This window comes from Streptomyces sp. NPDC127092 (assembly GCF_042722475.1).
Taxonomy (GTDB): Bacteria; Actinomycetota; Actinomycetes; order Streptomycetales; family Streptomycetaceae; genus Streptomyces.
In genome coordinates, this window is the sequence record NZ_JBHXFE010000009.1 from 110,791 (window position 1) to 168,461 (window position 57,671).

The 57,671-nt window shown below is 72.8% G+C and carries 46 protein-coding genes, 1 tRNA gene and 1 other RNA gene (2 of these 48 only partly in view); 12 read left to right on the top strand and 36 right to left on the bottom strand.

Annotated elements, in window-relative coordinates; genetic code table 11:
- Positions 1-31: transfer RNA gene (locus ACFWJO_RS10405), tRNA-Cys, on the top strand; it begins 44 nt to the left of the window's first position.
- A gap of 50 nt (positions 32-81) precedes the next feature.
- On the opposite strand, the gene ACFWJO_RS10410 is transcribed toward ACFWJO_RS10405, so the two are convergent.
- The 16 genes from ACFWJO_RS10410 to ACFWJO_RS10485 all read right to left on the bottom strand — a co-directional run bounded on the left by ACFWJO_RS10410 (position 82) and on the right by ACFWJO_RS10485 (position 19,158).
- Positions 82-738, bottom strand: coding sequence for a hypothetical protein (locus ACFWJO_RS10410; RefSeq protein ID WP_386864300.1), 657 nt, complete (start codon positions 736-738; stop codon positions 82-84).
- A gap of 4 nt (positions 739-742) precedes the next feature.
- A complete protein-coding gene (locus ACFWJO_RS10415) occupies positions 743-3,073 on the bottom strand; it encodes a hypothetical protein (RefSeq protein WP_386864301.1) in 2,331 nt (776 codons plus the stop codon).
- Positions 3,074-3,087: 14 nt separating this feature from the next.
- A complete protein-coding gene (locus ACFWJO_RS10420; RefSeq protein WP_386864302.1) occupies positions 3,088-3,522 on the bottom strand; it encodes a hypothetical protein in 435 nt (144 codons plus the stop codon).
- Positions 3,523-3,929: 407 nt separating this feature from the next.
- Positions 3,930-4,586, bottom strand: coding sequence for a hypothetical protein (locus tag ACFWJO_RS10425; RefSeq protein ID WP_386864303.1), 657 nt, complete (start codon positions 4,584-4,586; stop codon positions 3,930-3,932).
- A 139-nt stretch (positions 4,587-4,725) separates the two neighbouring features.
- Positions 4,726-5,892: a type VII secretion-associated serine protease mycosin gene (gene mycP / locus ACFWJO_RS10430; protein WP_386864359.1), complete on the bottom strand. Its 1,167-nt coding sequence runs from the start codon at positions 5,890-5,892 to the stop codon at positions 4,726-4,728.
- 77 nt (positions 5,893-5,969) lie between these two features.
- The gene (locus tag ACFWJO_RS10435; RefSeq protein ID WP_386864304.1) at positions 5,970-7,508 is read right to left on the bottom strand and encodes a hypothetical protein; all 1,539 of its coding nucleotides are present in this window, start codon (positions 7,506-7,508) and stop codon (positions 5,970-5,972) included.
- Between the two features lie 33 nt (positions 7,509-7,541).
- Positions 7,542-8,102 (bottom strand): hypothetical protein, encoded by a 561-nt coding sequence (locus ACFWJO_RS10440; protein WP_386864305.1) that lies wholly within the window; start codon positions 8,100-8,102, stop codon positions 7,542-7,544.
- 119 nt (positions 8,103-8,221) lie between these two features.
- Positions 8,222-10,504 carry a molybdopterin cofactor-binding domain-containing protein gene (locus ACFWJO_RS10445; RefSeq protein WP_386864306.1) on the bottom strand — a complete coding sequence of 761 codons (2,283 nt, stop codon included), beginning with the start codon at positions 10,502-10,504 and terminating at the stop codon, positions 8,222-8,224.
- The gene (locus tag ACFWJO_RS10450; RefSeq protein WP_386864307.1) at positions 10,501-12,126 is read right to left on the bottom strand and encodes a (2Fe-2S)-binding protein; all 1,626 of its coding nucleotides are present in this window, start codon (positions 12,124-12,126) and stop codon (positions 10,501-10,503) included. The genes ACFWJO_RS10445 and ACFWJO_RS10450 overlap by 4 nt, the downstream gene beginning before the upstream one ends.
- Positions 12,123-13,010 (bottom strand): FAD binding domain-containing protein, encoded by an 888-nt coding sequence (locus tag ACFWJO_RS10455; protein ID WP_384408946.1) that lies wholly within the window; start codon positions 13,008-13,010, stop codon positions 12,123-12,125. Before ACFWJO_RS10455 ends, ACFWJO_RS10450 begins: the two co-directional genes overlap by 4 nt.
- A 243-nt stretch (positions 13,011-13,253) precedes the next feature.
- On the bottom strand, positions 13,254-14,918 hold the full coding sequence (locus tag ACFWJO_RS10460; RefSeq protein ID WP_386864308.1) for a beta-N-acetylhexosaminidase: 1,665 nt from the start codon (positions 14,916-14,918) through the stop codon (positions 13,254-13,256).
- A 4-nt stretch (positions 14,919-14,922) separates the two neighbouring features.
- Complete coding sequence (locus ACFWJO_RS10465) at positions 14,923-15,771, bottom strand: carbohydrate ABC transporter permease (protein WP_386864309.1); 849 nt, start codon at positions 15,769-15,771, stop codon at positions 14,923-14,925.
- 5 nt (positions 15,772-15,776) lie between these two features.
- Positions 15,777-16,733 (bottom strand): carbohydrate ABC transporter permease, encoded by a 957-nt coding sequence (locus ACFWJO_RS10470; RefSeq protein ID WP_386864310.1) that lies wholly within the window; start codon positions 16,731-16,733, stop codon positions 15,777-15,779.
- A 10-nt stretch (positions 16,734-16,743) separates the two neighbouring features.
- Positions 16,744-18,033 carry an extracellular solute-binding protein gene (locus ACFWJO_RS10475; RefSeq protein ID WP_386864311.1) on the bottom strand — a complete coding sequence of 430 codons (1,290 nt, stop codon included), beginning with the start codon at positions 18,031-18,033 and terminating at the stop codon, positions 16,744-16,746.
- Positions 18,034-18,279: 246 nt separating this feature from the next.
- Entirely contained in the window at positions 18,280-18,567 is a 288-nt protein-coding gene (locus tag ACFWJO_RS10480) for a DUF3039 domain-containing protein (RefSeq protein WP_384408936.1), read from the bottom strand.
- 30 nt (positions 18,568-18,597) lie between these two features.
- A complete protein-coding gene (locus tag ACFWJO_RS10485) occupies positions 18,598-19,158 on the bottom strand; it encodes a YqgE/AlgH family protein (protein ID WP_362529395.1) in 561 nt (186 codons plus the stop codon).
- A 285-nt stretch (positions 19,159-19,443) separates the two neighbouring features.
- On the opposite strand from ACFWJO_RS10485, the gene murA reads away from it, so the two are divergent.
- Positions 19,444-20,790 carry a UDP-N-acetylglucosamine 1-carboxyvinyltransferase gene (gene murA / locus ACFWJO_RS10490; protein ID WP_386864312.1) on the top strand — a complete coding sequence of 449 codons (1,347 nt, stop codon included), beginning with the start codon at positions 19,444-19,446 and terminating at the stop codon, positions 20,788-20,790.
- 146 nt (positions 20,791-20,936) lie between these two features.
- Here the strand turns inward: murA and ACFWJO_RS10495 are convergent, their stop codons facing one another.
- From ACFWJO_RS10495 to ACFWJO_RS10510, 4 genes are all read right to left on the bottom strand, one after another.
- A complete protein-coding gene (locus ACFWJO_RS10495; RefSeq protein WP_128983783.1) occupies positions 20,937-21,218 on the bottom strand; it encodes an HU family DNA-binding protein in 282 nt (93 codons plus the stop codon).
- Between the two features lie 358 nt (positions 21,219-21,576).
- Complete coding sequence (locus tag ACFWJO_RS10500) at positions 21,577-22,986, bottom strand: NAD-dependent malic enzyme (protein WP_384408930.1); 1,410 nt, start codon at positions 22,984-22,986, stop codon at positions 21,577-21,579.
- A 420-nt stretch (positions 22,987-23,406) separates the two neighbouring features.
- Positions 23,407-25,755, bottom strand: coding sequence for a HelD family protein (locus ACFWJO_RS10505; RefSeq protein ID WP_386864313.1), 2,349 nt, complete (start codon positions 25,753-25,755; stop codon positions 23,407-23,409).
- 62 nt (positions 25,756-25,817) lie between these two features.
- Positions 25,818-26,378, bottom strand: coding sequence for an ABATE domain-containing protein (locus ACFWJO_RS10510; protein WP_386864314.1), 561 nt, complete (start codon positions 26,376-26,378; stop codon positions 25,818-25,820).
- 358 nt (positions 26,379-26,736) lie between these two features.
- Between ACFWJO_RS10510 and ACFWJO_RS10515 the strand changes: the two genes are divergently transcribed.
- Positions 26,737-27,765, top strand: coding sequence for a nucleotidyl transferase AbiEii/AbiGii toxin family protein (locus tag ACFWJO_RS10515; protein ID WP_386864315.1), 1,029 nt, complete (start codon positions 26,737-26,739; stop codon positions 27,763-27,765).
- 343 nt (positions 27,766-28,108) lie between these two features.
- Positions 28,109-28,957 carry a helix-turn-helix domain-containing protein gene (locus ACFWJO_RS10520; RefSeq protein ID WP_386864316.1) on the top strand — a complete coding sequence of 283 codons (849 nt, stop codon included), beginning with the start codon at positions 28,109-28,111 and terminating at the stop codon, positions 28,955-28,957.
- On the opposite strand, the gene ACFWJO_RS10525 is transcribed toward ACFWJO_RS10520, so the two are convergent.
- The 5 genes from ACFWJO_RS10525 to ACFWJO_RS10545 all read right to left on the bottom strand — a co-directional run bounded on the left by ACFWJO_RS10525 (position 28,954) and on the right by ACFWJO_RS10545 (position 34,922).
- Positions 28,954-29,484 carry a GNAT family N-acetyltransferase gene (locus ACFWJO_RS10525; protein ID WP_386864317.1) on the bottom strand — a complete coding sequence of 177 codons (531 nt, stop codon included), beginning with the start codon at positions 29,482-29,484 and terminating at the stop codon, positions 28,954-28,956. The two genes, ACFWJO_RS10520 and ACFWJO_RS10525, sit on opposite strands and share 4 nt — an antisense overlap.
- Before the next feature lie 220 nt (positions 29,485-29,704).
- Complete coding sequence (locus tag ACFWJO_RS10530; protein ID WP_386864318.1) at positions 29,705-30,862, bottom strand: uroporphyrinogen-III synthase; 1,158 nt, start codon at positions 30,860-30,862, stop codon at positions 29,705-29,707.
- Between the two features lie 143 nt (positions 30,863-31,005).
- The gene (locus ACFWJO_RS10535) at positions 31,006-32,223 is read right to left on the bottom strand and encodes an RNA-guided endonuclease InsQ/TnpB family protein (protein ID WP_386864319.1); all 1,218 of its coding nucleotides are present in this window, start codon (positions 32,221-32,223) and stop codon (positions 31,006-31,008) included.
- A gap of 242 nt (positions 32,224-32,465) precedes the next feature.
- Positions 32,466-33,821 (bottom strand): nitrate/nitrite transporter, encoded by a 1,356-nt coding sequence (locus tag ACFWJO_RS10540; RefSeq protein ID WP_386864320.1) that lies wholly within the window; start codon positions 33,819-33,821, stop codon positions 32,466-32,468.
- 105 nt (positions 33,822-33,926) lie between these two features.
- The gene (locus ACFWJO_RS10545) at positions 33,927-34,922 is read right to left on the bottom strand and encodes a LysR family transcriptional regulator (RefSeq protein WP_386864321.1); all 996 of its coding nucleotides are present in this window, start codon (positions 34,920-34,922) and stop codon (positions 33,927-33,929) included.
- An 84-nt stretch (positions 34,923-35,006) separates the two neighbouring features.
- Between ACFWJO_RS10545 and ACFWJO_RS10550 the strand changes: the two genes are divergently transcribed.
- The gene (locus ACFWJO_RS10550; protein ID WP_386864322.1) at positions 35,007-36,275 is read left to right on the top strand and encodes an MFS transporter; all 1,269 of its coding nucleotides are present in this window, start codon (positions 35,007-35,009) and stop codon (positions 36,273-36,275) included.
- A 72-nt stretch (positions 36,276-36,347) separates the two neighbouring features.
- Here the strand turns inward: ACFWJO_RS10550 and ACFWJO_RS10555 are convergent, their stop codons facing one another.
- The 6 genes from ACFWJO_RS10555 to ftsE form a co-directional block, all read right to left on the bottom strand.
- Complete coding sequence (locus ACFWJO_RS10555; protein WP_386864323.1) at positions 36,348-37,427, bottom strand: hypothetical protein; 1,080 nt, start codon at positions 37,425-37,427, stop codon at positions 36,348-36,350.
- Between the two features lie 131 nt (positions 37,428-37,558).
- Positions 37,559-37,927: a transfer-messenger RNA gene (gene ssrA / locus ACFWJO_RS10560) on the bottom strand.
- Positions 37,928-38,048: 121 nt separating this feature from the next.
- Positions 38,049-38,600, bottom strand: coding sequence for an SsrA-binding protein SmpB (smpB, locus tag ACFWJO_RS10565; protein WP_386864324.1), 552 nt, complete (start codon positions 38,598-38,600; stop codon positions 38,049-38,051).
- A gap of 18 nt (positions 38,601-38,618) precedes the next feature.
- Complete coding sequence (locus tag ACFWJO_RS10570) at positions 38,619-39,860, bottom strand: S41 family peptidase (protein WP_386864325.1); 1,242 nt, start codon at positions 39,858-39,860, stop codon at positions 38,619-38,621.
- Between the two features lie 79 nt (positions 39,861-39,939).
- The gene (gene ftsX, locus ACFWJO_RS10575; protein ID WP_384408902.1) at positions 39,940-40,857 is read right to left on the bottom strand and encodes a permease-like cell division protein FtsX; all 918 of its coding nucleotides are present in this window, start codon (positions 40,855-40,857) and stop codon (positions 39,940-39,942) included.
- Between the two features lie 22 nt (positions 40,858-40,879).
- The gene (gene ftsE / locus ACFWJO_RS10580; RefSeq protein ID WP_345487862.1) at positions 40,880-41,569 is read right to left on the bottom strand and encodes a cell division ATP-binding protein FtsE; all 690 of its coding nucleotides are present in this window, start codon (positions 41,567-41,569) and stop codon (positions 40,880-40,882) included.
- Positions 41,570-41,793: 224 nt separating this feature from the next.
- On the opposite strand from ftsE, the gene ACFWJO_RS10585 reads away from it, so the two are divergent.
- Entirely contained in the window at positions 41,794-41,979 is a 186-nt protein-coding gene (locus tag ACFWJO_RS10585) for a hypothetical protein (protein ID WP_128983759.1), read from the top strand.
- Positions 41,980-42,092: 113 nt separating this feature from the next.
- Here ACFWJO_RS10585 and ACFWJO_RS10590 read toward each other — a convergent pair whose 3' ends face one another.
- The 4 genes from ACFWJO_RS10590 to ACFWJO_RS10605 all read right to left on the bottom strand — a co-directional run bounded on the left by ACFWJO_RS10590 (position 42,093) and on the right by ACFWJO_RS10605 (position 47,796).
- Positions 42,093-42,944: a hypothetical protein gene (locus tag ACFWJO_RS10590; RefSeq protein WP_386864326.1), complete on the bottom strand. Its 852-nt coding sequence runs from the start codon at positions 42,942-42,944 to the stop codon at positions 42,093-42,095.
- 394 nt (positions 42,945-43,338) lie between these two features.
- Complete coding sequence (gene prfB / locus ACFWJO_RS10595; protein WP_386864327.1) at positions 43,339-44,457, bottom strand: peptide chain release factor 2; 1,119 nt, start codon at positions 44,455-44,457, stop codon at positions 43,339-43,341.
- Between the two features lie 193 nt (positions 44,458-44,650).
- Positions 44,651-45,913 carry a serine/threonine-protein kinase gene (locus tag ACFWJO_RS10600; RefSeq protein WP_386864328.1) on the bottom strand — a complete coding sequence of 421 codons (1,263 nt, stop codon included), beginning with the start codon at positions 45,911-45,913 and terminating at the stop codon, positions 44,651-44,653.
- A gap of 128 nt (positions 45,914-46,041) precedes the next feature.
- Positions 46,042-47,796, bottom strand: a complete 1,755-nt coding sequence (locus tag ACFWJO_RS10605; RefSeq protein WP_386864329.1) for a serine/threonine-protein kinase — start codon at positions 47,794-47,796, stop codon at positions 46,042-46,044.
- A 465-nt stretch (positions 47,797-48,261) separates the two neighbouring features.
- On the opposite strand from ACFWJO_RS10605, the gene ACFWJO_RS10610 reads away from it, so the two are divergent.
- The 4 genes from ACFWJO_RS10610 (at position 48,262) to ACFWJO_RS10625 (ending at position 55,764) form a co-directional block, all read left to right on the top strand.
- A complete protein-coding gene (locus ACFWJO_RS10610) occupies positions 48,262-51,909 on the top strand; it encodes an FtsK/SpoIIIE domain-containing protein (protein ID WP_386864330.1) in 3,648 nt (1,215 codons plus the stop codon).
- A gap of 193 nt (positions 51,910-52,102) precedes the next feature.
- Positions 52,103-53,464 carry an ABC transporter substrate-binding protein gene (locus ACFWJO_RS10615; RefSeq protein ID WP_386864331.1) on the top strand — a complete coding sequence of 454 codons (1,362 nt, stop codon included), beginning with the start codon at positions 52,103-52,105 and terminating at the stop codon, positions 53,462-53,464.
- A gap of 3 nt (positions 53,465-53,467) precedes the next feature.
- A complete protein-coding gene (locus ACFWJO_RS10620) occupies positions 53,468-54,856 on the top strand; it encodes a carbohydrate ABC transporter permease (RefSeq protein WP_386864332.1) in 1,389 nt (462 codons plus the stop codon).
- Complete coding sequence (locus ACFWJO_RS10625; RefSeq protein WP_386864333.1) at positions 54,853-55,764, top strand: carbohydrate ABC transporter permease; 912 nt, start codon at positions 54,853-54,855, stop codon at positions 55,762-55,764. The genes ACFWJO_RS10620 and ACFWJO_RS10625 overlap by 4 nt, the downstream gene beginning before the upstream one ends.
- 55 nt (positions 55,765-55,819) lie before the next feature.
- Here the strand turns inward: ACFWJO_RS10625 and ACFWJO_RS10630 are convergent, their stop codons facing one another.
- Positions 55,820-56,434, bottom strand: a complete 615-nt coding sequence (locus ACFWJO_RS10630) for a TetR/AcrR family transcriptional regulator (RefSeq protein WP_386864334.1) — start codon at positions 56,432-56,434, stop codon at positions 55,820-55,822.
- Positions 56,435-56,565: 131 nt separating this feature from the next.
- Here ACFWJO_RS10630 and ACFWJO_RS10635 point away from each other — a divergent pair, with 131 nt between their 5' ends.
- A complete protein-coding gene (locus ACFWJO_RS10635) occupies positions 56,566-57,507 on the top strand; it encodes an ABC transporter permease (protein WP_386864335.1) in 942 nt (313 codons plus the stop codon).
- Between the two features lie 55 nt (positions 57,508-57,562).
- Positions 57,563-57,671 carry the start of an ABC transporter ATP-binding protein gene (locus ACFWJO_RS10640; RefSeq protein ID WP_386864360.1) on the top strand. Its footprint extends 644 nt past the window's final position, so only the first 109 of its 753 coding nucleotides appear in the window; the start codon lies at positions 57,563-57,565; its stop codon lies off the right edge, out of view.

Consider the following 57,671-nt stretch of genomic DNA (forward strand, 5'->3'; position numbering starts at 1 on the left):
TACGTGGGTTCAATTCCCGCCACGGTCTCCAGCCGGACATAGGGGCGGCTCTCCGAGGAGAGCCGCCCCTATCTCCTTCTTCTATCTCGGCCTGAAGACGGGCTTTTCCGTGAGCCCCGCGTTGTTCTCGCATCCGAGCCTCTTGACGACGGCGAGGGTGACGGAGTGCAGGACGGTGAGATTGGCTTCCCGGACGGCGACGGTGTCGGGCAGCTTGGAGTTGTCCAAGGTGAGCGTCCCCATGATGCGGGCAGGGCTCCTGGCGGACCCTTCGAGCCGAGGGCTGGCGCACAAGACGAACAGATACGCCTTCTCCGGTCCAGAGCGCGCCTCCCTGCCCATGACATAAGGGTGAAGCCCGCTGACACGAATGTCTCCGAAGAGGTCGTCAGGGTGATAGAGACCGAAGCGGATTTCCACCCGGTCCGTGCGATGGGAAACGCCCGCGCGGCACATGGGACGGTGCAGCGACCGCCGCTCCCGCGTGGCGTAGTCCTCGATCAGCTGATCCTCGGCGCGTGCCAGGCCTCCTGTGGGCGCATCGTTGAACCGCTTGGTCGCCAACACCGTCTCCAGGGCGTGGGCCGCATCGGAGGAAAGCGTGTCGTCGCATTGCTGCGCTGCGGTGACCCTTGGCTGCTGCGGTTGCTCCTCACAGCCAACGAGCAGAAGGAAGGTGCTGAAAGCCGCTGCGACTGCTCTGGTCGTCTTCCGGAAGGGAATTCCCGTCTCCGTCACGTGATCAGCCCGTCTCCGGCGCGTTGCCGACCGTCTCGGCAAATTTGTTGCCCACCCCGTAACCGAGGTACGCATCCGTGATGAGGCCGTGTTCGAACCCGCTGCTCACCTGCGAGCGGTGGGCGGCGACGAAGCGCTCCATGGGCGCCTCGGCGCTGTATCTGCCGGCTTCATAGATGGCCCGTCGGTCTTCATGGATCTTGTCTTCCGTGGCGTCCTTGTGGTCCTCGATCGACTTGTCGGACCAGTCGCCGACGACTTGGCCCGCCATCGTTTCCATGGCACCGGAGCCCGTGTCGACCGCGAGCGGAACGAGGATCACGGCGGCGCCCGCTGCCGCGGCCGTAGCCGGTAGGAAGGCGACGCCTGCCGCGATGGCAGTCGCGGTCCCGAACTCCACCCAGGCGGCCTTCTTCTCCTGCGCCTTCTCGTAATCTTCGTGGATCTTCATGCCCTCAGCTTCGACCTGATTGGCCCGAGCTTCGTCCAATGTGCCTTGCAGCAGGGAACCGGTGAGAACGGCGTTTCGAGCATGCGCTTCATCGATCCGGCCATCGGACCTGACCTGGGCCTCCAACACGCTGGCCGTGTAGAGGCGCTCAGCAGTGGAGACCGTGGCGTACGCGTCCGGATGCTGCCCCAAGGTGGTGAGGAACCTCGTCGCGGCTTCCCGCCCGAACTTGGGATGGCCGGCATCGTCACCGGTGGGCGCGAACGGGCTTCCCTCGCGGTTCTTGGCCAAAGCCCAGTTGAGGTCGTCGATATAGCCGGCACCCATGTTGCCCAGGCTGTCCGCCAGAGCGGACTGGTGCTTCTTGACGAGCCCTGCCTCATCGCCGTACTTCGCCACGACCTCGGTCATGATCTCGGCCGTCGTCGCGTCCCGGTGGAGCTCGGGCCTCGGGGCGTCCCAAGCATGCCCCAGCGTCGCCGCCTCCAGCGCATGCCCCAGAGCGTCCGGCATGTAGTCCGCGGCCTTCTTCGCCGCGCCGGCGTCGCGGCCGTCGACGTCGGCGAAGGACTCGTACTTCTCGTTGGCGAAGAAGTCGAGGTAGTTGCCGATCGCCGCGCCGTCCTTGTCCTTGCCCAGGTCGAGCGTGCCCCCGACGCTGCCGTCCCTCTCGTACGGCGTCGGCTCGGCCGAGAAGAACCGCTTCGCGGCCTCCGGGCTGTGGCCCAGCGCCTCCAGCATCGGGATCCCCGGGTTGAACCCGGAGCCGTTCACTCCGGACGGGTTGTACGGGTCCCTGATCCAGCCGCCGGCGTTCTGGGCGAAGAAGTGCGGTTCCCGGCTGTGCAGTTGGGTGACGTGCTCGGCGATGGGGACCAGGAACTTGGGGTCGTAGTCGCCGTTCCGCAGGATGCCGCCGAGCAGCTGGTAGCCGAACGCCGGGCTGTTGTCGTTCCGGGACAGCGGAACGCGTTCCGTGCCGAGCTTCCGCATCTCGGCCGACCACTGCTCGGTCCACCCGTCGCCGCCCTGCGTCGCGGTGGCCAGGTTGAGGCCCAGGTTCTTCTGGAGGGCCCGGACGTCCGCCAGGCGCTGCTTGTCCGGCTCCGACTCGTTGCCGCCGTACGTGTCGGTGGCCAGGTGCCCGAAGAACTCCAGAGCGCCCTTCGGCCCGAGGCCGTCGTAGAAGGCCCTGGAGAAGGCCTTCGAGGCCGTGTTGTCGCCCAGCAGCTCGTTGAGCCGTACCAGCTCCCCATGGGAGAGCTCCCGGCCCTTCTTCGCCAGATCGACCGCACGCTGCGCCTCCTCGGCGTCCAGGCTGACGTACCTCGGGGCGCTGAAGTCGTGCTTGTCGCCGGTGATGTTGGCCCGTAACGCGTTCGAGCAGGCCTCGTCGGCGTCGTCGCAGCTGTCGACGACGGCGTCGATGCGACGCTTCATGGCCGCGATCGCCTCGCGCTGCTCGCGGTCGGATGCGGGGGATTCGGGGTCGGGGCGCGCGATGGCGTCCCGCTGCAGGGAGTAGCGGGCTTCCACGCTCCCGTCGCTCCTGACGACGAGGCCGCCGTGCGGCGCATCGGTCTCGACGATCTTCGTCAGATCGTTCTTCGCCTTCCTGAAGGCGCGGTAGCCGTCCTCCAGAATCCTGTGGATGCCTTCCGCCGCCTTCGCCGCGTCCTCGAACTCCTTCGCGGTCTTGTCGATGAACGGCTTGGTGACCTCGGCGTTCACACCCCGCCAGTCGTCAGCCTTGGCCTTCGCCGCCATGGTCTTCCGAGCATCCTCGGCCAGGGCCTCCAGCTTGCCCTTCATCTCGGACCAGCGGTCCGCCGCGGCCTTCATCTTGTCGAGCGGCGCCCGGTACACGTTGTCGAAGGTCAACACACCCTGACTCCCGCCTACTTGAAGTACTCGCTGATCTTGGACACGGCGAGCGCCGTCCTGATGTCCTCGTCGTCCTTCGCATGCGCGGCCGCGCTGTAGTCGAGGTGGTTGGAGATGTGCGCGCAGGCGTCCAGCAGCGTGCGGAGCTGGGAGGCCCAGGTCTCCTGCACGGTCGCCATGGCCGCACCGGTGCGGAAGCCGTTCCGCGACAGGCCGGCCGCCGCCTCCGCGGTGTCGGTACGGGCGTGGTCGCCGTCCTTCGCGAGCCTGCCGTTCAGCTCGTACGCGGCGTGGCCGATGGCGCCGAGGTGGTCCTGCCGCACCTGAAGGTCGGTGCCACCGCCGCCACCGCCGGTGCCACCGGCCTGGTCGGGCAGCCCGTTCAAGCGCATGCTGACCCGGGCCGCGGCAGCCGTACGCTCGGCCGCCCACTCCTCCTCGAACGACACGACTCCCCCGCTGTGTACTCGTTGTTCGCGTTGCACTCGTAGATCCGGGTGTTACGGGTGGTCCGGGTCCCCGGGGGTCCCCGGGTCCCCGGGGCTCCTGGTCTCTCCGGCTGTCCGGGAGTCCGGGTGTTCCGGTTGCTCTCGCCCGGAGCGCCAGAGGCTACTCATGCGCACCGCTGCCCAAGGGGTTCCACGTCAACACCGGTCCGGCCACCGGACATGCCCCCTGAACCACGCGCTGCCACCGCCGCGAGCGCACACCACCCATTGGGGTGAGACGACTCCGTCAAGTCGCCGACTCCCGACCGGCGTGCCCCCACCCCCGCTGCGGCGGCGGAGGGCGTGAGGGCGGGCGTCGGAGTGGGCGAGGTGTAGTCGTCGAGCGGGGGTAGCGGAGGGCTGCAGCGTCACGGCGCAGCGAGAGGCGACGGCACGCCGTCGACCAGGTCGGTGTCCGTGCAGCCCAGCCGGTCGGCAACCGCTCGGGCGGCGGCGTTCAGGACGGTGACCTCGTGGACGACCAGGTCCTCCTTGCGCAGGTCGAGCTTGTTCGACCGCTCCAGCTCGGCGGCGACGATGCGGTCCCCCGTGCCCTTGGAGGCTCGCGCCTCACCGCAGTGGAAGAGGATCTTCGCGAAGCGGTCCGAGGCCTGGGCCTCGCTGCCCGTCCGGAAGGCCTGGAAGGTTGCGTCGCCGCGACCGCCGGGAACGACGAGCGCCTCCCGGAAGTCGATGGTGATCGCAGGTTCCTCGTCCCCGGCCTTCCGCACCTTGCAGTACAGCGTGCCGTTGGCCAATTCGCCGGTCGTCAGCTTTCCGTCGGCCTCTCGCAACGCCTTCAACGTCGCGTCCGGCTCGTACCGGTCCTCCACGAGCGTGTTGCCGCCGACCACCGCCGCCAACGCGGCCCGCGCCTCCGTCCCCTTCGCGAACCCTCCGCACACCTGCTCCACCGGCCGCCCTTCGACCGCCGTACCGTCGCTCGCACCGCCGGAGCAACCGGCGAGCGCGACGAGCACGAGTCCCAGGGCGGCAGCCGATCCACCGGCCGAGGAAGACTTCATGTGACCTTGCTGTCCTTCTTCTCGTCGTACGGATCGCGAAGGGAATCGTCCCGGACGTGCCCGCGGCTGTCCTTCGCGTACTTGGTCAGTTCTTCCTCAAGAATGCTCGGCAACGGCGAGTCCGTCAGGTCGCTGACGGTCAGCGTCGCCGTGCCCTCGCCAACGGCACGATGACAGCCGCCCCGAGCAGAACCGCGGCCCCGACGCCGAGGCCGATCCAGAGGCCGGTGTTGCCGTCACCGTCCTTGGCCGCCGCCTGCGGAGCCGGAGCAGGACCGGAGTCGGTCGTCGCTGACGGCGCGGCCGACGGCGTGGCGGAGGTGGTCGGTTGCGACGGCAGGTCGGGGATCGGTCGTACGTCGGCGGGGCCGGGGTCGCCGGGGGTCTTCAGGGCTCGGAGCGGACGGATGGCGCCGTAGCCGATGTAGTCGTTGCGGCCCGCGCCGTCGTTGGGAGCGGCGATGGTGTTGAGCATGACCTTGAGGACCTGGTTGTTGGTCCAGTCGGGATGCTCGGCCCAGATGAGGGCCGCGGCGGCGGACGCGAGGGCGGTGGCGTCGCTGGTGCCGGTCGACTTGCACAGGCCGGTGCCGCCGCCGCAGGCGTGCACGGTGTCCTTGCCGGGGGCGACGAGGTCGACCTGGGGGCCGTACTGCGAGTTCTTCACCCGGGTCAGCTTCTGGTCGATCGCTCCGACCCCGACGACGCCGGGGGTCGCCCCGGGGTACTCCGGCTTGTTCGGTCCGTCGCCGCTGTTGCCCACAGCGGCGAAGACCAGCGCCCCCTTGTCGTGCGCGTACTTCACGGCGTCTGCGAGGTGTTGCGAACCGGTGCCGACACCCAGAGAGATGTTGATGACTCTGGCCCCGGAGTCGGCGGCGTACCGGATCGCCGGGGGCACGTTCCGGTTGAACTGCTCGTCGCCGTCCTTCTGGCTGAGCGCGCCTTCGTCGAGCCCTGTGATCCGGACCGGCAGGATGCGGGCCCGGGGCGCCAGTCCGAAGGCTCCGTTGCCGCCCTCGCGCGCCCCGGTCCCCGCGATGAGGCCGGCCATGCCGGTCCCATGTCCGGTGTAGTCCGTGAACTCGTCGCCCGGTCGATCGGTCGCGAAGTCCTTCCCGTCGAGCACCTGGCCCCTGAGGTCGGGATTGTTCCTGTCGACGCCGGAGTCGATCACCGCGACCGTGACACCCTCCCCCTTGCTGATCTGCCAGATCTCGTCCGCGTGCATGATGTCGAGCTGCCACTGCTGAGCACGGATCGATTCCGCGTGGGCGGGAACGGAAGCGATGCCCACCAGCAGCATGCTCAGGCCGGCCGAGGCAATGTTCCGGATCCAGCTCCGTCGAATACCGCTGGTACGCATCTGCTCCCTCGCGCCGATCAGTCGATGACGGGCGGCGTCGTACGACGTCCGCCCTGCTGCCAGGTCTCTTCGTCCTCGACAAGGTAGTCGGGACGCTTGCCCCGCTCCTCCTCCTGTCGCTCCGCAGCCGGTACGGAGCCGCCGCGGCCCACCGGCCCGGTGTTCTGCGCGCCGTCGCGGACGAGTCCCGAACCGCCGGGGGTGAAGGGGCTCCTGGCGGCGGCAGTCCCGGGCCGCTGCGCCCGGCCGCCGACGACTCCGCCGGGCTCGGAGGCGAGACGACGGCCACCGGTGATGCCGCTCTGCCCGCCGCCCGCACCGCCGGCCGGATGACCCAGGCCGGGGCCGGCCATGGGGGCGCGACCGAGGCCGTTGCCGGTACGGCCCGTGGGCTCCTGCCCGATCACCGTGCCGCGCGGGATGCCGGTGGTGGGCCGGCCCACCGGGTTGCCGGGGACCTGACGACCGCCGGTGATGCCCTCACGGGGCATCGCCGGCAGCTGGCCGGTGGGGCCCCAGGCCGCCTTGCCGCCGGGGCCCAGCGGGGTGCGGGTGCCGTTGAGCGGAGGGAGCGTCCCGGGGCCGGACTTGCCCAGCGGGGGCGGCGCGGGAGTCGGCCCCGGAGGGACGGTGAACGGCGGTGTCACGCCGGTGTCCGGCCGGGGCAGCGGCGGCTGCCCGCCCGTGGTCGGCGGTGTGCCGGTCGTGGGCGGAGGCAGCGTGTTCACGCTGTCGATGCCCAGATCGACAGGCAGCTCGGGCCGGACGACCTGCGTCGGCCCGGTGGTGTCACGCGACGGCGGAACCACTCGTGCGTCGGGAAGCGAGCGGGTGTCCGGCTGCGCCTGCCGCGTGGTCGTGCCCGTGTCGGTTCCGGTGGAGCGGCTGTCGCTCCGGGACGTGGATCCGATGTAGGAGGAATCGTCGCGGGTGTCGGCGGACTTCGGAACGAACGTGTCCGGCGGCGGCTGGAACGACGGCATCTGAAAGCTCGTCATCTGCTGGCTCGACCACTGGTACGTAGCCGAGAGCCGTTCCATCTCCGCCGCCGCGTTCTGCCGGTTCGCCTCCTCCTTCGCCTTGATCGCCGCCGCGTCGGCGCCCTCCGGGGCCATCTGGTTGCGGGCGTTGCGTGCGATCGTCTGGGAGTCGGGGTCGTTGTGGTACTTCTGCGCCGCCTCCAGGTTCTCCTTGGCCTGCGCGTTCGAGGTGTAGCGCGGGATGGAGCTCTGGGCGGCGGCGATGGCGTTGGCGGCCTCGGTCAGCCACTTCGCCGAGTTCCTGCTGTAGTCGGCGAGGCTGTGGGTCGTGCTCGCCAGGCTGGCGGTCCATTCCTTGAACGCCTGCTCTGCCTTGCTGTCCCACTCCACACGGCCGGGCCGCTTCTGCAGTTCGTTCGCGATCTGCGTCATCTTCGTCGCCGCGTCCGTCAGACGGTCGCCGGCGTTGCGTACGTAGAAGCTGCTGGCCTCGTCGAGCCAGTTCAGCATCTGCTGGTGCGACATGGAGCGGAAGTCGGTCCCCCTGCCGCCCCCGACGTTGTCGTTCTGCTCCATCGAGAGTCACCCCTTCCCCGTGTCCTGTGGCCGCTAGCCGAGGCCTGCGGCGCCGCCGTCGGCGGTCTCCGTGCGCTGTGGCTCGGCCGGGGCCGGTGCGGGCTGCCGCGGGGAGTCCGTGCCCGGTGCTCCCGTGGCGTCCGGCTTGCCGGACGGCGTCGTGTCGTAACCGGCCTTCTGGTCGGCCTGGGTCTTGGCCTCCGTCGTCCGCTTGCTGATGTCGAGCATCTTGGCCCGGATGTCCTCGTCGGTCTCTTCCATGCCGTTCCTGGCGATGCCGACGGCGATGCCCAGGCCTTCAAGGCAGTCGGACAGCAGGGCGGAGAGCCTGATCAGCTCGGCGAGCACGCTCTTGTACGACGTGAAGATCTCGTTCGCCTCGGTCCACGCGGCCCCTCCCCCGCCGAACTGGCCACGGACCACCTGGTCCGCGTTCATGTTCTTCGGTGCGGCCGGTGAGGCCAGGAGATCGGCGATCAGTCCGTCGACCCCCTTCTTGAACTCCGTCATCGACTCGGAGTTGTAGAGCAGGGCCTCCCTGCTCATGCCGCCCAGGGCGTAGCCGGTGCCCGCCCCGTCCACGTAGGCCTCCATGTCTGGCACTCCTCCCCCGTGCGCCGCAACTCCTGGATTCTGCCCAGAAGTTCACTGTAGCGAGGACGACGTGCGAAACACATCCACAGGTTGCGGGGCCCCCGGGGCGGCGGGGGCCGTCAGGCGACCACCACCGCCGCCTGTGGGCGGATCGGGAGGCGGTTGACCGGGCGGCCCGTGGCCGCGCGGACGGCGGAGGCGATGGCGGCCGGGGAGGTCACCACGGGGACCGCGCTGGCGGGTTTGGCGCCGAAGGGGGCGACGACGTCGCGTTCCTCGACGAGTTTCACGATGCGGATGTCGGGGGCGTCCAGGGACGTCGGCAGGGCGTAGCCCGTCAGGTCGGGGCGGCGGACCAGGCCGCGGGAGGTGCGGAGGTTCTCGGTGAGGGCCGCGCCGACGCCCTGGGTGACGCCCGCCTCGATGCGGGTGGCCAGCTGGGCCGGGTTGAGGACGCGGCCGACGTCCTGGGCGACGGCCATCTCCACGACCCGGATCGCGCCCAGCTCCACGTCGACGTCCACGACCGCGCGGATCGCGCAGAAGGCGAGGCCGACGAAGGCGTCGCCCTGGCCGGACTCGTCCAGCGGTTCGGTCGGGTGGGGGCGGCACTGGGCGGTGGCCCAGAGTTCCTTGCCGTCCATCGCCTCGGCGACCGTCGTCGAGAGGACGCCGTCGTACGAGGTGATCTTGCCGTCGGTGATCTGGAGCAGCTCGGTCGACATGCCGAACTTGTGGGCCAGGGGCTGGAGGAGCTGGGTGCGGACCATCTTCGCCGCGCGCTCGACCGCGCCGCCCGAGACCCAGGTGTGGCGGCCGTGGGTGGCCGGGCCGGCCGGCGGCTGGTCGGTGTCGACCGGGGCGACGTGGACCTCGTCCACGCCCAGGGTCTCCTGCACGATCTGGCGGGCGAGCGTCGTGAAGCCCGAACCCGTGTCCACGGCCGCGCAGATGACCGTGGCCACGCCGTCCTGGACCCGTACCGTCGCCGTCGACACCTCGTCCGTGCCCTCGGCGCCCAGCATGTGCACCATGCCGATCGCGTAGCCGACGCCGCGCCGCACCGCGCCCGGCTCGCCCGCGCCGTCCGGGCCGCCGGGCAGCAGCCAGTCCTCCTCCGGCGAGTCCATAGGGAGGGCGGGGAGCGGGAAGTCCCTGACGGCCGCCAGGAGTTCGGCGACGGGTGCGGGGCAGGTCACGGTCTGGCCCGTCGGCAGGATGTCGCCGGTCGCCAGGACGTTGCGCATCCGCAGCTCCGCCGGGTCCATGCCCAGTTTCCCGGCGAGCTTGTCCATCTGCGCCTCGTACGCCGCGCACACCTGCATCGCGCCCTCGCCCCGCACGTGGCCGGACGGCGGGTTGTTGGTGCGCATCGCCCAGCCCTCGACGAAGGCGTGCGGGACGACGTACGGCCCGCAGGCGAAGGAGACGGCCGCCGCCAGCGACTCGGACGAGGAGTCCGCGTACGCACCGGCGTCCAGCAGGATCTGCGCCTCGACCTTCACCAGCCGCCCCTCGGCGTCCGCGTGGTGGCGGTAGCGCAGCAGGGTGGGGTGGCGGTGGGCGTGGCCGAGGAAGGACTCCTCGCGGGTCGCGGCGAGCTTGACCGGGCAGCCGGTACGGAGCGCGAGCAGGCCCAGCGGGATCTGGAAGCCCGGGTCCTCTCGGTCGCCGGTGGCGCCGGGCACGCCGGTCACGACCACCTTGACCTGCTCGGGCGGCAGCCCGAAGCAGGCGGCGGCCAGGTCGCGGTCGGTGTGCGGGTCGGTCGACGCCGTGTAGATCTCGACGCCGCCGTCCGGGCGGGGCACGGCCAGCGCGGCCTCGGCGCCGATCGGCGCGGTGTCCTGCCGGCCGATCCGGTACAGGCCCTCCACGACCACCTCGCCGGTCACCTCGGGGTCCCCGAAGCGCAGCGGGATGTGCCGGATGAGGTTGCCGTCGGGGTGCAGCGGCGCGGCGGAGAAAGCCTTCTCGGGGTCGGTGACCGGGTCGAGGACCTCGTACTCGACCGCGATGGCGGCGGCCGCGAGCCGCGCCGTGTCCGGGTGGTCCGCGGCCACGGCGGCGATCGCCTCGCCGTGGTGGCGGACGAGGTCGGAGGCGAAGACCGGGCGGTCGGCGACCTGCCGGCCGTACGTGGCGGCGCCCGGCACGTCGGCGTGGGTGACCACGGCCCGCACCCCGGGCATCTCGGCCGCCGCCGACGTGTCGATCGACACGATCCGGGCGTGCGGGTGCGGCGAGCGCAGGATCGCCGCCCACAGCAGGCCCTCGGCCCACAGGTCGGAGGCGTACGGGAAGGTGCCCTCGGTCTTCGCCCGCGCGTCGGCCTGCGGGAGCGAGACGCCGAGACCCAGGCCGAGGCCCTCGGGCTCCGTGGTCGTCGGGTCGCTGCTCACGCCGTGCCTCCGTCGTGCGGGTGGGGAATCTGGTGCGGGATACGGGCGGCGGTCTCGTCCGAGGGCGACGCCGACGGCGCGGACTCCGCCGCCGCCTCACGCCCCGCGACGATCTCGTTCACGGCGTCGAGGACGCCGCGGTAGCCCGAGCAGCGGCAGAGGTTGCCGCACAGCGCCTGCCGGGTCTCCAGCTCGGTCGGCGCGTGGTTGCCCTCGAGGAGGTCGTGCACGGTCATGGCCATGCCCGGGATGCAGAAGCCGCACTGCACCCCGCACTTCGCCAGCGCCCGCTGCACGTCGGACGGCTCGCCGTCCACGGCCAGCCCCTCGACCGTCCGGACCTCGGAACCGGCCGCCGTCGCCGCCGGGACCAGGCACGAGGCGACGAGCCGGCCGTCGACCTGCACGTTGCACGCGCCGCACTCGCCCTGCGAGCAGCCGTCCTTGGCCCCGGCGAGCCCGAGCCGCTCGCGCAGCACGTAGAGCAGCGACTCGCCGATCCAGGAGTCGGTGACGGGCCGGTCGACGCCGTTCACGCGCAGCGTGTAGGCGGTGGTGGGGTGCTCGTCGCTGTCGCGGCTGTCCCAGATGCTCCGGGCGTCCTGGATGTCGCCGATGTCCGCACGGTCGGTGCTGTCCGCACGGTCGGCGCTGTCCGCGCCCTCCGCGCCGCGCGCGCTGTCGGCGCTGTCCGCGCTTTCGGCGGCCTCCGCGCCGCCGGCGCCGACGGTCTCCCCTGCGTGGGCCGCGTCGCCCGCCTCCTGCCCCGGCTGCGGCTCCCCGTCCACAGGTTCCGGTACGGGTACGGGTACGGGCGCGGGCGCGGGTACGGATTCGGGCTCCGCCGCCGCCTCCGCGACCGCCGCCACCTCCGCGACCGGCTCCGGCACCGCGACCGGCTCCGCTTCCATGACCGGCTCCGGCCCCGGCTCCGGCTCCGTCACGGCCCACGGCGCCGGCGCGCCGCCCGGCAGGGTCGCGGGCGCGCTGCTCGCGTACTGCGCGAGCCGGGACGCCGTGTACTCGCCCGAGTCGTCGAGCCCGTCCGCGCCGTCGTCGACCGTCGGGATGCTCCACTGCCCGGTCGACCCGGCCGCGGGCTCGTACGCGGGCGCAGGCTCATACGCGGGCGCGGGCTCGTATCCGGGCGCCCCGCCCAGAGCCGCCCCGCCCCCGGGCGCCTCGAATCCGCCCTCCGGCGCGTACTCGTGCGCGTACTCCTGGCCGTGCTCCCCTACGAGCCCCTGAAGGTGGCCCTGTCCGTTCCCCTGCCCGTGCTCCTGTCCGTGCTCCTGCAAGGGTTGCCGCACGGAGCCCTGCACGTGCTCCCGTCCATGTTCCTGCACGTGCTCCGCCGCCACCGGCGGCGGCACCGGCCAGCTGCCCGTCGCCGTCGGGTCCGCCGTCGTCAGGGGCGTCAGCGGGACGATCATCGGCGGCACGTAGCCGTGGCCCGGCGCCTCCAGCGGGATGCCGTCCAGCATGAAGTCGGGCGGCAGCTGCACGAAGGCCGTGGCGTCGCCGTCGTAGCCCTCGCTCTGCGGGATCGGCTCCCAGCCGCCCGTCCCGTGGCCTCCGTGGTGGCCGGAGCCCGCGTGGTTCCCCTGTGTCTCGTCGCTCACGACAGCGCCCTCCCCAGTGCCCGTCGGGACAGCGCGGCGACCGTGCGCCGCAGGTGCAGTACGGCGGGCGGCAACGGCTCGTCGCCCTCCGGGTCCGGGATGCACGCGGCGGCGACGTACTCGCCGAACGCCGTCAGCGCCTCCGGCGCCAGTCCCCGCTCCGCGTCCCAGTCCACCAGCGAGGCGATCCACTGCTCCGCCTCCAGGGGCCGCAGCGGCATCGGCGCGATCGCGCCGACCGCGCAGCGCACCCCGCGGCGCGCCGGGTCGAGGACGACGGCGACGGAGGCGGTGGCGCGGGCCGGGCCGGTGCGGCCGGTGGCCTTGAGGAAGACCTGCGGGGCGTGCAGCAGCGGGACGCGCACGAAGGCGACGAGCTCGCCGGGCGCCAGCATGTCGCGGCCGGCCAGGAGGTGGCCGACGGGCAGCTCGCGGGTGCCGAGCGGGCCGACGACGACCAGGTCGGCCTCCAGGGCGGCGAGCACCGGCAGGGAGTCGCCGGTGGGCGCGGCGGAGACGATGTTGCCGCCGAGGGTGCCGGCGTTGCGGATCTGCGGCGGGCCCGCGACGCGCGAGGCGGCGGCCAGGGCCGGGATGAGGGCCGCGAAGTCGGGGCGGCCCATCCGGGCGTGGGTGAGGCCCGCGCCGAGCAGGGCGTGGCCGTCCTGGTACTGCCAGCCGCGGATCTCGTTGATCCGGCCGAGTCCGACGAGTCCGGCGGGTCGCAGCTGCCCGCGGTTGACGGCGGCCATCAGGTCGGTGCCGCCGGCCACGGGAACGGCGGCCGGCATGGCCGTGAGCGCCGCCACGGCCTCGTCGAGCGAGGCGGGCAGCGTCACGGCTCGCGCCGCCCGTGATGCCGTCTGTGGTGCGTGCGTGGTCAACCCGCTGCCCCTTCCCGGTGTCCCGGTGATCCCCGACCGTCCCCGGCTGTCACGCCTGTGTCACGCCTGTGTGGGCGTACCGTACGTGCTCACAGCCCGGACGTGGCAACTCTGGCACATCTTCCGAGCCGTACGTCGCGAGGGTCCGCGAAGGACGGTTCCGTCCAGGATGCCGGGACGCCCCGCCGGGGACCGGGACTTCCGTTTTGCCGCTCTTGGGTGACACCGGGGCGATAGGTGCCGTCACACGTTCGGGGGCGCCCCCTCGAGGGGACGGCCGAGGACGCCGGGGCGGCGCTGCCAGGGGTGGGGGCCGGAGGGCGGCCGGTAGTCGACGCCGAGGGCGTCGAGACGCCGGTAGTGGGCGGTCATGCGGCGCTCGAAGTCGGCGAGATCCCGTGCGTCGGGGGCGGGAAGCCGGGACCAGGCGACCTCGGCGAAGGCGGCGAGGCGGGGATGTGTCTGGTAGTCGACGCGGGCCCGGTTCTCCATCACCTCGGTCCACACGTTGGCCTGGGTGCCCATGACGTGGGCCGCCGCCGCCGCGGACAGGCCGGGCGGAACGGGCTCGAAGCGGTAGACGTCCGCGAGCGTCCGCACGTGACCGATGGGCATCGGCTCGTCGTCGCCGGGCGCCTGACGGTGGTCCAGGTAGACGTGCTGCTCGGGGCACATCACCACGTCGTGGCCGGCCTCGGCGGCGGCGATACCTCCCGCGTAGCCGCGCCAGGAGGACACGGCGGCGCCGGGTGCGAGTCCGCCCTCCAGGATCTCGTCCCAGCCGATGAGCCGGCGGCCGCGCTCGGCGAGCCAGCGGTCGAAGTGCCGGACGAACCAGGACTGGAGACCGTCCTCGTCGCCGACGCCCAGCTCCTTGGTCCGGGCCTGGGCGGCGGGCGAGGCCTTCCACTGGTCCTTGGGGCACTCGTCGCCGCCGATGTGGACGAAGGGCGAGGTGTCCGCCGGGAACAGTTCGAGGACCTCTTCGAGCACGCCCTCGTAGAAGCGGAGGACGTTGTCGGTGGGGGCGAGTACGTTCGGACTGACTCCCCAGGTGTCCCAGACGGAGAGGGCGGTGGTGTCGATGACGTCGGTGTTGCCGAGTTCGGGATACGCGGCGATGGCGGCCTGCGAGTGGCCCGGCACGTCGATCTCGGGGACGACCGAGATATGCCGGTCGGCGGCGTAGCCGACGATCTCGCGGATGTCGTCCTGCGTGTAGTGGCCGCCGTGCGGCGTCTCGTTCCACAGCGGCGACGCCCGGTGCCCCCACTTGGTCCGCGCCCGCCAGGCCCCGACCTCGGTGAGCCGCGGGTGCCGTCTGATCTCGACGCGCCAGCCCTGGTCGTCGGTGAGGTGCAGGTGCAGCACGTTCAGTTTGTGCGCGGCCATCAGGTCGAGTTGGCGCAGGACGTCGTCCTTGGGCATGAAGTGGCGGGCGACGTCGAGCATGAGGCCGCGCCAGGGGAAGCGGGGCGCGTCCGTGACGGTGACCACGGGCAGGTCCCAGTCGCGCTCGCCGCGCACCAGGCGCGCCTTGCGGTGGGCGTCGGGCCCGAGGAGCTGCCGGAGGGTCTGGGCCGCCCAGAACACCCCGGCGGGGCCGCCGCCCTCGACGGCGACCGCCACGTCGGCGACGGAGCCGTCGGTGGACAGCAGATAGCCCTCGGGGCCGTGTTCCCGTGCCACGTCCGCGCTGATCCGCAGCCGGATCGCGTGCGGGCCGGAGCCGTCGGCGAGCGGCAGGCCGGTCGCGGCGCCGAGCGTCGCCCGCAGCCAGCGGGCGGTGTCGTGGGTGCCGGGCCCGGCGTCGATGGTGGTGCGCTCGTCGAGGGAGAAGCAGCCGGGTGCGCCTGCGCGGACGTCCGCGGCGAGCGGTGCGGGAATCAGGTCCAGTTCGGAAAGCATCGGGTCAGTCCTTCACCGCCCCGCCGAGTCCCGAGACCAGGCGGCGCTGTACGAGTACGAAGAAGACGAGCACCGGGACCGTCATCACGGTCGAGCCGGCCATGATGCCTCCCCAGTCGTTCTCGTCGGGCTTGAAGAAGACGAGCAGTGCCATCGGCAGGGTCGACCGCGAGGTGTCGCTGATGATGAAGGACTTCGCGAAGAGGAAGTCGTTCCAGGTCGAGATGAAGGAGAAGACGCTCGTCGCGACGAGCCCGGGGAGGACCAGCGGGAAGAGGATCTGCCACAGGAAGCGGGTGCGGCTCGCGCCGTCGATCATCGCCTGTTCCTCCAGCGCCTCCGGGACCGCCTTCACGAAGCCCCGCAGCATCCAGACGGCGAAGGGCAGCGAGAAGGCGAGGTGCGGGAGGACCAGCGAGCCCAGGGTGTTGAGCTGTCCGAGGTCGCGCATGAGGAAGAACAGCGGGATGGCCAGGGCCTCGACGGGGACCATCTGCGCGACCAGGAACATCACGAGCAGGGTGGTCCGGAAGCGGAAGCGGAACCGGGTGACGGCGGTCGCCGCGAGGAAGGCGATGACGGCGGAGGCGAGGACCACCGTGCCGGCGACGATCAGCGAGTTGAGGAAGTAGCGGCCGAAGTCCTGCTGTTCGAAGACCCGGCGGAAGGAGTCGAGGGACGGGGACAGGGTCCAGGGCCGGGGCCGGACCGACTGGATCTCGCCGGCCGGTCTGAGGGCGGAGAGGACCATCCAGTACAGCGGGAAGGCGACCGCGGCGGCGACGAGCAGGGCCGCGGCGTCGGCGGCGAGCCGCCCGGGCCTGCGGACTCGCGGGACACGGAGGGCAGTCACGGGGCTCACGGTTCCTCTCCCTGGCGGCGCATCAGCCGGAGGTGGACCAGGGTCACGGCCAGCAGGATCAGCAGCATCACGACGCCGATGGCGGAGCCGAGGCCGTACTCGGACGAGGCGAAGGCCGTCTGGTAGGCGTACACGTTGAGGATGAGGTTCTGGCCGGCGATGCCGCCGCCTCCCGTCATCACGTAGATCTGGGTGAAGATCTTGAAGTCCCAGATGACCGACTGGATCGTGACGACGAGCAGGATCGGCCGGAGCATCGGCGCCGTGACGGAGCGCCAGGTGCGCCACGGGGACGCGCCGTCGAGGGCGGCGGCCTCCAGGACCTCGGCCGGGACGGCCCTGATGCCCGCGTAGACGGTGACCATCACGAACGGGAACGAGCACCAGACGACCTCCATGAGGACCAGCGCGAAGGCGCTGTAGCGCCCGTACGTCCACGAGAAGTCGCCGAGGCCGAGGATCCGGTTGACCGGGCCGTGGTCGGGGTCGAAGAGGAAGACCCAGACCGTGGATCCGGTGACGGCGGGGGTGGCCCAGGCGCCGAGCGCGGCGAGCATCAGGGCGAGCCGGGGCAGGGCGCGGACGCGGGTGAGGAGGACGGCGAGGGCGCAGCCGACGGCGAGGGTGGCGACGACGCAGGCGGCGGCGAAGAGGACGGTGGCGAGGAGGACCTGCCGGAACTGGGGGTCGGAGAAGAGGGCCGTGTAGTTGCCGAGGCCCCGGAAGGAGGTGGGCCGGCCGCCGCTGACCTGGGCCTGGGTGTACTCCAGGAAGGAGATCAGGCCGAGTTGGTAGAGGGGGTAGACGAGGAGCCCGCCGAGGACGGCGAGGGCGGGGAGCAGGTAGAGCCAGGGCGTCCGGGCGGAGCCGGTGCGGCGGGCGGTCCGCCGTGGTGCGTGGCGCGGGGGCCGCGTGGGGGCGGGTCCCTCCGTACGGGGTGCCGTGAGGGTCATCTCGTACGCCTCAGCCCGCCGCCGCGAAGGCCGCGTCCATCTTCTCCGCGGCCTCGTCCGACGCGGCCCTGACGTCCTTTCGGCCGCTGACGACCTCCTGGAACATCGTCGGCAGCACGAGCGAGGCGTCGATCCGGCCCCAGGCCGCCGAGGCGGGGACGAACCTGGCGTCGGCGCCGAGGGAGTCGATGAACGGCTTCACGAACGGCTGCTTCTCGGCGGCCCGCCGGCGCACGTCGGTGTACGTGGGCAGGAAGCCGAGCGCGTCGAAGAGGCGGGCCTGGGTGTCCTTGCCGGCGAGGGACTTCATGAGGTCGACGGCGAGGGTGCGGTGGGTGGTGCTCCTCAGGACGCCGATGTTGTTGCCGCCGGCGAAGGCGGGGGCGATGGATCCGGGCGTGGTGCCGGGCAGCGGCACGACCGCGTACCTGCCCCTGACCGCGCCGGCCTCGACGGCCGCGTGGCTGAAGTCTCCGCCGATGGCCATGGCCGCCTTGCCGGAGGCGAAGGCGGTGACGGTGGCGTTGCCGCCCATCTGGGCGCACTTGGCGGCCGGGCAGTTGTCGTCGCCGAAGAGGGAGGTGTAGGCGGTGATGCCCTTGCGGGCGGCCTCGCTGTTGATCGCCGACCGGTACGAGTTCCCTTCGACGGTGGCGAGTTCGCCGCCGTGGGCCCAGATGAAGGGCATGGCGCCGTAGGTGTACGCGCCGCCGACGGCGAGTCCGTACAGCTCGGGCCGGGCCTTGCGGACCTTCTTCGCGGTCGCGATCAGCTCGTCCTGGGTCTTGGGTGCGGCGAGGCCGAGCTCCCGGAAGACGTCGGTGCGGTAGTAGAGGGCGCGGACGCCGACGAAGAACGGGGCGCCGTAGACCTTTCCGCCGACGGTGACGGAGGCCCGGGCGGTGGGGTCGGTGTCCCGGGCCTCGGGCCAGGCGGCGAACTCGGCGGTGACGTCGGCGAGTCCGCCGTCCTTGACGTATCCGGCGGTGTCGGTGTTGCCGTACTCGACGAGGTCGGGCGCGGAGGCGGGGTCGTTGAAGGCGGCCTTGACGCGCTGGGCGCGGCTGTCGACGGGGATGTACTCGACCTCCACTTCGGTGCCCGGGTGCCGCTGCTCGAAGGCGGCGACGACCCGGTCGACGACCTGTTCCTTGGGCTTGTTGGCGACCTCCCGGAAGAGCCAGACGCGCAGGGTGCCGGTCTTGTCGTCGGTGGCGGCGGGGCCGCCGGAGGTCTGGGGGGCGCAGGCGGCGAGGGTGACGAGGGCGGTGGCTACGGCGATGCGGGCAGGAAGCTTCACGGCGGTTCCCCTCCAAGCGTGTTGCAACATACGCAACGAGCGTTTCGCAGTGCACAACACGCGAGAGGTTAGGGCCGGACCACCGCGACGACAAGTGGTCTCGACCACCCCCTCCGCAAGACTCCGCACGCCTCAGCACGACTCCCCGCCCCGGACGGACGGCCCGGAAAACGAGAACGGTCCCCGGCGCGCGCACCAGTGACTGGTACGCGTGCCGGGGACCGTCCCCGACCGCGGAAGTCCGGACTACTTGCCGTCCTTGCCGCCCTTGTCCTTGTCGCCGCCCGACCCCATGGAGTCGTAGATCTCCTTGCACATCGGGCAGACCGGGTACTTCTTGGGGTCGCGCCCCGGTACCCAGACCTTGCCGCACAGTGCCACCACGGGAGTGCCGTCGAGGGCGCTCGCCATGATCTTGTCCTTCTGGACGTAGTGGGCGTAGCGCTCGTGGTCGCCGTCACCGTGGGACACCTGCGGCGTCGGCTCGACGAGGGTTCCCGTACCTGCCCCGCGCTCGGGCTCGAGAGTGCTCATAGGACCCAAGCGTACTGAAAGACCCGGGGCTCAGTTCAGCGAAGGGTCGTCCGGGTACGTCGCGACCATCGCGAGTTCGCCGCGCTGGCGGCGGAGGACCTGGCGCCAGAGGGTCTCGGGGCGCGGCGAGGAGACGTCGCCGGGTTCGGACTCGACCACGTACCAGGCGCCGTCGCGCAGCTCGGCCTCCAGCTGGCCGGGGCCCCAGCCGGCGTAGCCGGCGAAGATGCGGAGGGCGCCGATGGCCGGGCCGAGGAGCTCGGGCGGGGTCTCCAGGTCGACCAGGCCGATCGCGCCGTAGACCCGGCGCCAGCCGAGCGGGCCCTCGTCGCCGGGGATGACGGCGATGCCGAGGGCGGCGTCGAGGGAGACCGGGCCGCCCTGGAAGACGACGCCGGGCTCACCGGCGAGGGCGGCCCAGGGGGCGAGGATGTCGCCGACGGTCACCGGGGTCGGGCGGTTGAGGACCACGCCGAGGGAGCCCTCGTCGTCGTGGTCGAGCAGCAGGACCACCGCGCGGTCGAAGTTGGGATCCGCCAGCGCGGGGGTGGCGACGAGCAGCCGGCCTGTGAGCGAGGACACCTCGGTCATGCGACACATGATTCCGCACTTTCGGCGTTCGCGGGGGTTGTCCGCACGGGTCCGGGGTAGGCGGGCGCCGACGCAGGTCAGCCGGGAGCGGGCCGGGCCGGGGCGTGCGGCGCGGAAGCAGGGCCGGGGAGAAGCGGACGGTAACGCTCCGCAAGATCACGGGGACGGAGGGTGTTGTGCCGAATTCATTACGTTCGCCGGGGCCCCTGAGCCACACAAGTGAGGTCTCCTTGCCCCTTACTCTTTTCTCTGGCCACCCGACCGACGACCCGGAACGCGAGATTCATGACCGGCACAGACAGCCATGATGTACTGCTCGTCCATGGCGGAACCCCGCTGGAGGGCGAGATCCGCGTCCGCGGCGCGAAGAACCTCGTGCCCAAGGCGATGGTCGCCGCCCTGCTCGGCAGCGAGCCGAGCCGACTGCGCAACGTGCCCGACATCCGTGACGTCCGCGTGGTCCGCGGACTGCTCCAGCTGCACGGGGTGACGGTCCGCCCCGGCGAGGAGCCGGGCGAGCTGATCCTCGACCCGACGCACGTCGAGTCCGCCAACGTGGCCGACATCGACGCCCACGCCGGCTCCTCCCGGATCCCGATCCTGTTCTGCGGCCCGCTGCTGCACCGCCTCGGCCACGCCTTCATCCCGGGCCTGGGCGGCTGCGACATCGGCGGCCGGCCGATCGACTTCCACTTCGACGTGCTGCGCAAGTTCGGCGCGACGATCGAGAAGCGGGCGGACGGGCAGTACCTGGAGGCCCCGCAGCGGCTGCGCGGCACCAAGATCGCCCTTCCGTACCCGTCCGTCGGCGCGACGGAGCAGGTGCTGCTCACCGCCGTGCTCGCCGAGGGCGTCACCGAGCTGTCCAACGCGGCGGTCGAGCCGGAGATCGAGGACCTCATCTGCGTGCTGCAGAAGATGGGCGCGATCATCGCCATCGACACCGACCGCACCATCCGCATCACCGGTGTGGACAAGCTCGGCGGCTACAACCACCACGCCCTCTCCGACCGCCTGGAGGCGGCGTCCTGGGCCTCGGCGGCGCTCGCGACCGAGGGCGACATCTACGTGCGCGGCGCGCAGCAGCGCTCGATGATGACCTTCCTCAACACCTACCGGAAGGTCGGCGGCGCCTTCGAGATCGACGACGAGGGCATCCGCTTCTGGCACCCGGGCGGCTCGCTCAACGCGATCGCCCTGGAGACGGACGTGCACCCCGGCTTCCAGACCGACTGGCAGCAGCCGCTGGTGGTGGCCCTGACCCAGGCCTCGGGCCTGTCGATCGTGCACGAGACGGTGTACGAGTCGCGGCTCGGCTTCACCTCGGCGCTGAACCAGATGGGTGCCCACATCCAGCTGTACCGGGAGTGCCTGGGCGGTTCGGACTGCCGCTTCGGCCAGCGCAACTTCCTGCACTCGGCGGTCGTCAGCGGCCCGACCAAGCTCCAGGGCGCCGACCTGGTCATCCCGGACCTCCGCGGCGGCTTCTCGTACCTGATCGCCGCCCTCGCGGCCCAGGGCACCAGCCGGGTGCACGGCATCGACCTGATCAACCGCGGCTACGAGAACTTCATGGAGAAGCTCGTCGAGCTGGGCGCGAAGGTCGAGCTCCCGGGCAGCGCACTGGTCTGACCGGCGGTCGTACGGCCGGACGCGGCCGTACGACGCTGTACGCGGCGTACGCGGCCGTAAGCGGCTGTACGCGGCCTCTGAAGGGCAAACGGAAGGGCGGCCACCCCCTGACAGGGTGGCCGCCCTTTCTGTTGCCTACAGGCTGCTTACTTGCCCTTGGCGGCTTCCTTGAGCTTGGAGCCCGCGGAGACCTTGACGCTGAAGCCGGCCGGGATGTTGATCGGGTCGCCGGTCTGCGGGTTACGAGCGGTGCGAGCGGCACGGTGGGTGCGCTCGAAGGTCAGGAAGCCGGGGATGGTGACCTTCTCGTCGCCCTTGGCGACGATCTCGCCGGTGATCTCGGCGAAGGCGGCCAGCACGGCGTCGGCGTCCTTGCGGGTCACCTCGGCGCGGTCGGCCAGGGCGGCCACCAGCTCACTGCGGTTCATTTCGTTACTCCCGTATTTCTTCTTGCCTGTGAGGCGGGTTGCCTGTGAGGCGGGCCACGCGGCGGGGCCGCATGATGGGCACTGCGAAGCCGATGCTGCCAGGGCCCTCGGACAGTGCCCGGACCCGGGTCTGGTGACAGACCCTCGCGCCCAGACCGCATCCTGCCCCCACCAGCGGCGGGAACGCCAATCCGGCACCCTCTGGGGTCACACGAAAAGCGCCAGTGCCCCTCGGTGGTGACGTAGCGTCGACTCCGCACGGACGGTGCGGAGCCGAACTACCACCCTAAAGGCGGGTTTGGGATGCGGCGACCCGCGACACGCGCGCCGGGGCCGCCCCGGAGGCCGCTGCGGGGGCTCAGGCGCCCGCGGCCTTGGCCGCGTTGCGCACGGCGCCCGCGACCGCTCCCGCGACCTTGTCGTTGAAGACCGAGGGAATGATGTAGTTCGGGTTGAGCTCGTCCTCGGAGACGACGTCGGCCAGGGCGCTGGCGGCGGCCAGCATCATGTCCGTGTTCACCGTCCGGGACTGCGCGTCGAGCAGACCGCGGAAGACGCCCGGGAAGACCAGCACGTTGTTGATCTGGTTCGGGAAGTCCGAACGGCCGGTGGCGACGACGGCGGCCGTCTGACGGGCGATCGCCGGGTCGACCTCGGGGTCCGGGTTCGCGAGCGCGAACACGATCGCCCCCTCGGCCATCGCGGCCACGTCGTCCGCACCGAGCAGGTTCGGGGCGGAGACGCCGATGAAGACGTCGGCGCCGACGACGGCCTGCTTGAGGGTGCCGGTGACGCCCTCGGGGTTGGTGTTGTCGGCGATCCAGCGCAGCGGCGAGTCGGCCGGGGCGGCGACCAGGTCCTCGCGGCCCGCGTGGACGACGCCGTGGATGTCGGCGACGACGGCGTGCTTGACGCCGGCCGCGATCAGCAGCTTCAGGATGGCCGTACCGGCGGCGCCCGCACCGGACATGACGACCCGTACGTCGCCGATGCCCTTGCCCACCACGCGCAGCGCGTTGGTCAGGGCGGCGAGGACGACGATGGCGGTGCCGTGCTGGTCGTCGTGGAAGACCGGGATGTCGAGGGCCTCGCGCAGCCGGGCCTCGATCTCGAAGCAGCGCGGCGCGGAGATGTCCTCCAGGTTGATGCCCGCGAAGCCGGGGGCGATCGCCTTGACGATCTCGACGATGGCGTCGGTGTCCTGGGTGTCCAGGCAGATCGGCCAGGCGTCGATGCCGGCGAAGCGCTTGAAGAGGGCCGCCTTGCCCTCCATGACGGGCAGGGCGGCCTTGGGGCCGATGTTGCCGAGGCCGAGGACGGCGGAGCCGTCCGTCACGACTGCGACGGAGTTGCGCTTGATGGTGAGGCGGCGGGCGTCCTCGGGGTTCTCGGCGATCGCCATGCACACGCGGGCCACGCCCGGGGTGTAGATCATGGACAGGTCGTCACGGTTGCGGATGGGGTGCTTGGACGCCATCTCGATCTTGCCGCCGAGGTGCATCAGGAACGTACGGTCGGAGACCTTGCCGACGACGATGCCCTCGATGTTCTTCAGCTGCTCGACGATCTCGTCGGCGTGCGCCGTCGAGGTGGCGGCGATGGTGACGTCGATGCGCAGCTTCTCGTGCCCGGAGGCCGTCACGTCGAGGCCGGTGACGGAGCCGCCGTGGGTCTCGACCGCCGTGGTGAGCTGGGAGACCGCGGTGCCGCTCGCGGGCACCTCGAGCCGGACCGTCATCGAGTACGAGACGCTGGGCGCCGTTGCCATGGCCGTGTTCCTCTGCTTTCCCTAGCTTCGTTGCTACGCCGGCCCGGCTGGTCGCCGGGTGGCGCCCTCCGATCGTCGCACCTACCTGCGGGTAGCAGGTAATACGGTCATTTCGTTTTCGGAAAGTAGTTTCCACCATACGAGAGATGCCCGGGAAACAGAAGAGGCCCCCGTCACCCGAAGGTGACGGGGGCCTCTCCGCACGTGAGCGACACCGACCCGCCATGCTCGCCTCGCGGCAAGTGGTCCCTCTAAGGGACGAAGGTTGGGCCCGGGGGCTTGGATCGAGCCGGTGCCACGACCAGGCTAACAAACCGGGCCGGGAAGTGATTCCTGCGGCGCGGGTTGACCGAAATCAGCCCCGCGCCGTCAGTCCCGCGCCGACCGCCCGCGGGCCCGCGGCAGTCGCGTCCCGCGCCGTCAGTCCCGCAGCAGGTCCGGTACGCCGTCCGCGTCCGGCAGGTCGCGCTCGCCCGAGATCACCGAGAGCGCCTGCGTGGAGCGGGTCAGCGCCACGTAGAGCACCCGCAGACCGGCCGGCGACTCGTCCGCGATCTCCGCGGGCGAGACGACCACCGTGGCGTCGTACTCCAGGCCCTTCGCCTCCAGGGAGCCCAGCGCCACCACCCGGTCGCCGAGCCCGTCGAGCCAGCGGGCGGCCTCGGCGCGCCGGTCCATGGCGACGACCACGCCGACCGTGCCGTCCACCTCGCCGAGCAGCCGCTCCGCCTCCGACCGTACGGTTTCGGCCAGCTCGCCCTTCTCTCCCACCGCGACGAAGCGGGGCTCGACGCCCGTGGAGCGGACCGCCTTGGGTGATTCCTTGCCGGGCATAGCGAGCGCGAGCACCCTCGCGGCGAGCTCGGCGATCTCGGCCGGGTTGCGGTAGTTCACGGTCAGCTCGAAGCGGCGCCGGGGCCGGGTGCCCAGGGCCTCGTCACGGGCCTCGGCCGCCTCGTCCGGGTCGGACCAGGAGGACTGGGCCGGGTCGCCGACGACGGTCCAGGTGGCGTGCCGGCCGCGGCGGCCGACCATGCGCCACTGCATGGGCGTGAGGTCCTGGGCCTCGTCGACGATGACGTGGGCGTACTCGGTGCGCTCGGCGGCCAGCCGCTCGGCCCGCTCGCGCTGGGTCTCCTCCCGCACCGGCATCAGCTCCTCCAGACCGATGAGCTGGTCCAGCGGGTCGTACTCCCGCTTCTTGCGGGGCCTGGCCGGGGCGCCGAGCAGGGTGTTCAGCTCGTCGAGCAGGGCCACGTCGTGCACGGAGAGCCCGGGCCGGCGCAGCGAGCGGGCGAGCCGGCGGACCTCGCCCGGGTTGAGGATCCGGCGCGCCCAGCGGCCGAGCCGCTTCTCGTCGGCCATCGCGTCGAGCACCTGGCGCGGGGTGAGTTCCGGCCACCAGGCGTCGAGGAAGCCGAGGAAGGCGTCCTCGGTCGACACGTCCTCGTCGAAGGAGGAGCGCAGTTCGGCGGCGAGCTCGGGGTCGCTGTGCCGGCCGGCGGCGCCGGACTTGGCGTACAGCGCGTCGAGCAGCAGCCGGCGGGCGCGCGGGCGGAGCAGGTTGACGGGGGCGGTGCCGGACAGCACGTTCTGCCGGATGCGGCGGAGCTCGTCGGCCCCGAGTTCCAGGCGGCGGCCGAAGGCGACGACCCGGAGGAGGGTGGGCGTGCCGGCGCGGGCCGGGGTGCCGGCCTCGTCGGCCCCGTCGTCGTCGCCGAGCGCGAGCTGGGCCTTGGGCGCGGGGGTCTCCAGGGCGCCGCGGGCGGCCTTGCGCAGCACGGCGACCATGCGGGAGGAGCCCTTGACGCGGGCGACGGCGGGCTCGTCGTACGCGTCGGCCTCGGCGCCGTCGACCAAGGATCCCAGGGCGCGGATGGCGACCTGGCCCTCCTCGCCGAGCGAGGGCAGCACGCCCTCGGTGTACGAGACGAGCAGCGGGGTCGGCGAGACGATGAGGATGCCGCCGGCGTAGCGCCGCCGGTCCTGGTAGAGCAGGTAGGCGGCGCGGTGCAGGGCGACGGCGGTCTTGCCGGTGCCGGGGCCGCCCTCGACGTACGTGACGGAGGCGGCGGGGGCGCGGATGACCAGGTCCTGCTCGGCCTGGATGGAGGCGACGATGTCGCGCATGGTGTGGCCGCGGGCCTGGCCGAGCGCGGCCATGAGGGCGCCGTCGCCGATGACGGGCAGCTCGCGGCCTTCGAGGGTGGCCTTGAGCTCCGGGCGCATCAGGTCGTCCTCGACGCCGAGGACCTTGCGACCCTTGGAGCGGATGACGCGGCGGCGCACGACCCGGCCGGGGTCGACGGGCGTGGAGCGGTAGAAGGGGGCGGCGGCGGGGGCGCGCCAGTCGATGACGAGCGGGGCGTAGTCGGCGTCGAGGACGCCGATGCGGCCGATGTGCAGGGTCTCGCCGATCTCGGCGGTGTTGTCCGGGCGCACGGCGTCCGCGGCGGGTTCGACGGAGGTGAACGCGCCGTCGGGGCCCTTCTTGCCGTCCTTCCCGTGGAGCAGGTCGATGCGGCCGAAGAGGAAGTCCTCGAACTCGTTGTTGAGCCGGTTGAGGTGGATGCCGGCCCGGAACACCTGGGCATCGCGCTCGGCGAGGGCGCCGGGCGTACCGACCTGGCCCCGCCGTGCGGCGTCCTGCATCAGGAACTCGGCCTCGTGGATCTTCTCCTCGAGGCGGCGGTAGACCTGATCCAGATGTTCCTGTTCGACACCGATCTCACGGTCTCTGACCGTGTCGACGGCTTCCTGCGCGGCCACCGGGGCCCCCTTCTGACGTGCACTGGGCAGCCGTCGAGCGTACGCCACCAGGGTGGGATATGTCAGGCCTGGCGGCGGCCGGTCCGGGGATGCGCGGCGCGGTGGCGGGCGACCCGGGCCCGGTTGCCGCACGCCGCGCTCGAACACCAGCGGCGGCGCCGGCCCCGCGAGGTGTCCAGATAGCAGCGGCGGCAGCCCGGCCCCTCGCAGCGGCGCAGCAGTGCGCGGGCGGCCGGATCGGTGAGCAGGTCGACGGCGTCCCGGGCGACGGCGGCGAGCAGCGCGCGGCAGTCGGGTTCGCCGCTGAGGGCGCGGACCAGGGTCCCGGAGCGGGTGCGTACGGCGCGGGGCGCGGGCGGGGCGGAGGCGGCGGCCAGCGCGTTGAGCAGCTCCAGGGCCGCGGGATGGGCCGGCCGGCCTTCCAGCTGGGCGGCGACGAGGCCGGCGACGCAGTCGCGCAGCTCACGGAAGGGCCCGAGCCAGCGGGCGTCGAGGGTGCGCAGCCGGGTGGCGGGCGGGACGAGCCCGGTGGTGCGGAGGAAGCCGGCCAGGGCCTCGGGGCTGTCGAGGGCCGCGACGGCGAGATCCAGGCAGACGCGTCCGGAGTCCCAACCTTCTGTCATGCCCCTGCCACCTCCTGGCTCCGTGCGGACCCGGCTCCGGGCGGGCCGGGACCAGAGTGCTCCTGGGGAGCGGAGCTGGCTAGGGGGTGTCTCGCCGATCAGGCCGGATCAGGGAGCGGCGTCTGGTGCATGGGGTCTCCCCAGGCCCGCCAGGGCCGAGGGGACGCGTCGCAAGGCGCCGGAGTGGCTTGATAGCGGAGCTATCGGGGCGCTTCGGCAACGCGGCGAGGCGCGGTGCCAGGCGTCGCGAGCCCGGCATGATCGGCGAGACACCCCCTAGGGGGTGTTCCGCCGAGCGGGCGCCCGGCTCTGTCAGTGGTGATCACTACAGTCGGTGCCGACCGGAGGGGGAGGCTCCATGGACGAGGGACGCGCGGAGGAGCAGCGGCGGCCGGCCGCCGGGGAGGGACGGCGGCGCGGCGCGCACCGCGCCGTGCTCGACCACCTGCTGGCCCTCGTGGCCGGATCGCCGCTGGGTGACGAGCTGGTGCTGCGGGGCAGCGCCGTCATGCCGGCCTGGGTGGGTGCCCTGGCCCGGGAGCCGGCCGACCTCGACTGGGTCGTGCCGCCGTCGCCCCTGGTCCCGCTCGATCCCGCGCACCCCTATCCGTACGTGGAGGAGCTGGCGGCCGTACAGCAGTGGCCGGAGGCGGCGGACGGCGCCGGGCGCCACGAGTTCTGGCGGTTCGAGGAGTTCGAGACGCGCGGGCTGCACCCCAGGGTCCCGCCGGAGGGCCTGCAGTGGGTGGTCGGGCCGGAGCCCGACACACGCGGGCCGCACGAGGTGCTGCTCGATCTGGTGCGGGAGCGGCCGGAGGCCGGGCCGGGCGTACGGCTCGACGCGGCGGCCGCCCGCCTGGACGGCACCTGGACCTACACCGCGTACGACTGCCCCGGCATCCGCCTGGTCGTCCCCTGGTCGGCGGACGGGCTCCCGCCGGGCGAGGTACGGCTGGACTTCGCGCGCGACGAGCGGCTGCCCGAGGCGCCGGTCCTGACGGCGATACCGCGCCACGACGGCACGGCCCCGACCGTGCTGCGCACGGCGGGCCGGGAGCTGTCGCTCGCCTGGAAGCTGCTGTGGCTGCACACCGACTCCGCGCCGGACGGCCGTGGCGGCCGCGCCAAGGACCTCTACGACGCGGTGCTCCTCGCGGAGTGCCCGGCCACGCGGCTCTCGCCGGAGCTGCTGCGGCGGGTGTTCCGGCGCGAGCCGGGACGCCCGGCGGTGGCGGAGGCGCTGCGGCCGGACGCGGCGGCGGTGAGGCCCGAGGAGTGGGCGGACTTCCGGGCGGGCCGTCCGGCCGTACGGGGCACGGCCGAGGAGTGGGCGGCGCGGCTGGGGCGGGCACTGGAGCCGCTGCGGGCGCGGACCGGGGAGGGGTGAGGGCAGCCGGGGCCTGGTCCGCCGGAGGGGCCTCAGGGGCGGGGCGGCGCGCGGCGGGCCGTACGGATCGCGGACGGCGGCGGCCCCGGACGGGAGACGGCCGGACAGCGGGGCCGTACGGGGGCGCGGACAGCGGTCGGCCCGGGCGTACGGGGGAGCCGCCCGGGCCGACCGACAACCGGACCGCTCGGGGGAGTGCTGTCCGGTGTCCGTGGTGTCCTCGCAGGTCAGTGCGGTCCGGCGGGACCGCGGCGCGAGGCACCCACAGCATGAATGTTGAACTGTCTATTATCTACGGGTCGTTTTTCCTACAAATTCGCATACGGACAATTCGGGAGGCCAGGTGAACAGGACGGCACTACGGGCACTGCTCAAGGAGCGCCGTGAGCTCATCGCCCCCGAAACGCACGGCCTCTCCCGGCCCACCGGCCGCGGCCGGCGTGCCCGTGGCCTGTCCCAGCAGCAGGTGGACGAGCTGACCTGCCGCGCGGTCGACACGTACAACCGCCTGGAGACCGGCCGCTACCCGAACCCGCCCGCCGACTACCTGCGGCAGGTCGGCCGCCTCTTCCGCCTCAACGAGCAGGAGTGGGTCTCCCTCTGCCGGTACGCGGGCATCGGCGACCCGCCCGGCCCGCTCAACCCCTCCTCCGGGCTCGAGGTCCCCGGCGCCTGGCAGGAGGCCGTCGACGGCATCGGGCACATGGCGTACGTCACCGACGCCTCCTGGAACCTGCTGGCCCACAACCGGCACTTCGCCGAGATGTACCCGGGCGGCCGGGCCCCCGCGAACACCATCCGCTGGATGCTCCTGGACGAGAGCGCGCGGGAGGACACCCTCGTCGACTGGCACACCGTGTGGGCCCCGCTGATCCTGCCCCAACTGCGCGCCGCGCTCGCCGCGCGCCCCGAGGACGAGACCCTGCGGGCGATCGAGCGGGAGGTGCGCGCCGAGCCCTTCCTCGGCCCGCTCTGGGAGGCGGGCGGCTTCCACATCTCCCCCGACGGCGACGAACGCCCGCTGCGCCACGCCCTCCTGGGCCCCGGCCACGTCACGATCTGCGCCGCCCAGCCGCTCACCGCCCCGGGCGCCCGCCTGATCATCATGATCTTCCGCCCCGGCCTCCAGAAGTCCCACGTCCGCGCCCCGGTGCTGCGGGCCGCGACCAGGCCCCCGGAGGGCTCCCGCTAGCCGGCCGGCGGCGGGTCGTCGTGCAGGATCCGCTGGAAGAGACGGTGCTCGCGCCAGGCGCCGGCGATGTGGAGGTAGTCCGGAGCCGTCCCGATCCGCGTGAAGCCGCACTTGGCGAGGACGCGCTGCGAGGCGTGGTTGTCGAGGAGCGTGCTCGCCTCGATCCGGTGGAGGCCGAGCTCCTCGCGCGCGGCGCGGCAGACCTCCTCCGTCAGGCCGGTGGCCACGCCCCGGCCCGTGTACTCGCCGTCCACCCAGTAGCCGAGCGAGGCGCTGCGGAACGGTCCCAGGACGATCCCGGACAGCGTCGCGGACCCGACGATCCGCTCCCCGTCCACGGCGAACCAGCGCCGCCCGCCGTCGCCGAGCCGGGCCGCCTGGGCCTCGGGCGTGTAGTACGCCTCCGCCCGTTCCGGCTCGAAGGGGCGCATGTGGTCCCGGTTGCGGAGCAGGGCGGCGGCGAGCGCGGCGGCGTCGGTGGCGGATCCGGGATCCGCGGGTCTGATCCTGATCATGCTCGTGGTCATCCGCGTACGGTAGACGCCCACGCCCGCCGACGCCCGCCCACGCCCCCAGCCTCCGCCCCCGCCCTCCGCCCACGCCTCCAGACCACGCCTCCAGCCTCAGCCGGCGCCCCCAGCCTCCGCCCGCGCCCCCGGCCTCCGGCCGCGCCTCCCGCGCCTCGAACGTCCGCCCGCACCCGCCAAGCAGGCCCTGAGACCCGTCCCCGTCCCCGCCCGGCAGCCCCTAAGCCCCGCCCCCGTCCCCGTACTTCGTGTCCACCGCCGGGTCGAGCGCCAGCCGGTAGCCACGCTTCACCACCGTCTGGATCAGCTTGGGCGTGCCGAGCGCGGTGCGCAGCCGGGCCATCGCCGTCTCCACGGCGTGCTCGTCCCGGCCCGCGCCGGGCAGCGCCCGCAGCAGCTCGGGGCGGCCGACCACCCAGCCGGGGCGGCGGGCGAGCAGCCCGAGGAGGGCCATCCCGGCGGGCGGCACCGGGCGCAGCGCGCCGTCGACGAGGACGGCGTGGCCGCGGATCTCGACGTGGTGGCCCGCCACCGGCAGGACCCGGGCCCGGGCGGGCAGTTCCGTGCAGAGCAGCTGGACGAGCGGGCCGAGCCGGAAGCGTTCCGGCTGGTGGGTGTCGATGTCCAGGCCCTGGAGCGGCAGGGCGGTCACCGGGCCCACGCACACGGCGAGCACGTCGTGCCGCAGGGCCGTCACCAGCTCGTCGAGCAGCCCGCGTTCGCGTGCGCGGTCGATGAGCGAGGCGGCGGCCGGGGCGCTGGTGAAGGTCACCGCGTCCAGGGCGCGGCCGACGGTCGCGTCGAGCAGCCGGTCCAGCGGGCCGATGTCCTCGGGCGGCATCCAGCGGTAGACGGGTACGGGCACGACCTCCGCGCCGCCGGCGACCAGCGCCTCGACGAAGCCGGGCAGCGGCTCGCCGTGCAGCTGGAGCGCGATCCGCCGGCCGGCGACGCCCTCGCCGAGCAGCCGGTCGAGGACCTCGGCCATCGACTCGGACGAGGGCGACCAGGACTCGGTGAGCCCGGCCGCCCGGACGGCGCCCTTCACCTTGGGGCCGCGGGCGAGGAGTTCGACGCCGCGCAGCCGGTCGAGGAGCTGTTCGCCGTGCCCCCACCCGTCGGCCGCCTCGACCCAGCCGCGGAAGCCGATCGCCGTGGTGGCGACGACGACGTCCGGGGCGTGGTCGATGAGGTCCTTGGTGGCGGCGAGGAGTTCGGTGTCGTCGGCGAGCGGCACGATCCGCAGCGCCGGACCGTGCACCACGCCCGCGCCCCGGCGGCGCAGCAGCGCGATCAGCTCGTCGGCGCGCCGTGCCGCCGTGACCCCGACGGTGAAACCCGCCAGCGGACCGTGGCCCTGTTCCTGCCGCTCGTCCATGTCGTCGCCCCTGTCGTACTCGTCCCTGTCGGCCGAGACTGCCGGGGTCGCGTGTCGGTCTCGGTTCACCATTATTTCCTGGTCGTTACGGCCGTGCGGGGCCACTTTGAATCCTCCCCTTCCACGGGAAGGGGATTTCTGGCTCAGGCCGCCTCCTGGAGCAGCGCTCCAGAAGGTCTTCCACCATCAGCACCAGCCGGGATGAGACCAGCCCGGACAAGCATCACACGGGCGGAGTTCTTGTCCCTTGGGGACGAGGTTCCGCAAGCGGTGCACGTGTAGGTGCGCATCCCCAGCGGCAGTGCGTGCTTGGCTCTCGCTCCGCAGTGCGCGCAGTCCATCGTGGTGTGCGCGGGGTGTACGAGGCGGATGTCCCGCCCGTGCTTGCGGCCCATCCCGATCAGGGCCTGCTTGGTGGCGCCGATGGCGGCGTCAGCGGCCTTCTTGGCCATGGTGGTCTTGGCGAGGAACTTCGGGCGGAAGTCCTCCACCGCGATCACGTCGTGGTCCGCCACGACCCTCTTGGCCCACTTTCGGCCGGTGTCCTCCCGCTGCCGGGCCGTCTTCTTGTACGCCCTGGCCCGCAGACGCTTCGCCTCGCGATAGCCCTTCGACGCTGCGTACCCCTTCTTCGGCCTGCGGCGGGCCATCATCCGGTCGTACCGAGTGAGCCTCACCTGGGCCTTCCTGCCGTGCTCGGCATGCGGCAGGTCGTGCGCATCGGACGTTGTGGTGGCGGTCTCCCTCACGCCCCAGTCGACGCCGAGTACGCGGCCCGTCTCCGGCAGCGGTCGGACCCGATCGGGGACGACGAATGAGCCGTACCAGTGCCCGAGACTGTCCTGGTACACGCGTACCGAGGACGGTTCGGCCGGCAACTTCCGCGACCACACGACCGTCATGACGATTCCCCCGGCCAGGTGTAGACGGTCCTCCGTCAACCGAAAGCCCCGCCGGGTGTAATTGAGCGTCGGCAGCGCTTCGCGCTTGGTCTTCCACCTGGGCATCCCGGACCGGCGCGCCACAGGCAGACGGTCCGTGATGTCCTTCTGAGCCTTTGCGCGGGACCTGCCGAAGTCGCGGATGATCTGCTGCTGGCACACCGACGAGCCCTCACGCAGCCACGGCGTACGGGCACGGGCCTCCGTCAACAGCCGGTCGAGCTGCGCCGGGCCGCACGTGACCTTCTCGCCAGTGGCCTTGCTATGCAGATGGTTGGCCCGGGACTTGGCGACACACTCGTTCCACAGCCATCGGCACCGGTCCCACTCCGCCACCAGAGCAGCGCGAGCACCAGACGACACACGCAGCCGATACGTGTACCGGGCATGCCCAGCCTCCCCAGTCGCCCCCACCTGCACCGTCCCTCTCCTGGTCCCCGGTCCGGCGTGCAACGCCCTCCCACACCCCTGAAGCACCATATGTACGACCACCGCACATATGCGCCCCAATCCTGCGACCCTCACCCCAACACGTGAATTACCGAACGCAAGTTCACATCTCCTCGAAATGCCGACACCCCGGCACGGGTGCTCCGCGTCGGGGACACCGTGATGCCCCGGCATGATCGCCGGGGCATCTTCGACAGACATGAACCAGTGACTCACACCTCGGCGGGTGCGCGGTCCGGCTCCACACCGGCGGCCGTGTCCGGTACGGGCGCCACGGCGGCGGGCCGGCGAAGGTATACCGCCCAGGTGACGGCCATGCACGCCGCGTAGAAGAGCAGGAAGGCGACGAAGGCGGCGGTGCCGGAGCCGACGGTGAGGAACGACTGGCGGAAGGCGAGGTTGATGCCGAGGCCGCCGAGCGCCCCGACGGCGCCGATGAGGCCCATGGAGGCGCCGGAGAGCCGCCGCCCGTACGCCTCCGCCGCCTCGCCCGTGAGGCCCTTGCGGTGGCCCTGGGTGAGGAAGATCGCCGGGATCATCTTGTACGTGGAGCCGTTGCCGAGGCCGCTGAGCGCGAAGAGCCCGATGAAGCCGATCAGGAAGACCGTGAGGGACTCGACGACGGAGGCGTAGAGGACGATTCCGGCGGCGACGGCCATCGCCGCGAAGGTGAGGAGGGTGATCCGGGCGCCGCCGTGCCTGTCGGCGAGCGCGCCGCCGACGGGCCGGACGAGCGAGCCGAGCAGCGGGCCGATGAAGGTGAGGGAGGCGGCCTGGAGCGGGGTGCGGCCGAACTGGGTCTGGAGGACCAGGCCGAACGCGAAGCTGTAGCCGATGAAGGAGCCGAAGGTGCCGATGTAGAGGAAGGCCATGATCCAGGTGTGCCGGGCCTTGACGGCCTCCCGCACCGCGCCGGTGTCGTTCTTGACCGGCGCCAGGTTGTCCATGAAGAGGGCGGCGCACAGGGCGGCGACGGCGATCAGCGGCAGGTAGACGCCGAGCACGATCCTCGGGTGCATGGCGCCGGCGGTGCCGATGACGAGGAGGCCGACGAGCTGGACGACCGGCACGCCGATGTTGCCACCGCCCGCGTTGAGGCCGAGCGCCCAGCCCTTCTTCCGCAGCGGGAAGAAGGCGTTGATGTTGGTCATCGAGGAGGCGAAGTTGCCGCCGCCGACGCCGGTGAGGGCGGCGACGAGCAGGAGGGTGCCGTACGAGGTGCCCGGCTCCATCACCGCGAACGCGAGCCCGGTCGGCAGCAGGAGCAGCAGGGCGCTGATCACCGTCCAGTTGCGGCCGCCGAAGCGGGCGACGGCGAAGGTGTACGGGACGCGGATGAAGGCGCCGACGAGGGTGGCGGTCGCGATGAGGAAGAACTTGCCCGCCGGGTCGACGCCGTACTGCGGTCCCATGAAGAGCACCATGACGGACCACAGGCTCCAGATGGAGAAGCCGATGTGCTCGGCGAGCACCGAGAACCACAGGTTCCGGCGGGCGATCCGCTCGCCCTGCTCACGCCAGAAGGTCTCGTCCTCCGGCTCCCAGCGTTCGATCCACCGACCGCCCATCCCGCACCTCCGCTGTGTCCGCTGTGTCGTCTGCCTGTACGGCCGACGCTAGGAAGCGCGCGTTTCAGGGCGGTGGCGGGAAGTGACGGGTGCGGAACCTTGCTCTCACCCGGAGCGCGGGCGCGCTGTGAGCGCCCCTGGGGTGCTCCCGAGGATCTCGCCCTCCGGCAGCCAGGAACCGGCCGGGCGGGCGTGCCGGCCCTCGCGGAGGGTGAGCTCGGCGGCGGCCCGGCGCAGGGCGTCGATTCCGGGGTGCCGCAGGCCCTTGCGCCACACCAGGCTCACGGGTGACAGGGGCACGGGGTCGACGAGGGGACGCAGGACGCTGCCGGGCATGGGCGGGAAGCCGACCACGGCGAGGACCGGGGTCGGGGCCTTGGCCATGATCCGGCGGAACTCCTCCTTGCCGACGGCGAGCGGCGCGGGTGCGGCGACGCGGATGCCCCGCCCGGCGAAGAGGAGCTCGGCGAAGCCGGTCCACTCGGGCGTACGGTCGTTGCCGGCGCCCGCGTAGACGTCACGGCCGGCGAGCGCGTCCAGCGGCACCTCGGGCAGTCCGGCCAGCGGGTCGCCCTCGGGCAGCAGGACGGCCATCGGCTCGTACCCGACGAACTGCGCCTCCAGACCGGCCCGGAGAGCCGGCGCGAGCCCGCCGTACCGGCCGAAGGAGGCGTCGAGCCGACCGGCGAGGATCTCGCGCGCGGCGCCGGTGAGGCCGCTCTCGTAGCGGGCCATCAGCTCGATGTCGGGGGCGAGTTCGCGGGCGCGGTGGAGGACCCGCTCGTGTCCGAGGCCCGCGCTGTTGAGGTCGACGAGCAGCGGGCGCGGTGCGCCGCGGAAGGCCTCGGTGAGTTCGTCGTACGCGGCGAGGACCCGGCGCGCGTACGGCAGGAGCCGTTCGCCGTCGGGGGTGAGCGCGACCTGGCGGGTGGTGCGCACGAACAGCTCGGCGCCCAGCGCGCGTTCGAGCCGGCGGATGTCCCGGCTGAGGGCCTGCTGGGCGACGAGGAGCCGGCCGGCGGCGCGGGTGAAGTGGAGGTCCTCGGCGACGGCGAGGAAGGCGCGCAGGAGGCGGGGGTCGAGGTCGTCCGGTCGGGTCACCGCCGCACATTAACAACGGAGGTGAGTCAATGGCCACGGAATAGGTGTTGGACCGCCAGGGTCATGCCAACGGAGCCTTGACCCATGCCGCCATCCGACCTGACGCTGACGCCCGCGGGCCCCGCCCTGGCGCCCCGCTACGCGGAACGCGCCGCTCCCACCAGCCCCTACCTCCGCCTCTTCGCCCTCCCCGGCACCCGCGCCTTCACCGCCGGCAACCTGATCGCCCGGCTGCCCGCGGGCATGTTCGGCGTCAGCGCCGTCGTGATGATCGCCGGGGTCTACGGCTCCTACGCCCTGGCCGGGGCCGTCAGCGCCGCCGGCCTGGTCGCGGGCGCCCTCACCGCGCCCTGGATCGCCCGGCTGGTCGACCGGCACGGCCAGGCCAGGGTCGCGGTCCCCGCCACGGCCTGGGCCGTCCTCGGACAGCTGGTGCTGCTGCTGTGCGCCCACGCCCGGGCGCCCGCGTGGACGCTGTTCGCCGCCGCCGTGCTCGGCGCCACCGCGCCCAACACGGGCGGCATGGCGCGGGCCCGCTGGGCGCATCTGCTCAGGGCCGACCCGGGCGCCCTGCACACCGCGAACGCCTTCGAACAGGCCGCCGACGAGCTGTGCTTCATGCTCGGGCCCGTCCTGGCCGCATTCCTCTGCTCGGCGCTCTTCCCGGAGGCGGGCACGCTCGTCGCCGCGCTCCTCTTCCTCTCCGGAATGCTGTTCTTCGCCGCCCAGCGGGCCACCGAACCGCCGGTCGCCCCGCGGACCACGGCCGGTTCCCCGCTGCGGGCCCCGGGCATGCCCGCCCTGCTCGCGGTCTTCCTCGCCACCGGCGCGGTCTTCGGCGCGATGGAGGTGGTCACCCTCGCGCACGTGAACGGTCCCGTCGCGGGCCCGGTGCTCGCCCTCCAGGCCGCCGGCTCCGCCGCGGCCGGCCTGCTCTACGGCCGGGTCCGCCGCACGGCCCCGCTGGCCGCCTGCCTCGCCGCGATGACCGCCCTGATGGCCCTCCCGCTCCTCGCCGCCGCCGGCGGCTCGCTCCTCGCCCTCGCGGCCGCCCTGCTCGCGGCGGGCATGTCGATCGCCCCGACGATGCTCACGGGCATGGCCCTGATCCAGCGGCTCACCCCGCCGGACCGCCTCAACGAGGGCATGACGCTCGCGGTCACCGCCCTGCTCGGCGGCATCGCGACCGGCTCGGCCACGGGCGGCTGGCTCGCGGAACACGCACCCTCGACGACGTACGGCTACGCGATCCCGACGACCGCGGCGGCCGTGGCACTCGCGCTGTGCCTGACCACCATCGGTACCGGGAACCGGTACACCGGCTGGTCTACCGGGCCGACGAGAAGGAAGTGAAGATCCTCCAGGCGCGCCACCGCTACTCCGGCTGACCGGCCCCGGCCGCCGTGGCGGCCGGGGCCGCGCCGATCAGCTCTGCCGCAGCGGTCCCATCGGGGTCTGGACCCCGAAGGCCGTGGCGCCCGCGCCGACGCTGTCCTCGCAGCCGTCCGGCTCCTGGGTGCCGAGGCCGCGCGTGGAGGGCTTCTCCGCCGCCCAGAACATGTAGCCGAGCAGGCCGGCCGTCGTTCCGGCCCCGTTCGGGGCCGCGTTCCTGACCCAGTCCGCCGTCGCCCGCTGCAGCGAGTTCGCGTAGTCGGTGCACTCGGGCAGCGGGCTGCGCCCGTACGCGATGTAGAGGCCCGCGGTGAACTTGGCGGGCGCGAGCGGGGCGACCGGCGGGGAGTACTGCGCCTTGCCGTCGAGGTGCTCCTGCCAGTTGGCGATGTGCGAAGCCGCCGACGTGGGCCGGGCGGTGACCATGGCGTTGGCGTAGTCGAGCACCGGCCGGTCGGTGCGCAGCCAGTCGGCGGTGGCCTTGCGGTTGATGTCGATCAGCCAGCGGTCGCCCGCCGCGGTGTCGATGGTCAGCCGCGCGGCCGGGTTCGCGCCGGAGGCGTCGTACGGGTGGACGGCGCGGTAGGCGTCGATGAAGGCCTGCAGCCCGGCCAGGTTCGGGGAGGTGTTCTGCTCGTAGTCGATCTCGATGCCGACGCCGAGGTCGGCGGCGACGGCGGCCGCGTTGCGGCCGAGGCCGGCGGGGTCCTCGGCGAGGGCGGCGTCCCACTCGTCGGTGTAGGTGATGCCGCCGATGGAGAGCATTACGCGGATCCCGTGCGAGGTGAAGTACTGCACGATCTCGCGGCTCATGCCGACGGGCACGCCGTTCGCGGTGCCCGCGTCCGTGGTGCGGTGCAGCAGTTTCAGCGGCTCGACGAAGCTCAGCACGACCAGGTTGACGGAGGGCCGCCCGTCGCCGCGGTCGATCATCCAGTGGTTCCTGGCGTCGAACTCGGCGACGGTACGGGGAGTGGCCCAGGTGCAGTAGTCGTCACCGCAGTGCCAGGCGCCGTAGATCTGCACGGGCGCGGCCGCGGTCGCGGCCGGGGCGGCGGGGACGAAGAGGGCGAGGAGCATGAGCAGGACCGCGAGGAGTCCCTTGTGGCGCATACGTACCTCCGGGGATGCCGTGGCATGGGGGGCGGCGACCGCAGGGTGTCAGGTCCAGACCAATCCCACAAGGGGGCATGACAAAGGCCCGGCGGTCGCGTGCGACCACCGGGCCTTTGCCCACATGGGATGAGTGGAGATGGCGGGAATCGAACCCGCGTCCAACGGTGCGGAACCAGGGCTTCTCCGTGTGCAGTCTGGTACGAGTTTCTCGGCCCTCCGGATCACCCAGACAAGTCCGGAACGGGCTCAGTCACTGTGTGATTTCCCTCTTCACCCCGTGACCGGGATCAAGGTTTAGTTCCCTAGCTGATGCCAGGATCCGGGTCGGGAACAGCCCCGGGCTGACACTTCGCGAGTCGCTACTTAGGCAGCGAGGGCGAAGGAATCGCGCTTGGTGTTGGCGATTATTGGTTTCGGCGCGTGGTTAACGAGATCATTGCCGCTTCCTCGACACGCTTCCCCTGCTTCGACATCCGCTGTCGAAACCGATCATCCCCATGTTGATTTTTCAATGCCCGCACCCTTACGGGTGCCTGCACCCTCTGTGGGGTGCGTGGCCCATCGTACGTGACCAACACGAGCGGTTGCCAGCGTATTCCCGGCGGCCGCCCGGCCGGGTCAGCCGCGCAGGGCCGCCTGGGCCGCCCGCTGCCGGCGCCGGGCCGCCGCGATGGCACGGCTCGCCTCGCGGGTGTCCTGCTTCTCCTTCAGCGTCTGGCGCTTGTCGTACTCCTTCTTGCCCTTGGCGAGCGCGATCTCGCACTTCACCCGGCCGCCCAGGAAGTACAGCGACAGGGGCACGATCGTGTGACCCGTCTCCGAGGACTTCTGCTCCAGCTTGTCGATCTCGGCGCGGTGCAGCAGCAGCTTGCGCTTCCGCTTCGCCGAGTGGTTGGTCCAGCTGCCCTGGGAGTACTCCGGGACGTGGATGTTGTGCAGCCAGGCCTCACCGCCGTCGATCTGGACGAAGCCGTCGACGAGCGACGCCCGGCCCATCCGCAGCGACTTCACCTCGGTGCCCATGAGCACCAGACCGCACTCGTAGGTGTCGAGGATGTGGTAGTCGTGCCGCGCCTTCTTGTTCTGCGCGATGAGCTTGCGCTCAGGCCCCTTGTCCTGGCTCTTCTTTTTCGCAGGCTTGCCCTGCACGTTGACGAGTCCCTTAGCCATAGTGCGGTCATTTTCGCACTACGAGCCCCCTCCGAGGCCACTCAATACCGTGCGGGCCCGCTCCTGCGCCCGGTCGCCGCCCCCGCCGCCGCCCTCGTCACCGGCGACGAGGTCCGGGATGATGCCCTGGCCGTCCACCGCGTGCCCGGAGGGCGTGCGGTAGTGGCCGACGGTGAGCTCGGCCACCGAGCCGTCGGGCAGGGTGCTCGGCATCTGCACCGAGCCCTTCCCGAAGGTGCGGGAGCCGACCGTCACGGCCCGGCCGCGGTCCTTGAGGGCGCCGGTCAGCAGCTCGGCCGCGCTCATGGTGCCGCCGTCGATCAGCGCCACCAGGGGCCGGGTGGTGTCGCCGCCGCGCTCCGCGTACACCGCGTGCTGCCGGCCGTCGACGTCGTACGTGGCGACCAGACCGCCGTCCAGGAAGGCGGAGGCGGCCGTCCGGGCCTCGGCGAGCAGTCCGCCGGAGTTGCCGCGCAGGTCGAGCAGGACGCCGGCGCGGGCCGGTGCGGAGCGCACGGCCTCCCGTACCCGCTCCCCCGTGCCCTTGGTGAAGGCGGTGACCCGGATCAGCACCGTGCGGTCGTCGAGCCGCCGGACCGTGACCGGGTCCACGGCGAGCCGGGCCCGGCGCAGCGACCGGGTCCAGGCGTCCCCGCCGCGCTGGACGCCGAGGGCGACCGTGGAGCCGGGAACGCCGTCGCCGCGCAGCAGCGAGACGATCTCGGAGACGGAGAGCGCGTCGACCGGGCGGCCGTCCACGGCGGTGATCCGGTCGCCGGGCCGCAGCCCGGCCCGCTCGGCCGGTCCGCCGGGCGTGACCCGGCTGATCTCGACCCGGTCCCGCGCGGCCCGGCGGGCGGAGAGCCCCACTCCGGTGTACGAGCCGCCGAGGGCCTGCTCGAACTCGGCGTACTCCTGCTTGTCGTAGACCGCGCCCCAGCGGTCGCCGCTGCGGCTGACGAAGTCCTCGGCGGCCTTCTTGCCGGACTTGCCGTCGGCCATCGCCTCGGCGGCGGCCCGGGCGAGCGCGGCGCGGTCGACGGTGTCCCGGCTCGCGGCGTCACGGCCGGCGGCATCGCGGCCGGCGACGTCGCCGGTCGCCGCCGAGGCGGGCACGGGCTCGTGGGCCTGCTCCCCGCGGGGCAGCGCGCCGGTGGCGGCGGCCGTGCCGAGCACGCCCGCGAAGACCAGCGTCAAAGCGGCCCCACGGAGGACTCCGCGGGGCCTTCGACAGAACTCGGGGCCGGCGCCGGCACGCATGGCGCCCACTCTAGGACAAGCACATGGCGCCGTACGGTGGTTGGCCGTACGACGCCATGTGCTCACGAGGAGTGAACTGTCACACCTTCAGGTACTTGCGCAGCGCGACGAAGGCGGCGAGCGCCGGCATCAGCAGACCGATCGCGAGGACGAGCGGCAGCTTGGCGAAGACGGCGTCCCAGCCGATGAAGTTCACCAGCTGCATCTTCTCGGCGAGCGCGATGCCGTGGTCGATGAGGAAGTAGCGGCCGACGAGGAGCATCACACAGGCCACGGCGCCGCCGAGGAGACCCGCGAAGGCGGCCTCCATGATGAACGGCATCTGGATGTAGAAGTTGGTCGCGCCGACCAGGCGCATGATGCCGGTCTCCCGGCGCCGGCTGAAGGCCGAGACGCGCACCGTGTTGACGATCAGCATCAGCGCGATGACCAGCATGAGGCCCATGACGCCGAGTGCGGCGATGTTCATGCCGTTCATCAGGTCGAAGAGGTTCTGCAGGATGTTGCGCTGGTCCTGGACGGACTCGACGCCGTCCCGCCCGGCGAAGGCGGTCGCGACCACCTTGTACTTCTCCGGGTCCTTGAGCTTGACCCGGAACGACTCCTGCATCTGGTCCGGCGTGACGACGGACGCGATGGCCGTGTCGCCGTACTGCTCCTTGTAGTGCTTGTAGGCCTCGTCGGCGGACTCGTGGTGGACCGTCTCGACGATGTCCATCTTCTTCAGATCGGCCTCGATCTGCTCGGCCTGCTCCTTGGTGACCGCACCCTTGGCGCACTTGGCCGAGGTGGCGCCGTCGCTCTTGTTGCAGAGGAAGATGGAGACGTTGACCTTGTCGTACCAGTAGTCCTTCATCGTGCTGACCTGCTCGCGCATGAGCAGGGCACCGCCGAACAGGGCCAGCGACAGGGCCACGGACACGATGACGGCGAAGGTCATCGTCAGATTGCGCCGGAGACCGACCCCGATCTCCGAGAGCACGAACTGAGCGCGCATGGTGTGACTTTCCCCTGTCCGCTCAGTGCTGGTAGCCGTAGACGCCGCGCGCCTGGTCGCGGACGAGGCGGCCCTTCTCGAGCTCGATCACGCGCTTGCGCATCTGGTCGACGATGTTCTGGTCGTGGGTCGCCATGACGACGGTGGTCCCTGTCCTGTTGATGCGGTCGAGCAGCTTCATGATGCCGACCGAGGTCTGCGGGTCGAGGTTGCCGGTGGGCTCGTCCGCGATCAGCAGCATCGGCCGGTTGACGAAGGCCCGGGCGATGGCGACGCGCTGCTGCTCACCGCCGGAGAGCTCGCCCGGCATGCGGTCCTCCTTGCCGCCGAGGCCGACCAGGTCGAGCACCTGGGGCACGGCCTTGCGGATCTCGCCGCGCGGCTTGCCGATGACCTCCTGCGCGAAGGCCACGTTCTCGGCGACCGTCTTGTTGGGCAGCAGTCGGAAGTCCTGGAAGACCGTCCCGAGCTGGCGGCGCATGTGCGGCACCTTCCAGTTGGACAGCCGGGCGAGGTCCTTGCCCAGGACGTGGACCTGTCCGTGGCTGGCGCGCTCCTCGCGCAGGATCAGCCGCAGGAAGGTCGACTTTCCGGAGCCGGAGGAACCGACGAGGAAGACGAACTCCCCCTTCTCGATCTCCAGGGAGACATCCCGGAGCGCGGGGCGGTTCTGCTTCGGATAGGACTTGGAGACGTTGTCGAATCGGATCACGGATGCACCACGGTCGGCCGGGAGTAGGTGTGCGTGACCATACGCGAGTCGGGATGGCCCGTGCAGTCGCGGTCCGGGCTTGCGTGCTTTATCCTTTTCGTCCTTCCGCTCGCACTCCCACGGGGCGCGCCGAAAAGCTCGGGAGCTGGCACAGTGGTAAAGGGAACGCTCGGATCGTGCCGGGCGTTGTCCTGATACGGACCCCTGCGGGAGGAGGAGAGCGCATGACCTATGACCGGCTGGTGTGCGCCAACTGCGCGGCCCCCGTCGCGGAGGGCCGCTGCCCCGTCTGCCGCGCGAACCGCGAGCGACTGCCCCAGCCCGCGGGCCTGACCCCGGCGATGCTGCTGACCCTGGTGATCGCCCTGGTGGCGGCGATGGCCCTGCTGGCGGTCGTACAGGGCGCATAGGAGCGGAGAGGGGCGCGTAGGGGCCCCTGAAAGGCGTAGAGAAAGGGCCGGAGGTGCGGGAAGCACCTCCGGCCCTTTCGCGCACGCAGCGCGCGCCTCAGGCCCTAACGGCCTCAGGCGGCGGTCCGCCCGCCGACGAGGCGCGGCAGGAAGCGGAAGCCGACGCCACCGGCGATCATGGTGGCGGCGCCGATGATCAGGAACGAGGTCTCGGCGGCGCCGGTCTCGGCCAGCTCCTCCTTGGCCTTGCCCTGCTCGACGGGCTGCGAGCCGGCGTTGTTGGTGCCCGGGTTGTTGTCGGCGCACTCGGCACCGTCGAGGTCGACGGTGCAGGTGCCGGCGCCACCGTCGGTGGAGGAACCACCGGTGGTGGAGGAACCGCCGTCGGTGGAGGACCCACCGCTGGTGGAGGAACCGCCGTTGCTGCCACCCGTGGTCGTGGAACCGCCGGTGTTGCCACCGCTGGTGGTGCCACCGGTCGTGCTGGAACCGCCCGTGGTGGTGGTGCCACCCGACGTCGTGGTGCCGCCGGTGGTGGTGGTGCCACCGGTGGTGGTGCCACCCGTGGTGGTGCCCGCGTCGGTACCACCGCTGGTGGTGCCGCCCGTCGTCGTGGTGCCACCCGACGTCGTGGTGCCACCGGTGGTGGTGGTGCCACCCGTGGTGGTGCCCGCGTCGGTACCACCAGCGGTGGTACCACCCGTCGTCGTCGTGCCACCCGTGGTCGTCGTGCCACCCGTGGACGTGGAACCGGCGTCGACGCCGCCGGGGCCCGTGCCACCGTTCGCGGCGCCGCCGTCCTCGTTGATGCCGAGGCCCGCGTCGACGCCCTGGTTCGTCACCGTGATGTCGGCCTCGACGCCGCCCACGGCCTGAGCGGCACCCGCGACGGTCAGCGACGCGCCGGCCGCGATCACGGCACCGGCAGCTATCCGCGCGACGCGGACCCGCGTCTTCTTGGTCATCTGGCTGCTACCCCCAGTAGCTGAAATCGTCTGTAGAGCCGCGCGCGGGGCTCCGGACACAGGGGGTGTCACACGTACTGGACCCGCCCCCGTTCGCACGCGCCCCAGAAACACGCATGCCGCATGCCACCCTTCCGAGTTTCCGATGGCGCGTCAAGGTCGTTGCGCGTGCGATGCCCGAAAGATCACCTTGTGCCCGCCATGCGGGGATGCAACTGTGACGTAAACCCGGAACTCCGGGCCCCACCACAGCAGTTCCCTTGTCGACAAAGCGTCAGCATCGCCCGATCTCCGCTTGCTCCCGCGAACGGACCGTCAGGTCACCGTACGCCGACGGGCCCCGCTCACCATCGTGAGCGGGGCCCGTCCGTAACGTGCCGGGAAGTGCGCGGGCTTACGCGCCGGCGCCCTGTTCCTGCTGCTTGCGCCAGCGGATGCCCGCCTCCAGGAAGCCGTCGATCTCGCCGTCCAGGACGGACTGCGGGTTGCCGACCTCGAACTCGGTGCGGAGGTCCTTGACCATCTGGTACGGGTGGAGGACGTAGGAGCGCATCTGGTTGCCCCAGGAGCTGCCGCCGTCGCCCTTCAGGGCGTCCATCTTGGCGCGCTCCTCCTGGCGCTGGCGCTCGAGGAGCTTCGCCTGGAGGACGTTCATGGCGCTCGCCTTGTTCTGGATCTGGGAGCGCTCGTTCTGGCAGGAGACCACGATGCCGGTCGGGATGTGCGTGATGCGCACGGCCGAGTCGGTCGTGTTGACGCCCTGGCCGCCGGGGCCCGAGGCGCGGTAGACGTCGACGCGCAGGTCCGACTCGTCGATGTCGACGTGGTCGGACTGCTCGACGACCGGGAGGATCTCGACGCCCGCGAAGGAGGTCTGGCGGCGGCCCTGGTTGTCGAAGGGCGAGATGCGGACCAGACGGTGGGTGCCCTGCTCGACGGAGAGGGTGCCGTAGGCGTACGGGGCCTTGACCACGAAGGTGGTCGACTTGATGCCGGCCTCTTCCGCGTACGAGGTCTCGTAGACCTCCGTCGAGTAGCCGTGGCGCTCGGCCCAGCGCAGGTACATGCGCTGGAGGCGCTCGGCGAAGTCGGAGGCGTCCACGCCGCCGGCCTCGGCCCGGATGTTGACCAGGGCCTCGCGCTCGTCGTACTCGCCGGAGAGGAGGGTGCGGACCTCCATCTCGTCGAGCGCCTTGCGGACGGCCACGAGCTCGGTCTCGGCCTCGGCCCGGGTGTCCGGGTCGTCCATCTCCTCGGCCAGCTCGAAGAGGACCGCGAGGTCGTCGATGCGGCCGCGCAGTGCCTCGGCCTTGCGCACCTCGGCCTGGAGGTGCGAAAGCTTGCTCGTGATCTTCTGCGCCGCCTCCGGGTCGTCCCACAGGGACGGGGCCGCGGCCTGCTCTTCGAGCACGGCGATGTCTGCCCTCATCTTGTCGAGGTCCAGTACGGCCTCGATCGACCCCATGGTCGAGGAGAGGGACTTCAGCTCTTCGGATACATCGACGACTGCCACGCGTCCAGCGTAACGGCTCCCGGCCGGGACCCGGACTCCCCCACGGCCGTCAGGTGCGCGACGGGCCCATCGCGGCGGCCGGGGCCGGGGCCTGCCCGGCGGATCAGGGCCGCGGGCGGCCCGGCCCTGATCCGCCGGACGGGCCCTAGGGGTGTCTCGCCGATCGAGCCCGGCCTGATCCGCCGGACACCCCCTACGGCTGCTGGGACTGCTGCGAGTCCTGCGGCGGTGCCTCGTCGCCGCCCGAGGCCGCCACGTAGCCGCCGACGCCCAGCGCGCCCGCGATCACGACCGCGGTGACGGTGAGCGTGATCCGGCGCTTGCGGACCGCGTCGGCCTTGTGGCGCGCCGATCCGGGCCGCCGGGCGCCCGCCGGGCGCGGGGCGCGTGCGGTGCCCAGGGGGCCGCCGGAGAGCTCGTCGGGGCCCGGGACGCGCATGGAGGTGTGGGTGTCGCGGTTGGAGTCGGTGGAGGCGCCGGGGACCAGGGGAACGGCCGCCCGGCGCGGGGCGGGCTCGCCCGCGGCCCCCGCGGCGCCCGCGCCCGCTCCGCCCGTCGCGTACGGGTCCTCCTCGTGGCCGGACTCCGTCGCCGGGTCCGCGTCCGGCTCGTCGACGTCGAGCGGCGGGATGCCCTTGAGCATGGGCAGCACGTCGCGCAGCCGGCTCGCGAGCTCGGAGGCGCGCAGCCGGGAGGCGGGGGCCTTGGCCAGGCACTGGACGATCAGCTGCCACAGCTCCTCGGGGATGCCGGGCAGCGGGACGACGGTCTCGGTGACGTGGCGGCGCAGGACGGCGCCGGGGTGGCCGCCGCCGAACGGCGTGAACCCGGCGAGCAGCTCGTACAGGACCGTGGCGAGGGCGTAGATGTCGACGGCGGCGCGGGGCGGCAGGCCCTCGACGATCTCGGGGGCGAGGTAGTCGGGGGTGCCGATGATCCGGGTGGCCTTGGTGCGGCCGGGGGTGTCGATGAGCTTGGCGACGCCGAAGTCGGTGAGGAGGGCGGGGTGGGCGCCGCCGGGGCCGAGCGGGCCCTCCATGTCGAGCAGGATGTTCTCCGGCTTGACGTCGCGGTGGACGACGCCGGCCTTGTGGGCGGCGGCGAGGCCGTCGGCCACGTCGGCGATGATCGCGACGGCCGCCTCGGGCGCGAGCCGGCGCTCGCGGTCGAGGCGGGTGCGCAGGTCGGTGCCGCGGACCAGGTCCATGACGAGCGCGAGGTCGTTGCCGTCCACGACGAGGTCGCGGACCGAGACGACGTGCGGGTGGTCGAGTCCGAGCAGCGCGGTGCGCTCCTGGACGAAGCGCCCGACGAGTTCCTGGTCGGAGGCGAGGTCCTCGCGCAGCAGCTTGATGGCGACGGGGCCCTCGGGGCCCTCGCCGAGCCACACCGTGCCGGCGCTGCCCCGCCCGAGGATCTGGTGGGCCGTGTAGCGGCTGCCGATATTCCGTGCCAAGACTGCTCCCTCAGCGGCTGCGGTTCGGCTCAAAGTTACGCGTCCGAAGGCGCCGACCGGCACTTCCGAGGGGAAATCACCCCTCGGAAGTCGACAAATCGATGTCGTGGCCTGCAGCTACCGCCCCGTCACTGCCCCGTACCGCCGGTAGCACCGCTGCCGCCCGCGCTGTCGCCGAGCGAGGAGACCCAGTCGGTGAAGGAGCTGATCGCGTCGCCGATGGCCTCCCAGTAGCCCTTGCCCTGGGCGACCCAGTCCTGGAGCGGCGTGAGCTCCCAGATCAGCCAGCCCGCGACCACGAACAGCAGGATCGTGAACAGGCAGCCCTTGAGGCAGCCGAGGCCCGGGATGCGCATCGGGTTGGCGCTGCGCTGACGCGGCGGGCGCGGCTCGCGCGGTGCCGGGGCGGGCGCGGGCGCCTGGGGCGGCGGCTGCGGCGGCACGTACTGCTGCTGCGGCGGCTGGGGCGCGTACTGCTGCCGCTGCGGAGGCTGCGGGGCGTACGGCTGGGGCTGCGGGGCCTGCTGGTACGGCTGCGGCGCCTGCGGCGGACGCTGCTGCTGCCGGTACTGCGGCGGCTGCTGCTGCCCGTATCCCTGCCCGTAGCCCTGCTGCGGCGCGCCCTGCGGCGGCTGCGGGCGCCGCTGCGGACGGCGGCGCAGCGGGTCCTCGCTCGGGTCGAGGTACTGCACCTGCGTCTGCTCGTTGCGGTCGCGCAGCGCGCCCAGCTGGGTCTGCCAGGGGTGCGGCTGCTCGCCCGGCGCGTCCTGCGGTACGGGCGGCATGACCGCGGTCGGGTCGGCGGCGTCCGCCGGGCCGCCGGCCGGGCCGCTGGTCGGCATCACGCTGGTCGGCGCCGCCGGGTCGTACTGCGGCGGCTGCGGGGCGCCCGCCGGGGCGGCCGAGCCGCTGGGCAGCACCTGGGTGGCACCGGCCGGGTCGACGCCCGGGGTCTGCGGGACCGGCGCCGGGGCCGGGTCGGGCGCGAGCAGCGCGCCGACGCCGTCGGCGGCCTCGATCTGGGCCGGGGTGGCGTGCACGCCGATGCCGGCGGCGACCGTGCGCAGTCCGCGGGCCAGGTTCTCGGCGCTGGGCCGCCGGTCCGGGTCCTTGCTGAGGCAGCGCTCTATCACCGTCCACAGCGGGCCGGGGACGGTCGAGGGGCGGCGCGGCTCCTCGCTCAGATGGCGGTGCAGGACCTCCAGGGCCGTGCCGCCGGCGAACGGCGGGCGGCCGGTGACCAGCTCGTAGAGCAGGATGCCGGCGCCGTAGATGTCGACGGCGGAGGTCTGCGGGCGGCCCTCGGCGGACTCGGGGGCGACGTAGGCGGGCGTGCCGACGAACTCGTGGGTGCGGGTCAGGCCCGGGGAGTCGGCGAGGCGCGCGATGCCGAAGTCGGTCAGCATCGGGAACATCGCGCCGTCCCGCTCGGCGAGCAGCACGTTGGCGGGCTTGAGGTCGCGGTGGACGACGCCGTCGGCGTGGCTGGCGGCGAGCGCGTCGGCGATCTGCGCGGTGAGCAGGGCGGCGGCGACCGGGGTGAGCGGGCCGTTCTCCCGGATGTAGCGGTGCAGGTCGGGGCCCTCGACGAGGTCCATGACGAGCGCGAGGACGTCGCCCTCCACGACCAGGTCGCGGGTGCGCACGATGTTGGGGTGGGTGAGCCGGAGCAGCACGGACCGTTCGCGCAGGAAGCGCATGACGATGTCCGCGTCGTTGGCCAGCTCCTCCTTGAGGACCTTGATCGCGACGGTCTCGCCGGGCTGGCCCGGAACCGCCGCCTCCGCGCCGGCCGTCTCCCTCTGGCGGGCTCGCCAGACGGTGCCCGTGGCGCCGCGGCCGAGCGGCTCCTCGAGCAGGTACTTGCTGCCGATAGGCCGCACGTCACGCGCTCCCTGCTGATCGTGGTCCTGGGGTCCCAGGACGGGTTCCCGGGGTGGTGCGTCGAAGTCTCCCCGGAGTCCCTGTGTGTTCTGTGACCCGTCCGGGTGTCCGACCCACTTTAGTGCCGCCGAACGGGTCATCGACCGTCCACGGGATGGCCGATTCCGACGCCGTACGTGTCCGGAAAAGAGACGCCCGGCGCAGGCCGCGGGTTGCGGGAAGGACGGCGAGACGTACGCAACCAGGCGAAATAGCGTCCATGCGCGACCGAACAAGATCACTTCCGGGCGACCCGGGGGCGGGTTGTCAGTGGCAGGTGCGAGGATGCCTGCAGCACGTCGTGTCGGGGTCGGGAGCCCCGCGCCGTGCCGACCTGTACCGGACGACGCGTCCGTACGGGGCGGGGGGAGCCAGTGGTCCGGTCCCCTGCCCGGTGCGCCGCGCAGAAGGGACCGCTGACGGCGATGCAGATCCGGCTGACCGTCCTCGCGCCGCACGCCGGCCACGGCGCCGGGCGCGCCTGCGACGTGCTCGTCACCGCGCCCGCGGGGACCGAGCTGGCCGCCGTGGCCTCCTCTCTCGCCGCGGCCGTCTCCGGCCCCGACACCTCGTCCTCCGGGACCACCGTGCTGTACGCGGGCGGGGAGCGGCTCGACAGCCGGCGGCGGCTGCTCGGCGAGCCCCCGCTGGTAGACGGGGCCGTGCTCTCCCTCCAGGTGCCGGGCCCGGACGACGCCATAGGCGAGGGCGCCCCGGCCCGGCTCCACGTGGTGGCGGGACCGGACGCCGGCGGGGTGCATCTGCTGCACGGCGGAGCGATCAGAATCGGCCGTTCTGTGGACGCGGACGTGCCGCTCGACGACCCGGACGTCTCCCGTGCCCACTGCACGGTGACGGTCGGCCCGGACGGCCGGGTCACGGTCACCGACGAGGGCTCCACGAACGGCACGACGCTCGACGGCGTCGCGGTCGGCCCGCGCCCCGTCCGCTTTCCGCCCGGCGGCACCCTGAGGGTCGGCGAGTCGGCCCTGCGCCTGACCGGCCCGGGCGGTCCCGGCGGTCGGGGCGGCCCCGACGGTCCGGAGGCGGCCCTCGCGACCGCGCCGGACGGCGAGGGCCACCTGCGGGTGACCCTCAGCGAGGACACCGCCGCCCCCGGCACCGCCACCCCGGCCGGGACGGGCCCCGCTTCCGGCGCGTACTCCCCGCCGTACGGCGCGGAGGCGGGACCCGGCAGCCAGGACGCCACCCACGGGCAGGGCAGGGTCTACGGGCAGGAGCAGGCGCCCGGCCGCACCGGCGGCCAGGCCTCTACCGGCCCCGGCACCGTCACCGCCACGACCTCCGGCGCCGGCACCACCCCGACCTCCGCCTCCGGCTCCGACGCCGGACACGGGCACGCGCGCGCGGAGGAGCCCGCCGAACCCGAGGGCGAGATCGAGTCCCACAGCAGGACCCGGCAGACCCGCCGGCGCGGGCTCGGCGCCTGGGCCCGGCGGCTCGCGGGCGGCCGGGACGACGACCGGGACGGCGAGTACGGCGTGGCTCCCGTGCCCGCGTTCGCCGGCGCCCGCCCGGGCTCCGCGCCCGGCAGCGCCGCCACCCCGCCCGACACCTGGCCCGATCCCGCCGCCGTGCTGCTCACCGCTCTCGGCCCAGGCCCGCGCCTGTGGGAGCGGCCCCCCGGCCACCCCGAGGCCCTGGTCGTCCGGCTCGGCACGACGGACCGCGCCGAGCTGTCCGGGGTGCCCGTCACCGTGGGACTGCGCGAGGTGGGCTCGCTCGGCCTCGCCGGACCCGCGCCGCGGCTCGGCGGGCTCGCCCGCTCCGTCGTGGCCCAGCTCGCCGCCCTGCACGCCCCCGGCGACCTGGAGATCGTCCTCGTCAGCGCCGACCGGAACCGGCCGCTCGACGAGCGGCGCCGGGCCTGGGCCTGGCTCGGCTGGCTCCCCCACACGCGGCCCGCGCACGGCCAGGACTGCCGGCTGCTCCTCGCCTACGACCGCGACCAGGCCCACGCGCGCTTCACCGAGCTCGCCCGGCGCCTCGACGACGGCCCGCTCGGCCCCGGCTGGCCCAGCGCCGACCGGACGGCCGTCGCCGAGGCCGCCGCGCGCCACGAGGGGCCCGCGACCGTGGTGATCGTCGACGGCGACCCGGGCACCGCCGCGCTGCGCGAGACGGCGGCGCGGCTCGCCGGGGCCGGACCGGCCTCCGGCATCCATCTGCTGTGCCTCGCCGAGGCGCCCGCCGCCTCACCGGCCTCGCCCGTCGCCGCGACCTACGAGTCGGCCTGCGCGGCCTCCCTCGCCTTCCGCGAGTGCGGGGCGGCGGCGCTGCTCAGCGGCGACGTGGCGACCGCGCTGCGGCTGCTGCGGACGGCCGGCGGCCGGGCCGCGGGGCACGGCACGGTCGGCGTGGTCGACGCCGTGTCCGTCGCCTGGGCGGAGCGCTTCGGCCGGGCCCTGGCCCCGCTGCGTACGGAGACGGCCGGGGGCACCGGGCAGGGCCGGACGGCCGCGGCGCTGCCGCCGTCCGCCCGGCTCCTGGACGAGCTGGGCCTGGCCCGGGCCACTCCCGCGTCCCTGATGGCGCGCTGGGCCTCCGCCGCGGACGGCACCGCGGTCCTGGGCGCGGGCCCGCGCGGCCCGGTCGCCGTGGACCTCACGCAGGAGGGCCCGCACCTGCTCATCGAGGGCCCGGCGGGCAGCGGCCGTACGGAGCTGCTGCGGTCGATCGCCGCCTCGCTGGCGGCCGGGGCCCGCCCCGACCGGCTGGGCCTGCTCCTGGTCGACGGCGCGGGCGGCGAGCGCGGTGAGGGCCTCGCGGCCTGTACGGAGCTGCCGCACGCGACCGAGCACCTGGTGGCCTCCGACCCGGTACGGATGCGGGAGTTCGCCCAGGCCCTGGGCGCGGAGCTGAAGCGCCGCGCCGAGCTCCTCGGCGACACCCACTTCGCCGACCGCCGCTCGACCCGGCTGATCGGCCAGCGCTCGGCGAGCCCGGCCGAATCCGTGCCGGCCGGCGGCCGCGCCTCCGCCCGGATCCCGGACGCCCGCTCGGGGGCGGACCCGACGGACACCGCCGGCGGCCACCCCCACGGCCGTGGCACCGGGACGGCGGCGGGCAACGGAAGCGGCCCGGGGCAGGCGGGCGAGCGCACGCCGCCTCCGGGCTCGGACCTCCTGGGCGACGCCGGCACCGGAACCGGCCCGCGCCTCGCCGGCGAGCGCACGCCGCCCCCCGGCTCTGACCTCCTCGGCGACCGGGCCAGCGGCCGCACCCTGCGCGTGGCGCCGGACGGCGCGGTCGGCGACACGCCCGGCGGCCGCACCCACCGCACCGGCGCGCTGCCGCTCGGCGACACGGCGAGCGGCCGGACCGCGCGCCCGCGCGAGGTGTACGACCAGCAGGCCGACACCACCACGTACCGCACACCGCCGCCCGGCTCCGACCTCCTCGGCGACCGGCCCAGCAGCCGCACCCTCCGGCTGACCGCCGACGGGACCCTGGGCGACGCGCCGAGCAGCCGGACCGACCCGGTGCGCAGCGGGCCGGCGGCCGAAGGCGCGGGCGCGCTGCCGCGGCTCGTGGTGCTCGTGGACGACTTCGACGCGCTGGTCGCGCCCGCGCTCGGCGCGCCCGGCCGGCCCGCGGCCGGTTCGGTGGTGCGCGCGCTCGAGGCGGTCGCGCGGAACGGGGCACGGCTCGGGGTCCACCTGATCGCCGCCTCGGCCCGCCCCGACCGCACGGCGGACACGGAACTGGCGCACGGCGCCCGGCTGCGGATCGTGCTCGACGCGCCGCCGCCCGCCGCGCCCGGACCGGACGAGCCGCAGCCGGGCCGGGGCCGCCTCGGTCACCCGGACGGCCGGGTGACGCCGTTCCAGACGGGCCGGGTCACCGGCCGCATCCCGCGCACGGCGACCCTGCGCCCGACCGTCGTCCCGCTGGAGTGGGAGCGGATGGGCGACCCGCCGGCCCGCCGCCCGGTGCGCGAGCTGGGCAACGGCCCGACGGACCTGGCCCTGCTCGCCAGCGCCCTGGACCGCGCCGCGCGGTCCGTGGAGGCCACTCCGATACCGCCGCTGGTCTCGCCCACGCACGCCTAGGGGGCGTCTCTTCCGGATCTGGCCCGGTCCGCGGCTCGCACACCGGAGGGCTCCGCCTCGATCCCCGCTTGACGCGACGTCACGAGCGCATCACGAATGCCCACTTGACACGGAAGGCGGTATTGCGGCCCTCCGGCACCCGGCGTAGACCTGAGCGCACGGGACCGGAAGACGCGGGAGAGGCGGGGCTCGGATGCGTAACGGCAGAACTCTTCGACTCGGTGTCGTGGCGGCGGTCGCCGTGCTCGCCGCCACGGGCTGCGGCGGCGACGGCGGCGGTGGCAACGGCACCGCGCCCGGCACCTCGGCCCCGGGCGGCGCGCCAGGCGTCGCGCTGCCCTCCCTCAAGGGCGAGAAGGTCGAGGTCGCCGCCGTCTGGACAGGCCCCGAACAGGCGAACTTCACCAAGGTCCTGAAGGAGTTCGAGAAGCGCACGGGCGCGACCGTCACCTTCGTGCCCGCCCAGGACCCGATCGTGAACTTCCTCGGCACGAAGATCGCGGGCGGCTCGCCGCCGGACGTGGCGATGCTGCCGCAGGTGGGCGCGATCCAGCAGGCCGCCGCCCAGAAGTGGCTCAAGCCGCTCGGCCCGGAGGCGAAGGCCCAGCTCGCGAAGAACTACTCGAAGGGCTGGCAGGACCTCGGCGCGGTCGACGGCACGTCGTACGGCGTCTACTTCAAGGCGGCCAACAAGTCCCTCGTCTGGTACAACGCGGCGGCGTTCGACAACGCGGGCGCGACCGAGCCGAAGTCCTGGAAGGACTTCCTCGCCACCGCAGAGACGATCTCCGCCTCGGGCGTCACGCCGGTGTCGGTCGGCGGCGCGGACGGCTGGACGCTCACCGACTGGTTCGAGAACGTCTACCTCTCCCAGTCGGGTCCGGAGAAGTACGACCAGCTGGCCAAGCACACCCTCAAGTGGACGGACCCGTCCGTCGCCCAGGCGCTCACCACCCTCGGCGAGCTGTTCGGCAAGCCGAACCTCCTCGCGGGCGGCACGAACGGCGCGCTGCAGACCGAGTTCCCCGTCTCCGTCACGCAGACCTTCACGGGCGGGGACCAGGCGAAGGCGGCGATGGTCTTCGAGGGCGACTTCTCGGCGGTGAACATCGCGGAGACCGGCGCGAAGATCGGCACGGACGCGAAGGTGTTCCCGTTCCCCGCCGTCGGTGACGGCGCCCAGCCGCCCGTGGTGACCGGCGGCGACGCGGCCGTGGCGCTGAAGGACACCAAGGGCGCGCAGGCGCTGCTGACCTTCCTCGCCTCGCCGGACGCGGCGCGGATCTGGGCGGCCGAGGGCGGCTTCCTGTCGCCGAACAAGGCGCTCGACCCGGCCGCGTACCCGAACGACGTGCAGCGGAAGATCGCCACGTCGCTGATCGGCGCGGGCGACGCCTTCCGCTTCGACATGTCGGACCAGATGCCGCAGTCGTTCGGCGGGACGCCCGGGAAGGGCGAGTGGAAGGCGCTCCAGGACTTCCTGAAGAACCCCAAGGACGTGGCGGGCACGCAGGCCAGGCTGGAGGCCGAGGCGGCCAAGGCGTACAAGGGCTGACCGGTGGCCGGCGCACCCAGCACCACCCGCACCGGCGTCGGCGACGGATCCGGCCGGCCGCCCGGGCCGGCCCCCGCCGCCGGCGCCCGCGGCGGCACGCGTACCCGTCACCGCAGGACCGTCACGGCCGCGGCGTTCCTGCTCCCCGCCCTCCTCCTGCTCGGTGCGCTCGTCGTCTACCCCATCGGGTACTCGGTCCAGCGCTCCTTCTTCGACCGGTCCGGGGACTCCTTCGCGGGTCTGGACAACTACGTCACGCTGTTCACGGACGACACGATCCGCACCGCCGTCCGCAACAACCTGGTCTGGGTGGTCGTCGCCCCGGCCGTGGCGACGGCCCTCGGGCTGATCTTCGCGGTGCTCACCGAACGGGTGCGCTGGGGAACGGCGTTCAAGCTGGTCGTCTTCATGCCGATGGCGATCTCCATGCTCGCCGCGGGAATCATCTTCAGGCTGGTGTACGAGCAGGACCCGGACCGCGGCGTGGCCAACGCCGTGTGGGTCGGGGTGCACGACACCTTCGCCGAGTCGTCGGGCTTCCCGCGCGCCAGGCCGCTGCCGGTGCACCCGCTGAAGGCGGCGGGCGGCGGGGCGTACGTCACCAAGTCCCCGGTGCGCGCCGGGGAGCCGGTCGCGCTGCCGCTGATCGGCGTGCCGCCGGCGCAGATGCCCGAGGACGCCCGCCCGGCCCGTACCCCCGCCGCCTCGGGCGACGGCGGCGGGATCTCCGGCACGGCGTGGCTGGACTTCACCCGGGGCGGCGGCGGGAAGCCGAACGCCGTCGACCCGAAGGAGCTCGGCCTCAAGGGGCTGCGCATCGAGGCGGTGATGGACGGCCGGGTGGTGGCCCGGACGTCGGCCGCCGCCGACGGCACCTTCACCCTGCCGGCCGCCGCCGACGGCGCGGTGCTGCGGCTGCCCGCGAGCAACTTCCGCGAGCAGTACAACGGCGTCGCGTGGCTCGGCCCGAACCTCGTCACCCCCGCGATCATCGGCAGTTACGTGTGGATGTGGGCCGGGTTCGCGATGGTGCTGATCGCCGCCGGGCTCGCGGGCCTGCCGCGCGACGTCCTGGAGGCGGCCCGGGTCGACGGCGCGAACGAGTGGCAGGTGTTCCGCCGGATCACGGTGCCGCTGCTCGCGCCGGTCCTCGGCGTCGTCCTCGTCACGCTGATGATCAACGTCCTCAAGGTCTTCGACCTGGTCTTCATCATCGCGCCGGGCTCGGCGCAGGACGACGCGAACGTGCTCGCGCTCCAGCTGTACCGCTCGTCGTTCGGCACGGACGCGGACCTCGGGGTGGGCTCGGCGATCGCCGTGCTGCTCCTGCTGCTCGTCCTGCCGGTGATGGCGGTCAACATCCGCCGTATGCGAAGGGAGAACCGCAGGTGACGTCCTTCGCCCCGCGCGCGGCCGGCAGGACCGCCGCACGGCCCGCCGCCCGGACGGCCTCAGGAACGGCCGCACGCCTGGCCTCGCGGGCCGCCTCGGGCGCGATGCGGGTCTTCCTCGTCCTCGTCGCGCTGTTCTGGCTGATGCCGACGGTCGGGCTGCTGCTGTCCTCGCTGCGCTCGCCCTCCGACATCGCCTCCAGCGGCTGGTGGCAGGCCTTCACCGCACCGGCGCAGCTGACCACCGAGAACTACCGTGATCTGCTCGCGAACGACGCGATCACCGGCTCCCTCGTGTCCACGGTCCTGATCACCGTCCCGGCCACGCTCCTGGTGATCGTCATCGGCGCCTTCGCCGGCTACGCCTTCGCGTGGCTGGACTTCCCGGGCCGGGACTGGTGGTTCCTGCTGGTCGTCGCCCTGCTCGTGGTGCCGGTGCAGGTGGCGCTCGTGCCCGTGTCGAAGCTGTTCGGCGCGGTCGGGATCTTCGAGACGACGCTGGGCGTGGTGCTGTTCCACACGGCCTTCGGCCTGCCGTTCGCGATCTTCCTGCTGCGGAACTTCTTCGCGGAGATCCCGCGCGAGCTCCTGGAGGCGGCCCGGCTCGACGGGGCCGGCGAGATCCGGCTGTTCACCCGGGTGGTGCTGCCGCTGGGCGGTCCGGCGGTGGCCTCGCTCGGCATCTTCCAGTTCCTGTGGGTGTGGAACGACATGCTGGTGGCGCTGATCTTCGCGGACGCCCAGTCGCCGCCGATCACGGTGGCGCTCCAGCAGCAGGTGCGGCAGTTCGGCAACAACGTCGACGTGCTCGCGCCGGGCGCGTTCGTGTCGATGGTGATCCCGCTGCTGGTGTTCTTCGCGTTCCAGCGGCAGTTCGTGTCCGGGGTGATGGCCGGCGCGGTGAAGTAGCGCCCCTCTCGGGCCCGTTACGCGGTGAGGGCGGCGACCGCCGCCCTGAGGAGCGTCACGCCGTGAGCGCGGCGACCGCCGAGCGCGCCAGGTCGTCGAGGTAGCCCTCCGGCAGCTCGGTGCGCACGACCACGAGCCGCCAGTAGAGCGGGCCGACGACGAGGTCCAGGGCCCGGTCGGGGTCGGCGTCGGCGGGCAGTTCGCCGCGCTCGACGGCGGCGCGCACCACCTGGGCCACGACGCCCTGCTGCGGGTCGAGCAGGGCGGCCTTCAGGGTGTCGGCGATCTCGGGGTGCCGGGCGGCCTCGACGAGCAGGTCGGGGACGACCTGCGAGGCCACCGGGTGGCGCAGGGCGTGGGCGGCGACCTCCAGGAGGGCGCGGACGTCGCCGTGCAGGGAGCCGGTGGCCGGCGTGGGCAGGCCCTGGACGGCGAGGGCGCCGACGAGGTCGAGGACCAGCGACAGCTTCGACTTCCAGCGCCGGTAGACGGCGGTCTTGCCGACTCCGGCGCGGCGCGCGATGCCTTCGATGGACATCCGGGCGAAGCCGACGGCCGCCAGTTCCTCGAAGACGGCGGCGCGGATGGCCTCGGTGACGTCCTCCCGGAGCACGGCGGCTCCCGCGGGGGCGCGGCGAGGGGTTCGCGGGCTTCCGGCAGGTGTCGTCATGCACAGGATCTTAACCAGCGGTTACGCGCGGGCTCACGGAACGACGGAACGGTTGCGTTCCGACGTCGAGCCGTCCTACCCTCCCCGTAGCGACGATACGGACCCGTTCCATCGAAAGCGAACCACGTGACGTGACCACCCACACCGACACCCTCGCGCGCACCGAGCCCGCTCCCCCGGCCCCTCCCCCGGCCCCGCCCTCCTCCGAGGAACTGCGCGCCCTCGCACTGCGCCACGGACTCACCGTGAGCGGCGCCCGCCCCTCGCTCCCCGCGTACGTACGGCAGCTGTGGTCCCGGCGGGATTTCATCACCGCGTTCGCCACGGCCAAGCTCACCGCGCAGTACAGCCGTGCGCGGCTCGGCCAGCTCTGGCAGGTGGTGACGCCGCTGCTCAACGCGGCCGTCTACTACGTGATCTTCGGTGTCCTGATGGACGTCCAGCGGGGAGTCCCGGACTACGTCCCGTTCCTGCTCACGGGCGTCTTCGTGTGGACCTTCACCTCGCAGACGATCATGACCGGCACCCGCGCCGTCAGCGGCAACCTGGGCCTGGTCCGCGCCCTGCACTTCCCACGCGCGAGCCTGCCGATCGCGCTCGCGCTCCAGCAGCTCCAGCAGCTGGTCTTCTCGCTCGGCGCACTGGTCGTGATCCTCTTCTGCTTCGGCGAGTTCCCGCGGCCGAGCTGGCTCCTGGCCGTCCCCGCGCTGGCGCTGCAGACCCTGTTCAGCACCGGCCTCGCGCTGGCCATGGCCCGGCTGGCGGCCCGTACGCCGGACATCTCGCAGCTGATGCCGTTCGTGCTGCGCACCTGGATGTACGCCTCCGGGGTCATGTGGTCCATCGCCCATCTCACCCGGGACCGCGACCTGCCGCACGGGGTGGTCCTGGCGCTGCAGGCCAACCCCGCCGCCGTCTACATCGACCTGATGCGCTTCGCGCTCGTCGAGAGCTTCACCGGCGACCGGCTCCCGCCGCACGTGTGGGCGCTCGCCACCGGCTGGGCACTGCTCGTCTTCGCCGGCGGCTTCATCTACTTCTGGAAGGCGGAGGAGACCTATGGCCGTGGCTGACCTCGCACACACGAACCAGGGCTTCCTGAAGCCCCGGGATTCCCACCGTCCCCGGATCCCCCACGATCCGCAGGACCGCGAACCCACCGTCGTCGCCGACGGCGTCCACGTCACCTACACCGAGCGGGGCCGCTCCCGGAGCGTCCACGCGGTCAGGGGCGTCA

Excerpts from the sequence above, each read along its gene's own strand:
- ACFWJO_RS10555 (WP_386864323.1), bottom strand. The coding sequence starts at position 37,427 with ATGCGCCACAAGGGACTCCTCGCGGTCCTGCTCATGCTCCTCGCCCTC.
- ACFWJO_RS10480 (WP_384408936.1), bottom strand. The coding sequence starts at position 18,567 with ATGAGCACTCTCGAGCCCGAGCGCGGGGCAGGTACGGGAACCCTCGTC.
- ACFWJO_RS10485 (WP_362529395.1), bottom strand. The coding sequence starts at position 19,158 with ATGACCGAGGTGTCCTCGCTCACAGGCCGGCTGCTCGTCGCCACCCCC.
- ACFWJO_RS10440 (WP_386864305.1), bottom strand. The coding sequence starts at position 8,102 with ATGGAGGCCTACGTGGACGGGGCGGGCACCGGCTACGCCCTGGGCGGC.
- mycP (WP_386864359.1), bottom strand. The coding sequence starts at position 5,892 with ATGCTGCTGGTGGGCATCGCTTCCGTTCCCGCCCACGCGGAATCGATC.
- ACFWJO_RS10510 (WP_386864314.1), bottom strand. The coding sequence starts at position 26,378 with ATGACAGAAGGTTGGGACTCCGGACGCGTCTGCCTGGATCTCGCCGTC.
- ACFWJO_RS10470 (WP_386864310.1), bottom strand. The coding sequence starts at position 16,733 with ATGACCCTCACGGCACCCCGTACGGAGGGACCCGCCCCCACGCGGCCC.
- ACFWJO_RS10500 (WP_384408930.1), bottom strand. The coding sequence starts at position 22,986 with ATGGCAACGGCGCCCAGCGTCTCGTACTCGATGACGGTCCGGCTCGAG.
- ACFWJO_RS10435 (WP_386864304.1), bottom strand. The coding sequence starts at position 7,508 with ATGGAGCAGAACGACAACGTCGGGGGCGGCAGGGGGACCGACTTCCGC.
- ftsX (WP_384408902.1), bottom strand. The coding sequence starts at position 40,857 with ATGCGCGCTCAGTTCGTGCTCTCGGAGATCGGGGTCGGTCTCCGGCGC.
- ACFWJO_RS10570 (WP_386864325.1), bottom strand. The coding sequence starts at position 39,860 with ATGCGTGCCGGCGCCGGCCCCGAGTTCTGTCGAAGGCCCCGCGGAGTC.
- ACFWJO_RS10460 (WP_386864308.1), bottom strand. The coding sequence starts at position 14,918 with ATGCTTTCCGAACTGGACCTGATTCCCGCACCGCTCGCCGCGGACGTC.
- murA (WP_386864312.1), top strand. The coding sequence starts at position 19,444 with ATGACCGGCACAGACAGCCATGATGTACTGCTCGTCCATGGCGGAACC.
- ACFWJO_RS10590 (WP_386864326.1), bottom strand. The coding sequence starts at position 42,944 with ATGACCAAGAAGACGCGGGTCCGCGTCGCGCGGATAGCTGCCGGTGCC.
- ACFWJO_RS10550 (WP_386864322.1), top strand. The coding sequence starts at position 35,007 with ATGCCGCCATCCGACCTGACGCTGACGCCCGCGGGCCCCGCCCTGGCG.
- ACFWJO_RS10525 (WP_386864317.1), bottom strand. The coding sequence starts at position 29,484 with ATGACCACGAGCATGATCAGGATCAGACCCGCGGATCCCGGATCCGCC.
- smpB (WP_386864324.1), bottom strand. The coding sequence starts at position 38,600 with ATGGCTAAGGGACTCGTCAACGTGCAGGGCAAGCCTGCGAAAAAGAAG.
- ACFWJO_RS10615 (WP_386864331.1), top strand. The coding sequence starts at position 52,103 with ATGCGTAACGGCAGAACTCTTCGACTCGGTGTCGTGGCGGCGGTCGCC.
- ACFWJO_RS10495 (WP_128983783.1), bottom strand. The coding sequence starts at position 21,218 with ATGAACCGCAGTGAGCTGGTGGCCGCCCTGGCCGACCGCGCCGAGGTG.
- ACFWJO_RS10610 (WP_386864330.1), top strand. The coding sequence starts at position 48,262 with ATGCAGATCCGGCTGACCGTCCTCGCGCCGCACGCCGGCCACGGCGCC.
- ACFWJO_RS10425 (WP_386864303.1), bottom strand. The coding sequence starts at position 4,586 with ATGAAGTCTTCCTCGGCCGGTGGATCGGCTGCCGCCCTGGGACTCGTG.
- ACFWJO_RS10540 (WP_386864320.1), bottom strand. The coding sequence starts at position 33,821 with ATGGGCGGTCGGTGGATCGAACGCTGGGAGCCGGAGGACGAGACCTTC.
- ACFWJO_RS10585 (WP_128983759.1), top strand. The coding sequence starts at position 41,794 with ATGACCTATGACCGGCTGGTGTGCGCCAACTGCGCGGCCCCCGTCGCG.
- ACFWJO_RS10530 (WP_386864318.1), bottom strand. The coding sequence starts at position 30,862 with ATGGACGAGCGGCAGGAACAGGGCCACGGTCCGCTGGCGGGTTTCACC.
- ACFWJO_RS10515 (WP_386864315.1), top strand. The coding sequence starts at position 26,737 with ATGGACGAGGGACGCGCGGAGGAGCAGCGGCGGCCGGCCGCCGGGGAG.
- ACFWJO_RS10630 (WP_386864334.1), bottom strand. The coding sequence starts at position 56,434 with ATGACGACACCTGCCGGAAGCCCGCGAACCCCTCGCCGCGCCCCCGCG.